Origin of the sequence: Iodidimonas gelatinilytica, assembly GCF_008579125.1 — a bacterium.
GTDB lineage: Bacteria > Pseudomonadota > Alphaproteobacteria > Sphingomonadales > Rhodothalassiaceae > Iodidimonas > Iodidimonas muriae.
This window is the reverse complement of the sequence record NZ_BKCL01000001.1, coordinates 57,672-115,342: the sequence shown is the minus strand read 5'-3', so window position 1 is coordinate 115,342 and position 57,671 is coordinate 57,672. Positions and strand designations below refer to the sequence as shown.

The following is a 57,671-nucleotide window of genomic DNA, read 5'->3' as shown; positions in this document are numbered from 1 at the left end:
TTTGGCTATAGCGCCCGTCCGGCGATAGACTTAGGCGCTGATGGTGTTGCGGAGTCTTTCGCGCATCTGTCGCAAATGATTAAGATCAAGACGCATAGAAAAACAAGGCGATGATGTGAGCACAGGCAAGATCATCGAAAGCGGCTTCCGGATACTGCCGATACAGATATTGGTGGTGGTTTTGCTCTTTGGGCTGCATCTTTCAGGGCTGGTGGATGCGCTTCCCGCGCTGATTATTGCAGCCGTGGTCGGCATAGCCTTCTTCTGGATTGACCGGCGCTACCGCATAGTGGTGAACCGGCTGACCGATGCCCTGAAAACCGCCCGCTCCGCCCGCCGGAATCTGGCCCCATTGCGGGCCAAAATCGCCGAAGGGATCGACGCGCCTTTGCTCTTGATCGACCCTTTACGCAAAGTGCTGGATGCCAACCGCCCGGCCCGCACCCTTTTTGGCAATAATCTGATCGGCCGCGATGTCAGCCTTTATGTGCGCCATCCCGATATTCTGGAAGCGCTGGGCAAAGTGATGCAGGGCGCTCCCATCGCCCGCCTTGAAGCCTCTTTGACGGGGGCGGTTGAACGTATTTTTTCCATCAGCGTATCGCGGGTGGATAACAGCCGCCACGCATCGGATAGCGACAGGGAAAGCACCGAACCTGCATTTTACGTGGTCATTTCCATGCACGACATCACAAAGATGCGGGTGGCCGAACGCATGCGCGCCGATTTTGTCGCCAATGCCAGCCATGAATTGCGCACGCCTTTATCGTCTGTGATCGGCTTCATTGAAACCATGAACGGCCCCGCCAAAGGCGACGAAGCCGCCCAAGAGCGGTTTTTGGGCATCATGGAAGAAGAATCCCGACGCATGGTGCGCCTGATCGACGATCTGTTATCCCTTTCGCGGATCGAACTGGACAAGCATGTGCAGCCCAAAAGCAGCGTGCAGCTTGAGCCCATTTTAAAAGGCGTTGCCGCATCTTTGGAGCCAACCGTCCAGAAACGTCATATGGCCATCAATATTCTTGTGCCGGATTCCCTTGAACCGGTGCAAGGCGATGCCGACCAAATCCACCAGATGTTGCAAAATCTCACATCCAATGCGCTGAAATACGCCTATGAAGCAGCACCGTGACATTATCTGCACAGCCGGTGGAACGCATCCCCGAAAGCGGGCAACGCGGCATCGCCATCAGTATCACGGATCACGGCCCCGGTATTCCGCCCGAACATCTTCCCCGCCTGACCGAGCGCTTTTATCGGGTCGATGCGGCGCGATCCCGAAAGCTGGGGGGCACGGGGCTTGGCCTTGCGATCGTAAAACATATCGTGTCGCGCCATCGCGGCCATCTGGATATCCGCAGCATATTGGGGAAAGGGACCACCGTCACCATCTCTCTCCCTATATATCAAGGACTCCGTGAGCCGGAAGACCATCCCTGAAAGGATCAGCAAAGACATGCAATCTGCTCGCTGGACCGTCATATGACTGTAATCGGAGTATCTTAAACAGACGCATGTGCATTCGTGCCAATTGTGGCAGAGGAGCCGACATGACCGATATTCACACAATAAAGTCCTATGATGACGAACTGGACCAGTTGCGGGCCATCCTGAGCGAAATGGCCGGTCTGGCAGAAATGCAACTTGCCAATGCCGTGACGGCGTTAATGGCCCGCGATATAAAACTGGCGGAAAAAGTCATCGCATCTGACAAAAAGATCGACTTTCTGGAACAGCGTGCCGAAGAAAAAGCCATCGAAGTAATCGCGCGGCGTGCGCCACTGGCCGATGACCTGCGTGAATTGGTGGCAACGATAAAAATCTCCAACGCCCTGGAACGGATTGGCGATTATTCCAAAAATATCGCCAAGCGAACCACCGTACTGGTCAATACCCTCCCCATTCGCCAGATCAGCGTGCTGCCCGAAATGGCGCAAGAAGCGCAAAGAATGATTACCGATGTGCTGGATGCGTTTATCCAGCGCGATAGCACCCGCGCCGTGAATGTGTGGGCTAGGATGAGCGCATTGATCTGCTTTATGATAGCCTGTTCCGCGAATTGCTGACCTATATGATGGAAAAGCCGCAGATCATCACCGCCTGCACCCATTTGCTGTTTATCGCAAAAAATATCGAACGGGCGGGCGATCAGGCCACCAATATTGCAGAAATCGCCTATTATGTGATCGAGGGGCGCCCCATGAAAGACGCACGCCCCAAACGGGATGACACTGCCTTTGCCCGCGCTTCAAAAGACGAACAGCCCCATCCGGATCAACAGGATAGCGCATCATGAAGCCACGCATTTTGCTTGTTGAAGACGATATCAATCTGACCGAACTCGTCCGGTATAATTTGGAACGGGAAGGGTTCGATGTGGTTTTCAGCAATGATGGCGAAGAAGGCATGATGATGGCGATGGAGCAGCCACCGGATCTGATTTTGCTGGATTGGATGCTGCCCAATCTATCGGGCATCGAGATCTGCCGTCGCCTGCGTCGCAATGGAGACACCGCCAATATCCCCATCATCATGCTCACCGCGCGCACCGAAGAAGGCGACCGGGTGCGGGGACTGGAAATCGGGGCCGACGATTATGTCACCAAACCCTTCAGCCCCCGCGAGCTGATCGCTCGCATAAATGCCGTCTTGCGCCGCGTGCGACCCGGCTTGTCCGGTAAGGTTCTGACCTTTTCCGACATCAGCCTCGACAGCACCACCCACAAAGTTCTGCGCGATCATAAGCCGGTGCATTTGGGGCCCACGGAATTTCGCATGCTTCGGCATTTTCTGGAAAATCCGGGCCGGGTCTTTTCCCGTGAACAGCTTTTGGATGCCGTATGGGGGCATGATGTTTATGTGGAATTGCGCACTGTCGATGTGCATATCCGCCGGCTGCGCAAGGCCTTGAACAGCGATGGTGCCAACGACATCATACGCACTGTCCGCTCCGCAGGCTATGCCCTTGATACTGAACAATAAAAAACCAGAATATCCAACCAAATCATAACAAGCTGCCACCAGCCGGAAAGCCACCTTTCCGGCCCCATTAACCACTTGTAAACGAAATTGTGAAACCATCGAAATCGAATAAAATTTTATATTGTTTCCGTTTCCGGTATGTCCCTTCGAGCAGTGGCTGAGTCTCTTCAAATCCAGAAAACTTTAGCAGGATAGTCCGATGGTCAAGCTTACCAGACAGCCTTCCAGAACAATCGATCAAGACGTCGCCTATCTCGCCGATCTCAGGATAATCGCCTTGATGTCGGGCTGGCCTTCATCCTTGTCGTCGGCCTGTCTCTTGGTCTTTGGGCAACCGTTTTGTCATTCATCTTTTGATTTCTGTCTAAAGCCGATATGCTCTTTATCGGGCGGTGGTAAATCCGTCTGGTTTTCTTGCCTATAAAGCAGGTCCAATGAGCAATATTCTCGGCGTTCTCCTTACATCGGATCATCTTCTTCTTGGCCTATTAGCGGCGCTTATCATCGTTGCGCTTATGGGGCTGATTGTGATGTTTCGTCTTTCCGACAAGCTGCGCGACATTGAAAACGCGCAAAAATATCAGCACAAAGAGCTCATGAAAGAAGTGGCCTTGAACAGCCCCATTCGGGCAGCCATTGCCGCTGTTATCGCCGCCCAAGGGAAAAAGCCCCCGACGCTTCAGGATTTCCAGGCAGAGGTTGGCGCGCTCACCGAAAACTGGGCGGAAATCGAAGCGCTTGCAGAACAGGCCCAAAGCCAACTTGCAAAAATGGTGGATGAAGCGGCAGATGGGAACGCACGGGACTCCGCTTGAAACGGCGAGGCATCATCTGTTGCATCCAGACAAAAGAGCCCTATGGGCGCGATGATGCGGCGTGGCTTTCTTTGCCCGCACCTTTTGTCATGCTCCACTGGTCATAAATCTCCAATGGAGTTGCAGCATGCCCGCCCAATGTTTTGAAAAAGAATTCAAAATAACGATCCATTTGATCCAGAAAGCGCGTCAGATCCGCAGGGCTTTGCACATAAGGCGTGTGGCCCGGCGCTAAGGACGGGCTGTGATAGGTATAGCTGAACACCCGAAAGCCATCTTTAAACATCGCTTTTGTCAGCCTTATATGGTCACGGGCATCCTGTCCTTCCGGGCTTAATCTTATCCGTTCCAAAAGCCCAAGGCGGGCACAAATTCCCGGCAGGTGCATGCGGCGTAAAAAAGGCGTTTGAATCCGGGGATAAAGCCACCGTCCCTGCCCACGCAACACCCCCGCAAAGGCATTGGACAAAGGCAATTCCAAAATATCCGCGGCAGGTGAAAATGCGCGCAAATGCGGTGTTTCATGGAGAAAATCCGGCCCCTGATCGTCACTGAAATCCGTATAGGGCACGATGGAACAATCCACTTTATAGCCCAATCGGGCCAAAATCTCCGGCGTATTTGGCCCAAGGCCATAGCGCCCGGCTTTATAGACCAAAGGGCGTTTTTTGAAGGCGTCCTCGATTATCGCGGTCAAAATCCGCAGCTTTTCATATTCAAGCGCTGGCGTAAGATTACCGGGATAGCTGTGCGCGCGGCAGACCTCTTCTTCAAAGGGCGGCGACACCCAAGGATGAAGGTGGGCCCCGATAACAGCCTCTCCCCGATCCTGATAGGCTTTCAAAAGCATCACCGCATCCGGATCGCTGGCCACCGGATGATCGATCGCATAGGTGGGAATGATGCCATAGCGGGCAAAAATAGCCTGCGCCTTGTCTTGTGCCGCAATAGAGGTAACCGCACGGGCTTCCCGACGAAAAGGGCCGTCCCAATCGAACTCTTCTTCCGTATCGATAATCACGCATAATTGCGGGGTCTCTTGCATCATTGAGTCCGGCTTTGCTCTTGTCATGTGGTCTTTTGTCATCGCGCCTTCGCTGGTCAAATTTTTCTCGCCGCATGGCACCCTATCCCGATCCTTGTGCCATGCTACACAAAGGCGGGGCAATAACACAGCCTCGTTGCGCTAAACCCGTGAACGCGTTAGGTTTCAATTTGAAACGGGGAAACGGCACAGCCCTTGAAAAAGGGGCGCCAAGCAAAAAGCGCGAGGCCGAGGCGACAGGGAACATCATATCCACCATGACATTGCTGTATCTAACACACCGCATTCCCTATCCACCGAACAAAGGGGATAAAATCTCCACATTCAATATGATGCGCCATCTGTCAAAATCCCATGACATCCATCTTGGCACCTTCATCGATGCAGATGAAGATTGGCAATATGTGGAGAAGCTCCACGACTATTGCAAAAGCGTCTGTGTTGAAAAGCTGGACAAAAAACGGGGAATGATGGGGGCTATCAAAGGCCTGTTGCGCCATGAACCATTGTCTGTGGCTTATTACAAAAACAAGCGCATGTCCCAATGGGTGGACCATATTCTTGCCCATGAAAAGCCCGATGCCATTTTGATGTATAGTGGCTGCACCGGCCAATTTGTTTATGGCAAAACCGCAGCGGGGCCGCGCACCATTTTCAATGCCGAAGATGTGGATTCAGAAAAATTCCGCTCTTATGCCGAAGATAAAAACCGGTTTAAAAAATGGTTTTTTCAGCGCGAAGCGCGGCTATTACGCGACTATGAATGCCGCATGGCCAAGGCCTTCGATCAAACGGTGTTTATCTCTGAAGCCGAAGCGACGTTGTTTCGCACCCTCTGCCCTGAAAGTGCCGAAAAAATCACCCATCGCACCCAGGGCGTGGATGTGGATTATTTCAACCCCGATCTTGATTTTGCCGATCCTTATCCAGAAGCACTCGCGCCATCGTTTTCGTCGGTGCGATGGATTATTGGCCCAATATCAAGGCCGTTACCTGGTATGTGGACGAGGTTCTTCCCCACGTACAAAAGCGCCATCCCGATATTTTGTTTGCCATTGTCGGCATGTCGCCCACCGATGCCGTGCGCCGCCTTGCCGAGCGTCCCGGTGTTTTGGTGACCGGCAGTGTGCCCGATGTGCGCCCCTATGTGCAGCATGCCTGGGGGGTGTGCTTGCCGCTTACCATCGCCCGCGGCATCCAGAACAAGGCGCTGGAAGCCATGGCCATGGGAAAACGCATCATTGCCACGCAAGATGCCTTGGCCGGTATCCGCCCTTGTCCGGAAACCCAAGCTTGGTGGCCCAGAACAGTGCGGATCTGATTGCCCATTCCTGCACCCTTCTGGATGAAGACAAAGCGCAGATCGAAGAAGCGCGGCGTTTTATCATCGACCATTATGGCTGGGATGCAAATCTTAGTAACTATGAAGCCCTTGTTTTTGGACAGAATTCCAGCGAAAGGATCTAGATATGCGGTTATGGCCGGTTATTCTGTCTGGGGGCTCCGGCACACGCTTGTGGCCCTTGTCCCGCGCCTTTCATCCCAAACAATTCCTGCCGGTTCTTACCGATCTTGCGATGATCCAGGAAACCGCTTTGCGCTTGTCCGATCCACAGCGCTTTGCCCCGCCCTTGCTGATCGCCAATGACGATCACCGCTTCATGGTGTCGGAAAAAATGTTGGAAATCGGTATCGATCCTTTGGCGATCATATTGGAACCCATCGGTAAAGGGACCGCGCCTGCGGCCATCATGGCGGCGTTACGCATTGCTCAGGAAGATGAAAACGGGCTGATTTTGCTCGCCCCTTCCGATCATTCCATCACCGATCCGGATGCCTTTCAACGGGCCATTGAAACCGCCATTCCAGCGGCAGAAAGCGGCCAGATCATCACTTTTGGTATCAGCGCCAATTACCCGGAAACCGGCTATGGCTATATCGAAGCGGGTCAGGAAGTCACCGGACAAGACGGTGTCTATCATGTGGAAAATTTCCACGAAAAACCTGATCTTGCCGGAGCCAAACATTATCTGGAACAGGGGAATTTCTTCTGGAACAGCGGGATCTTCCTTTTCCGCTGCGATAGTATGATACAGGCGTTTGAAGCCTTTGCGCCGGAGATTTTATCCGCCTGCAAAGCCGCGCTTGAACAGGTAGACGTGGATTTGGGGTTCGAGCGCCCCAATAGCGAAGCCTTTCAAAAAAGTCCGGCGGATTCCATCGATTGCGCCATCATGGAAAAGGCTGACAATATCGCCGTGGTGCCGGTGGATATGGGCTGGAGCGATCTTGGTTCTTGGGCCGCCATGTGGAACGAAGGCAGCAAAGACGATCAGGCAACAGCCTGAAGGGCGATGTGCTCACCCTTGATACCAAGAACAGCTTGGTGCGTGCAGATGGCCCCTTCGTCGCCACAATCGGCGTAGAGGATCTGGTCATTGTAACCACCAAAGATGCCGTATTGGTGGCCCACAAAGATCGCAGCGAAGAGGTGAAAGCCATTGTGGATCGCCTGAAGGCTGCCAAACGGACCGAACATTTGCACCATCCGCGGGTTTACCGCCCGTGGGGGTCTTATGAAACAACAGACAATGGCGAGCGTTTTCAAACCAAGCGCATCATTGTAAAGCCCGGCCAGAAGCTTTCTTTGCAAAAGCATCACCACCGGGCCGAACACTGGATTGTGGTACAAGGAAGCGCCTTGGTTACCCGCAATGAGGAACAAATCCTGCTAACGGAAAATGAATCCATCTATATTCCGTTGGGGGCGCTCCATCGTCTGGAAAATCCGGGAAAAATTCCCCTGCATCTTATCGAGGTGCAATCCGGGGCTTATCTTGGAGAAGACGATATTGTGCGCTTTGACGACGATTATGGCCGCGGTTGATCGCGCCATCGATCGGCTGGCTCGGCATTGGATTGGAAAACACAAGCAGGAGCGCCTTTATGGTTCGGCTGTCCATTATCGCCGCCGCCTTGATTATCGGCACCAGCCCGCTTGCCTATGCACAAAGCCCAGGCCCTGAAGATATTTGCGCGGCCCATCAATCCAACCCTTCGCCGCGCTTTGCACGATTGCGGCAATTATGCAAAAACTGGAATGCGTCCACCAAAGCCGATCAGGCAAGCTGGGCCGCAAGCATCCTTGCTCTGGAGCAGCGCCTTGGCGCTATGGACGCGCAAGCAAAAAGCCCGGAAACATTCCCTGCGGAAAATATCAATCCCCCGCAGGCTGCAGCCCCCAATACCTCTTTGAAAAAACAAGCGGACCAACAAAAACGGAAAAAACAAGGCTCAACGAAACACGCCGCCAAGACCCGCCTGAAATCCCCGCCCGAAACACAACCGGCCATCACCGATTTTTCGGGCGGCGAAAAGCCAGCCACCCCATCATTGGATCTGCCTGCCCTTCAGGATTATATCGCCCAAGCCTGTGATTTTGAGGCGCATCTATGGTGCAAGCTGAAAACGGCGAACAGCTTGAAAAATGTGGCTTGGCCAACAAATGTGGAAGGCGAACCCCTTTTTCGCAATCCCAATACCGCCATTCGGGCTTTTTCCGGGGCCACATTCGATGGCCAACGCTTGTACTTTCACGGCGGCGGTCACTCCGCATCCTATCAAAACAGCGTTTATGCGCTTGATCTTGCCACTTTAAAGTGGGAGCGCCTTTATGATCCCGACCCCTTGGATGATAAGGGCGCTTTTCTCAACAAACATTTCGGCGTACCACTGGAAGATGCGTGCTATTTCCCCACCAAAGAGCATGCACCGGCAGCCGGACATACTTGGGGAACCCCCTTATTAATCGATCATCAAATTCATGCCTGGCCGACAGCTTGGGGATGCTCGAAATATGCCACCTCTTACGGCCCCATTGTACATAGCATTTTCGATCTTGAAAAAAGGGAATGGCTCGCAAGACGGCCTTTTAAAGAGGAAATGGTCAGCATATCCTCTGCCAGCCCTATCCCCGGCCACGCTTTGCTTTTATCCGTCAAGCAAAATCCCACACTTCTTGAGATCGACCTTGAAACCGACGCCATCACCCGAAAAATCGATCAGTTGCCTTATCAATGGGGCAATCATGCCATTGCCACTTTGGTTGGCAATACGCTGGTCTCTTTGAATAACAAGGATATTTACACAACGCCCATCACCCGCGACACATTTGGCCCGATGGTGCGTGCGGGGGCCATCCCCGCCCATGTGGATTACGACGATGCCTTGCGTTACGCCAATGGCTATTTCTATCTTTGGGATGGCAGCGGCAATCTTTACAGAACCCGCGATTTCAAGGCTTGGGCCAGCTTCAATGACGGGTCCGGACCGCACGGCCTGAAAAGTCTTTTCAACAAATTCTTTTATATCCCGAAATTAAACGTCTTTTTGGGGCTAAGCAATGATCAGGATATTTGGCTGGTCCGCCCGCCTGCTGAAACGTCCAAGGCCCAAGCCAGCTTGCCCGATGGCTTTGTCTGCTCCGATTTCATCGCCGGAAAGGAATGTCGGAATTTACAAAGTCTGGTGGAAGATGGTGGCACGATCGATTTGCCCAAAGGGATTTATGCCCAATGCGCTTTGATCAAATCCCCGACCATTCTCAACGGCAATGGCTCTATCATCCAGGATATGGCGTGCAGAAACAAAGCGGCCCTTATTATCAATGCAGATAGCACCATCCGCGATCTTGGTTGCCGCAATATCTTTGTGAATGATGGCAATGGCGCTTGTATTCGCCAGCAAACCAAGACCCTGACCCTTGATCATGTAACCTTTGAAAACGCCCAATCCGGCGTGCTCACCAATAAAGACATTCACAGCCTTACGGTTAAAAACAGTAGATTTCAAAATCTGGGTGGCGATTGCAAAGTCAAATGCGGGCGGGCGCATGGGATCTATTACGGCACCAATGGCGGCACCTTGACGATCCAGAACAGCCAATTTCTATCCGCCCGACATGAAGGCCATCTGGTTAAATCCGGCGCGGCGAAGCTCGTCATCGAAAACAGCCTGTTCGATGAACGCGAAGGCGATGGCAGCCGGGTGATCGATGCCTTCAATGGGGGCATAATCTCTCTGGATACTGTCGAAATTTTCGCTAAAAACGGCGATGGAAACCGCGATGTGATCGGCTTTGGCTATGAACGGCGCGCGCCCCTGCCCACCCATTCCATCACCATTACAGATAGCCGCATCGATTGCGCCACCGGCTGGCTTGTGCATGGCAAAATCGATGTGGAACCAAAGGTCATCAATAGCCCGGCACGCAATTGCCGCGATGTGCGTTAAACGGAAGGCTGGTCTCTGGCTCCGCCATGAAGGGCCAGCACCTCACCGAAATGATTATACCAGCGCTTCCTTTGCTTCCGGATGGCTTAAAAAGCGCGACGGGCTGGCGGTACGGCCATAGGCCCCTGACTGGAAGATCGCCACCAGATCCCCCACATCGGCGCGCGGCACAGAAATTTTATCGGCCAACAAATCGATAGGTGTGCACAAGCATCCCACCACATTCACGGTTTCCACCGGCTCTTCCCCATAATGGCTGGCGATAGCCACGGGATAATTGCGCCTTATGCCCTGCCCGAAATTGCCTGTTGCCGCAAGCTGATGATGCAAGCCACCGTCTGTCACCAGATAGACCTGCCCCCGTGAAATCTTGCGGTCGATCACCTTGCACACATATACCCCCGCTTCCCCGACGATATAGCGGCCAAGTTCCACGATAACGGCGGTTCCGGGCAGGGCACGGCCCAATTTTTCCACCGTTTCATGCAAGCGCGCGCCCACCAAAGGCAAATCGAAGGCTTTATCCTTAGGCGTATAGGGAATACCGAAACCGCCCCCGATATTCAGATGGCGAACCGGTGTCAGGGCATGGTCAGCCAAACGAATAGCCAGATCGGCAATCTGATCTTCCGCCACCGCCACCGCTTCTGCGCTCAGATTTTGCGAGCCGCCAAAAATATGAAAGCCTTCAAAAGCCAAACCCAGACCGGCCAGTCGCGACAGCATTTCGGGAACCATTTCCGCATCCACACCAAACTGGCTGGGGCCGCCCCCCATATGCATGCCCGATCCGCGTAATTTGAAATCCGGATTTACCCGCACCGCAACACGCGGCGTCATTCCCAAACTGTCCCCCGCTTTGGCGCAACGATCCATCTCGGACAGGGATTCAAGCTCCACCACAATTCCGCCCGCAATGGCCCGCTTTAATTCTGCATCGGTTTTGGCCGGGCCGGCAAAGCTGATATGCGCGTTGGACATGCCTGCATCCAATGCCACATCCAGTTCATTGGCAGATGCAATATCAAAGCCATCCACAAGCCCCGACAAATGCTGCACCACCGCCGGCATGGGATTGGCCTTGATGGCATAATGCAGCCGCACGGCCTTTGGCAGGGCCGCGCGCAAGGCCTTTACCCGCGCTGTTATCTTTTCCCGGTCATAGGCATAAAAGGGCGTTTGCCCCAATCGCTGCGCCAATTGCCCAACGGGAATACCGCCAACCAGCAAATGGCCGTCTTCAAACGCCCAGTCTGCAAAGGCCGGATGTTGTTGGGCCATCCGTTCGGCATCTGCTTTCATCTCCACCATCGTGCTTATACCGCCTTTTTTATGTCTTTAGACATGCATTGGGCCTGAAGGGCCTTACGGTCGATTTTACCATTGGGGGACCGGGGCAGACTTTCATGCACATCCACCCGATGCGGCACCATGAAGCCGGGCAAAACATTCCGGCAATGGGCCACAAGGTCTGCGGTATCAAACATGTCTTTGTTCTTTGGCACCACGGCCACAATAATTTCATGCCCCAGCGTATCATGGGGAAGGCCAAAAGCCGCGCTTTCCAAAACCAAGCCACTGTCAAACAAGGCTTCTTCCACTTCTGTAGGGGAAACGCGATAACCCGATGTCTTGATCATATCATCGGTGCGGCCAACGAAATAGAGATAGCCTTCCGCATCAATACGCACCAGATCCCCCGACCACACGGCCAGTTCCGGCACTTGCACTTCGGCCACGGCTTTTGGCACGGGCTTATAGCGTTCGGCGGTGCGTTCCGCATCGTTCCAATAGCCCAAAGCCACCAAAGGCCCGCGATGCACAAGCTCTCCTTCCTCGCCTGCCTGAGCAAGATTGCCATCGGATTTCACCACCAGAATTTCCGCATTGGGAATGGCCTTGCCAATGGAATCGGGGCGGATATCCACCTGCGCCGGATCAAGATAGGTGGACCGGAAAGCTTCCGTAAGGCCGTACATCAAATAAGGATCGGCATTGGTAAAAATCGCCCGCAGTTTTTGCAGCACATCGCGCGGCATACGCCCGCCGGTATTGGCGAAATACCGCATTTCGCATCCGGCCTCCTCCGGCCAATCCACCGTCAGCAATTGCATCCACAATGGTGGCACCGAAGTCAGCCCCGTAATGCCTTCCCGGGCACAGATGCGCGGCACATCACGGGCCAGCAAATAATTATGCAGCACCACAGCGGCCCCCGCATGAAAGCCAGTGGTAAGCTGGCTGAATCCGGCATCAAAACTTAAAGGCAGCAGCGATAAAATACGGTCATCGGCATGGTTTTTCAGATAGATGGCAACACTTTCGCCGCCCACCACCATATTGCGGTGCGACAACACCACGCCTTTCGGCTTTCCAGTGCTGCCAGAGGTATAGAAAATCGCCCCCACATCGCTATCGCATTGCGGCCCTGCCGGTAAAGCCTTCCCTTGCGCCAAAAGTTCTGTCCAATGCAGCACGCATACCCCTTGGAGGGGCATGTCGGGCACCGCATCCACACTGACCACCACTTGCACATCCGATGCGGAAAGCGTTTCGGCCATTGCTTCGATGCGGGTACGCGACGATATCAATATCCGTGCGGTGCAATCACGCAGAATATGCCCCACCTGTTGTGGCTTCAAAACCGGATTGCAGGGCACAAAAATCCCGCCCGCCATCGCACTGCCGAAAAAAGCCGATACAGTCTCGATCCGCTTGTCCAGATAGACAGCAACCCGGTCAAAGCGCTTTAACCCGACAGCACAAAGTCCGGCGGCCACCTGCTCCAGCTCAGCCGCCAGCGCTCCATAGGTCCGGCTCACTTTCCCGGCCTTGAGCGCAAGCCGTTCCGGTGCCCCATCCGCTTTGGAAAGGATCAAATCCTGTAAATAACACCGCATACCCACATGCCCTTGATATTCTACAAGGTTCAACTGTAACGGATCATATCCCCACAGGCCAATGACAACTTGGCCTTTAATGCGATGAAAAATGGATTTCCGGCCCATGGCCCCGACGCAGGCCTAAATGCATAAAAGGCCGCCGCGAGCCAAGCATCAATTGTACAGAACCAAAAGACAAAAAAACCAATCCACCACAAGGGGTCGCCCCCATACGGGCATGGCTTCGCAAAGACGCCGCATTGAAAGCCGATATCCGGCTAATGGTCCACCGGATCGAATGTCGATGCAAATCCTCATTCACCGCATCCCAAAGGGCGGCAAAGGCAAATCCCAGGCGGTGATCGGGATGGATATACACATCGAAATCCCACACACAATCCGGCGCCAAAAGAAAACGGGCGCGCACCTCGTCTTCTTCATAGGCGCCCTTTACCAGCCACAGCCATGCAATCAACCGGTCTTCTTTGAACAGCCCATAGCATTGAGCACCTTGAGAAAACCGATAGTCCAAAATCTCCTCGTCAATGAAGGTGGCGGCAAGCATTGGGTCTTGTGGCTCAAGAAGGCGGCAGGAAAACCGCGCCCGACGCGCCGCGCCAAGCGAGGCACGGTCCGGAACGGGCTGCCTGACCAGGCGATAGGCATAAAGCGAAACCGGCAAGGATTGCGCGGCGAATAAACGGTGCAAAAGATAAAGCACAGCCCATCCCGCACCCAATTCCCGAACCAAGGCCAGTAAGCGTTTCATCCGTTATTCCGTGAACTTAAAGGAAAAGACATGTGAACTATGGACAAAAAACCCTCTCCAAGATAGGACACAAAGTAACAGGTTTTGGCCAGAGTCTGCCTAGACACTGCCAAGAAATACAGGGGAAACGATTATGAGCGCTTTTGATAAAGTTCGCGATGTTCTCACGCAGGCGCTTGGCCTTGGCCCACGCGGGGAAAAGCTTCAACCGTCCACCCCCTTGATGGGCGGCATCCCCGAATTCGATTCCATGGCCGTGGTGACAGTGGTATCCGAATTGGAAGACCGGTTCGACATTTTGTTTGAAGATGATGAAATCAATGGCGAGGTTTTTGAAACCGTTGGCAGCCTGAGCAATTTTGTCGAAACAAAACTAGCCGCGTGCTGATCCAATGACAGGGCCTTATGCTGCCCCGCCAAAACTATCGGCCTCTTTCCCTGTCGGCCCAAACGGCCCCTTGTTCGTTCTGGAGATTGCCTCAATATCTGCCGCACCCCGCGCAACGGTGCTGCTTATGCCACCCTTTGCCGAGGAAATGAACCGCTCCCGGTACATGCTGGCACAAACCGGACGGGCCTTGGCCCGACAAGGCTTTCGCGTTTTGCTGGCCGACCCGAGCGGCACCGGAGACAGTGCAGGCGATTTTGAACAGGCCAGTTGGGACCGCTGGATCGCCGACCTTTCTTTTCTGCGTGATATGGCGCGTCTTGATACGGAACCTTTATGGATCGGCGGCGTGCGGACAGGGGCCTTGTTGGCAGCCACCCTTGCGCATCAAGAGCCAGACGGCATTGACGGGCTTTTGATGATCCAGCCGGTTCTATCGGGAAAACGCTTTCTGACCCAATTTTTGCGGCTTCGCGTTGCCGCTGCCATGAACCGGGGACAACGCGAAAGCACCGCCCAATTGATGGAGATCTTGAAAAATGGCGAAAGCGTTTCTGTGACCGGCTATCCCCTTGGACCGGATATGGCCGAACAATTAACGCGCCTTTCGCTTAAAGACATGCCGCCCCCACCGGATTTGCCCATTGAATGGATTGAAATCGGCAGCGATGAACGGGAGACAGATGCCATCGTGGATATCCTGCCCCCAAGCTGGCGAACCGCCGACCGGCAGGCCCGCTATCATCAGGATCAGGCCTTTTGGGCTTTGCCCGAACCTGTGGCCCCACCCAAAATCATCGCGCTGATCCAAACCGCCTTGATGAGCCATCACCCATGAGCACCCGCCCTTCCCCCATGGATGTGCAAGAATCTGCCCATATTTTGCAGTGCGGCAAAGACCAATTGGTGTCCGTTTTGCATCAGGCAGAAAAGCCATCCAACCGCGCTGTTCTCATCATTGTGGGCGGGCCGCAATATCGCGCCGGCGGGCACCGTTATTTCGTGAAACTGGCGCGGCGATTGGCGCAAGAAGGCTATAGCGTTATGCGTTTCGATTGTCGCGGCATGGGTGACAGCGATGGCACCCATCCCGGTTATGAACATCTGGAAAAAGATATTTCCACGGCCCTTGAGGCGCTGTTCAGATTGCTCCCCCAAACGAAGGACGTCGGTTTATGGGGGTTGTGCGACGGGGCATCTGCCAGTGTGCTTTATTGCCACAAAGACCCCCGAATCGGGCGGCTGATGCTGCTGAACCCCTGGGTTCGTGACGATGAAGCCTATGACCGGGTCTTGCTGCGACATTATTATGCCAAGCGATTGTTTGATAAAGAATTTTGGCTGAGTTTGTTGCGCGGAAAAGTCAACCCCTTGCACTTTCCCCGGCTTCTTTTAAAGCTGGCTCGCCAAAAGCTGGCACCGGCCAAAAATGGCCCCTCCCATGACAGCCCTTCAGATCAGGCATCGCCCATGGCCGCGAAACTGGTAGAGGCTTTAAGCGCCTTTAAAGGCCCGGTGCAGCTGGTTCTAAGCGGCAATGATCTGACCGCCAAAGAATTTGAACAAGAAGCAAACCGCATCAAAATATGGCGCGCCCTTCAAAACGCATCCAATTTTCAAACGCTCGCGCTGACAGAGGCAGACCATACATTCTCTACCCCTGAATGGTCGCAAGCGGTCACCGAAAAAACCCTTGAATGGATTTCTGCCCCTTAAGTCTCAGGGCCTTAAACCATGCGTGGCTTTCTATCCCGCAGCCACAATTCCAGCATGATCAAATCCCACACGATATAATCCGTTATAGCCGCGCCTTCTCGAGCATGGGCGGCAATAACGCCCTCCAGAAAATCGGCCCGGAACACACCGCGTTTCCCAAGGCTTTGCAAGCAATCCACCGCAATATCGCGTAAAGGCGGATAGCTTTTGGTCCATTCGGAAAAAGGCATCCCGAAGCCTTGCTTTTTCTTGTTCAAAATCGCATCGGGCAAAAAGCCCTTCATGGATTCTTTGAAAAAATGCCGTAAACGCGTGCCCGACAATAAAAGCCGCGAGGGCACTTTCGCAGCAAAATCGATCAGATCATCATCCAGCATAGGATAGGCCACGTCGATATCCGCCAACAGGCAGGCTCCGTTTACCTTGCGAATATCATTATCGGCCAAAGTGATCCGCATATCCATATGCAGCATGGAAGCCAGCATATCGTCGGTTTCCGACTCTTTATAATGCTGCGCCCATAGATCATAGGGCTCTTCCACATTGATTTGGGCCAGCATTTCCTCTGTAAAAACGCGGCTCAACTGGCTTCTATGATAGATGCCGGGATTGTGCATGCGTTCGGGCATGGGAAGCCGCGCCCGTTGAGAATAACGCTTGGCTTTGCCGATGGGGCCAATGGCCAGCGGTTCTGGAATGCGATCAAGAATGGGCTCTCCCAAAACCCGCAAAAGGGCCGGAACTTTATGATAGTGGGAAAGAATGGTCTGATCGGCATAGCGCTGGTTTCCCGCAAACAGCTCGTCACCGCCATCCCCCGCCAAAAGCAAAGACACATCCGTTTTCGCCATGCGCGCACAAAAGGTGGCCGGGATCACCGAAGAATTGCCAAATGGCTCGTCAAATACCCGCACGATCTCAGGTAAAATATCCACGACATCTTGCGGCTTCAGGCAATATTCCCGATGTGCCAGCCCAAAATGCCGGGCCGCCAGCTGCGCATATGGGCCTTCATTATAGCGATCTTCTTCAAATACAATGGTATAGGCTGGCGCCGGCCGGTCCAAGGATGCGCCCAAAAACCCACAAACCGTGGAGCTATCCAACCCACCGCTTAAAAACGCACCGACAGCACCGGTGTCTTGGGCGGCGACGCCCGCATCTATCGCGCGGTCAACGCTTTTTGCCAAATGCGCCTTCAAATCTGCGCTCAAGGCCGCCATATCCCCTGCCCCATCGGGCTGATAGGGCGTCTGCCAATAGCGGTGGATCGACGTGCTTCCAGAACGCCCGGAACCACGCCCAATGTTGTGGCTCAGGCTATGGCCACTCAAAAGTTTGTTGATACCGCGATAGACGGTGCCCGGCGCAGGCGAGACATAATTCATGGCATAGCGATAAAGCCCTTGCGCATCCACCTTGGGATCAAGGGAGGGATAAGCAGCCACCGCATCGGTGGTGGTGGCAAAGACGCAACCATCGGGCACGTCTCCATGGCACATGGGATCAATACCCACACGGTCAATCGCCAGAAACAGGCTGCGGGCTTTCTTGTCGATCACAGCCAGCGAAAAAGACCCCTTTATCTGCTCCAGACAGGCGCGGCCTTCCCGTTCCCAACAGGTGGCAATGCTTTTGGCACGGCCCAAGGCCCGCGCTTTTGCTTCATCCCTATCATCCGCCCAACGCGGCATTCCCGTAATCGCCACAACAAACCGGTCGCCCGCATGAAGGCGATCATCTTCGCGGGCCAAAACAGCAAGACCCGCCCAGCCGTCCTCCCATTGCAACAGGCGCTCTCCCGCACGAAGAACAAGCCCATTCGCCATATGCGAAAGTTTTGAGCGGCCATCCAAGCCAGCCCGAGCATCAATCCACCCACATAATCCCGGCACGGTTCGACAGCCCCTTTGTTACGACCCATTCCCAAGCATCTGACAAACCCACAGCATATGGGATAACAAAAAAACAGCCACTGCTTTCGACCATTTTCCTTATATATAATGGTAAAATAGCACAAGCGAATGCCCAACTTCGATTCTACCCGGCATTCCCGTCTTTTCTCAATGAAAAGCCCTTGCATTCTTACAAGAAAATACCGCTCTATAGGGCCAAGCGGGAACGAAACAGGCATTATGGGCGGCATGGGCAAATCTCAACAAAGCGCGAACCCGAAAACCATCATGATTTTCGGGTCCCCTCGGTCTGGCACCACATGGCTTGGCAAAATTTTCGACAGCCATCCCCAAAGCCATTATCTGCATGAACCGGAAATTGCACAGCCCACAACTGTGCCGGTGTTCCCTCCGGATGAAGCCTTGGCCATCACGCAGCTCGCCACCGATATAGGCGGCTGGCTAAATGCACGGGATGTGCGCACCACAGGAACGCGCCCCATCATCCGCAAAAAGGGGGAAAGTGCCTTCCACCATGCCTTGCGACAGGCCAATATATACGCGTTCAAGGGGATGGAGCGACTAATCCCGTCCATGGCAATGGCCGGGCCCGTTTTGCAACCCCCAAGCAAAGCGCTGACATTGATGGTCATAAAAACGGTCAATATGTTGGGGCGGGCCACTTTATGCCTTCAAGCCGTGCCGCGTCTTCAGGGAATCCATCTGGTAAGGCACCCCTGTGGGCAGATCGCGTCTATAATGCGCGGTATCGAAAAATTTGGCGAAAGGTTTGAACTTTCCAATAGCGCCCTACCCTATTCTCCTATGGGCAAAAGAGAAGGGCTAAAGCCGCAAGATCTGGCCCATCTGTCTCCCGTTGAAATTTTGGCGTGGAAATGGGCGGCCTTCAATGATGCGGCCTTTCAATCTCTTTCTGACTCCGACCGCGCAATTATCGTGAGCTATGAAGACATGACCTGCGACCCTTTGGGCAGCGTGCAACAGATGTTTACGCAATTGGGATTGGAATGGGCTCCGGAGGTTGAGGCCTTTATCCGCGCCTCCTCTGAAGGTACAGAGCATGACTCGCATTATGGATTAAAGCGCGATCCACGCCTCGCCGCTTTGCGTTGGCAATCGGAATTATCAGCGGATACGGTCAAAACCATTGAAATGATCTGCCGGAAAACCGCCGTGGGGCGCTGGGCTTTCAATGTAGGGACAGGCGATATGGCAGACGGTATAAATAAAGTCACCTCTAGCTTATCCTCAGGCTGATCAAAGCATCACCATGTCACAGCCCCCTGCGTCCTTACCGTCTTTAAAGCGCTCCCTTGCCTATGTCTTTGGGGGCCGTTTTATGCGGGCGCTCATTCAAATCGCCAGCGCCGCCATCATTGCCCGGCTTCTTACCCCAGAAGAAATGGGCATTTTTGCCGTTGCATCCGCCTCTATCGCCATCAGCACGGCCTTGGCGGAATTTGGTATCCATCCCTATCTGGTGCAGGTGGATGCGCTTTCCAAAGCCATTGTGGGGCGGGCCTTCGGATTGATGGGCCTGATCAATTGGAGCCTTGCATTCCTTCTTTTCTTCGGACGCGGCGTCATTGCCCAATTTTACGGCAATCCGGAGATTGAAAATGTCATCGCCGTTTTGTCGCTCAATTTTCTCTTCAACCCCTTTGTCACCATAGGCCTTGCCCTTTTGATGCGCGAGCTACGCTACGGAAAGCTCACCATTATCAATATCATGGCGGGCGGCGCGGGATCGGCCATATCGGTTTTGCTTGCACTGCAGGATTTTGGCCCCATCTCCCTGGCCTTTGGCTCCATTGTTATGAAGCTGATGCTGATTATCGGCATTTTCCGGCTCAAGCCGATGTATCTCAGCTTTCGGCCCCGCTTTCGTGGCCTGAAAGAAATTGTCGGCTTTGGCTCTTGGGCTGTGGGCGCAAGCCTTGTGCAAAGCGCAGGCAATCAATCCCCCGAATTGATCATCGGGCGAGGGCTTGGTTTGGAAGCCGCCGGACTGTTTGATCGCGGCATGACCGTAACCCGGCTGGTCAATCAGCAGATCGCCGGAAGCCTCAGCACCGTCCTCACGCCATTTTTCGCACAAGAGCGGCGCGACAAGCTGGATTTGAAGGCGCGCTTTCTGATCCGCTTGCAAACCACAGCCGGGGTGATTTGGCCCCTGATGCTGATCATGGCTGGCAGTTCCTATTCGCTGATCCTCTTCCTGTTCGGCCCGCAATGGACCCAAGCCGCGCCTGTTGCGGGCATTCTGGCTATCAGCGCCACCTTACATATGCCTTTCGGCATTGGCCGCCAGCTTTTGCTTTCCCATGGCAAGGTCAAACAGATTTTCCTGATCGAAACCTCGATGCAACTCGCCAAGGTGGCTTTGATCGTGCTGGCCGCACGCCACGGCCTGCCTTATATCGCCGCCGCCCTGATCGGCCCGGCCATCATTTTCATCATTTTAGCCAATTATCAGGTGTCCCAAGTGCTTTCCCTTCGCGCAAGCGATTGGTGGACAGCCCTAAAACCAAGCCTGTTGGTTACATTTGGGGTTGGCCTAACCATAGGAGGAGTGGTTTATGGGCTTGGCTATGCTCCCAAGGGTTTGCCAATCGCCAATCTGGCGATATATGGCAGCATCGGCCTTGCGGGTTGGTTGATCAGCCTATGGCTTGTGCGCCATCCCATGCGCCTTGAAATAACAAGACTCTTAAAGAAAATAATAAAAAAAAATAAATCTCAGTAGCGAAACAAACAATCATCAAGCTATTTAATAATCATAGCCGAGCTCGTTGATATCGTCCCAATAGTATTTTTCCACAAGTTTCCGGGACTTCTTATTGTAATATTTTCTATAATCTGCGCCTCCTTGGCTGTTCTTTTTCGGAAGATCTTTTTGTGGAATGCCAATATGCTCACAGATTTTAAGATAATCCTCTTCAAAATTCTCGATCCGCCCCACGAAATCCAACAATAGCGCACCGTTTTCATCGGTGATGTCAGGCCAAATTGGGGCTGTATGGGTCGCCACATGCCGCTCTTTGCCAATCTTCTCCCAAAATTCCGGCAATCGTTCCAAGAAATGGTCGAACCGATAGTGCGATATCACCTGACGTGGCCATGTAAAGGTCCAATTGCGGGTCAGATAGCGCCAAGATGAAACCGCACGCCCATAGGGATTGCGCACAATGGCAAATTTGAAGCGATTGGAAAATTCCGGCTCGGGATAAAGGAATTTTTTGGCAAATAGCAAACGCTTGAATTCATAATCGCCCAAAGGCACCCGGTAATTGTTCAAATTATCGTTCCAGTAATCTTGGGGCAATGCAATGAATGGCGTCGTCGCACCAAAGCGATCCACCTGCTTATAAGAACTGCCCAAAGCATCCCGCAGGCTGGTTCCCCCGGCTTTGCGGATATGCAGCCAAATATAAGGCTTGGTCATGCCACTCCTTTTATGCTGACAGGGTGGCGACGGCACGGCGGGCACAAGCCGCATAGCGCCCCCCATAAAAACGCCAGGTGCCCAGAAAATGCACCAAGGCCGCTTTGGTCACATCAGTATCCTCGCGATGGTTGGTGTATTTTGGCATTTTCAAAATCAAGGGATTGGGGGAATTGGCCACGAGGCTGTTCACCGTCACCTGTTCAGACCCCCATTTGCGCCATTCATCCCGGTCGATATGTTGTTCGATTTTCTGGCAGAAGGCTTCCACATCAGCCCATTCATAGAGACCTTTTTGATAACCCGCAAAACCCGAACAGCCGCGCACATAGCGGAAATTATCGGCATCGGGGAATTTCACAAAAGAGCGCTCGGCCTGAATCTGGATATGATCGGACGTGAAACCGCGCGCATGCTCCAATGCCTGCGCTGGCGTCCAAATTTCTTCACAATCAAACGACCCCAGAACAAAAGACCGGTTTTCCGCCACGCACGCCTTGATTTCCGGCAAATCATCCAAGGCCACAACATCGGAATCCAGCTTGATCACATAGCGGTCTTTCGAGGCATCAATGGCGCAGCGCAAACCGCGCCATGCAATATAATCGGGACATGCCCCCGTATCCACGGTGGCGGCATCGCGGATCTCTGGATTGCAAAGATGCTGTTTGAGCAAAGCCTTGTCGCTATCGGTTAGCGACCCATCATTGACGATGAGAATGTCCCCGCCGCCAATGCGCGGATAAAAGGATTTCATCGCCACCAGATACATGATCACATCGTCATGGCACAAATTGGACATGATCAGGATCGGCGCGTCCTTATGTGTGATGGGGGGCACGCCCAAAATATGCCGCGCCTGACGTGCAAATCTGCGTTTTTTGAGCGATTTGCGGAGTTTATAAAACATCTCGTCCCTGTCCCTGTCTTCAAGCCTTAAAGGCTGTGATATGTCCCGATTGTTGATATGAGATCAGCTTGGCTCGAGGAAAACTCAGAGCCGCGGAGCCTCTGCCTTTATGAACGGGGTTTACACCAATGTGACAGATCTCTGCCCAAAAGCGCTCCCAGTTTTTCCACTTCCAAAGCCAAATCTGCGGCCAATTGATTATGCACATGATCCGGCATCGGCGGACGTGGTTGGAACTGCGTATTGAACCGTTTAATTCTGTCTTTCACCGCCACCCGCCATTCGCGCTTGGGCAATAACAAGCGGCTGAAAGCAGACACCCAATCCGGTGTGTAGCGTAAGAAATTGGTGATTTTTGCACTGCGCGCCCGCTTGTTTGCATTTTCAACCTGGAAATTTGGGTGAAATTCTGGGTCCACCCCCAAAAATTTCAAAATGCCGCGATAGGTTCCGGCCAAATCCGCGCGCACATCTTCATAAAAAACAATGTGGATTTGTTCGCGGGGGAAATGCTCAAAAAACCGTTCAATCTGTTCGGAAAAAGCCACCACATCCCGATAATGCAGCACCCTCTCCCGATAATCCGCACGCGCTTCATTGAAATTGGCCTTACGCTCATTTTCCAACGCCAAGGCTGTTTCCAAATCCGTTTCCTGCTCGAACGCTTCATACACAATCTGTGAATGATGCGAAGCAATCACATCAATGGGATCCCGCAGCATGATCAGAATTCTTGCATCCGGTTGATAGGCACGAATGGCTGCAGCCGCCGTTTTGGACAAAAGATAAAAGACCGAGCTTTCCCCGACAACAGGCTCATCACTTACGTCTTTAAAAAGACCAAAATAGCGCTCCGCAGAACACTCCATAGCCCCGTGATACAGATCTTTGGCGAAATGGTGCGGTTCCTTGGCTGGCGACATGAAAATCTGTGGATGCTGCGCCAAATATGTATCCATCGCCGTGGTGGCACATTTGGGCGCCCCCACAATAAAGAAATTCGGTACAGCGCGCCCCTGCACCGAACATCCTGTGATGACAGGCTTTGCCCCTGTTACATCCACCTGCTTTTCGATTACCGTCATAACCCCTTCGCCCCGCCCCACAAATTCTACCCAATATAGGCCTATACGGCTTCATATTCTCGCCGCACGCCCCCTAAAAAGCTCATGTCGAAAATATAATGCCCGTTAATTTGGAAAATGCTTCTGTATCTTCCCGCAAATAATCTGCCACAGCCTCTTTCTCATGGTCTTTCATCTTTGGAAGAGATCGGGTCAAAGCCCCCCGCGCGCCATCAATGAAAGAAGATGGCAAAAGCCGACGCGCCATATGAGTCATGCGCTTCATACCCTGTTTGGCTCCGGGAAGGCGCATAAGCCGCTGCATCCCCGGCGAATATTGATAGCTGACATTGCGGCGCTCGGAATTGATTGATGCCGACCGGTCCACCGCCAAGCCCGCATGGCTCCATGCCCGGTGCACGGCCTCTTGCGGATTGGCCGTCACATCACTGGACGACAGGATCAAAAAACGATCCATACCGAAATACTGTAGATAACATTGAAGCTGAAAATGATAGCGGCTGATATCCAGATAAAAGGAATTTTCCGCAATCGCTTTTAAAAATGGGCGTGTTTCTTCCCCCGCGCGGACGCTATGCCAATAGCCCGCATAGGTGCGCGCAACAGGATCGCGGACAATATAAATAAAGCGCGCATCGGGGCTGGCTTTATAAATACGCTCTGGCACACCAAATCGCGGATTATCCTGTCTTTGCTCATCGGGATTGATGGGGGCGCTGGAATAGCTTGTCGACGCATCCAGAAGAACCGCATCTTCAGCTTTGGTGAATTTGTTTTTATACCAATCCAGCCCGGCCTGACGATGAACGGTATAATAATCGGGCTCCTTCGGATTTGAAACGACCACAGATGAATGTTGCCCCACAGCTTGTGCAAAAAAAGTGGTCGCGCTTTTTTGTGCGCCGATAATAAACAATCGGGGCGGAAACCCAGTATTTTGTATCATTTTATATTATTCTTCGCCGTATCTTCAGATTGCGGGGCTGGATATTCGACCAAATAATGCATCATCACCTTTCGAAATCCCACAGCCCGCCACCGCATGGTATCGCCGACGATATACACGCCCATCCATGGCAAGTCTGCAGGATGGCCGCACCGCACCTCATCACGGTAATACCAAGGATTGTCCCAGATCGAAAAAGCATTGAACGGGTGCACCTCACTATTCGACCAGCTCAACTGGCGAAACCGGCACCAATAACGCAAACCGATCCACGTATTGCCGCCATATCCCAAACCTGTCAGGGGAAAATTTTCATTTAGCCATGCGCTTAGCTCTGGCGTATCAATAACCGCAAGGCGGCCTTTTCGCCCCTTGAAAGACAGGCGCTGGGCTTTGGCATTGGCAGTTTCCCAATTTATTCCATTTTTCAAGCCCACATCTCTGGCAAGCTGATAGTAGCTGCCGGTTGCTTCATTGAAAATCGGTTCAGAGCTCCATGTAGGGTCACCTTTCCGGATGGACTCTTCAAGAGATTGCCGCCAATCCGTTTCCGAAGCCATGGACGATTGCGCCCATAAAACGCCCGATGTCCCCCATAAGCAAACGCTTATACAGAGAGTAAAAATCGCACGTTTAACCATGATCATCGTTCAAACCCATGTTCAACATTTAAAGCATGGTATATGTGATAGGAACGAAATTCAAACAATCAGCGCCTGATCAAGTTTTTACCTCTTTGGCGGGGTGGCATAAATTTTTTAAGCTTGGCCCACCCTCGACAAGCGCCAAGGCCCGTGCAAAGATTTTTTACAGTCCGCAATAGCGATTGGAGCCAATAAGGCCATGGTTGATCAGCTTTCTATTCTTTTAGGCGTTTTTGGAATTCTGTATATCGTTTTTTGGTTAGTTAAAAATGATGGAGCCAAATCAATCCAAGATCAGAAGGGCCTCATTAAAATGCGCGCAAACCCCGAAAGAAAACCTTTAAATATGGCCGCAAAACACACACAAAAACGGTCACATAAAGTACGGCATTAAGCTTGCCATATAGGCCATAAAGCAGCCTGAAGCACATGGCAAAAGCATCTTCATCGCCGTAGATAAAGACAAGTCAAGGACACTGCATGACACTTTCATCCCTTTTTCTGCTTGTCTGTATTCTTATCCTGGTGCCATTAATTTTCATCTCCCCTGTGGTGGGACTTTATTCCTATCACTGGATTTCCCTTCTCAATCCGCATCGGCTTGTTTACGGCCCTGCTTATTTCTTCCCTTTTGCTATGGTGTTGGCTGGACTGACCATTGGTTCCTGGCTGATTTCGGCAGAGCAAAAAAAGATCACCTTCACAGCTCCCGTCATTATTCTGCTGATTTTTGCCCTGTGGGTCACCTTCACCAGTTTTTTTGCACAAGTTCCTGAAAGCGTCTGGACTTATTGGGGGCGAGCGGAAAAAACCTTTCTCATGACCTTCATCACCGTCATTCTGGTGACATCGCGTGAGCGTATTCACGCTTTGGTTTGGATTCTCGTTCTCTCCGTCGGAGTATTGGGCATTCGCAGCGGCATTCCCACCATTGTTTCGGTAGGCAGCCACCACGCCTATGGCCCACCCCAAAGTTTCATTACCGACAACAACGCCTTGGCGCTTGTCCTGGTGATGACACTGCCGATGATACGCTATCTTTATCTTGAAACCCAGAACAAGTGGATTCGCTATGGGCTTCTGGGCATTTTCACCTTGGCGGTTTTTGCCATCATCGGCACCACATCGCGGGGCGGTTTTTTGGGGCTGGTGGCGGTTGGAACAGCCCTTGTCTGGAAATCGCGCCAACGCGTGACCATTTTCTTTCTGGTTATCGTTTTTGGGGCCGCTTTGGCAGTTTTTGTTCCCCAAAAATGGGTGGACAGAATGGAAACCATCGAAAATTACGAAGAAGACGCCTCGGCTATGGGGCGTCTCAATGCCTGGACGTTCGGCTACCGATTGGCTAGGGAAAATCCCCTGACCGGTGGTGGCTTTCGTCCCTATCTCGATAGCGACCTCTATATGCGTCTTGTGCCCGATGCGTTACGTCCGCGATCTTTACACAGCATTTATTTTGAAGTGTTGGCCGATCATGCTTTGTCGGCCTTGGGATATTCCTTGCGCTTCTATTCGCCACATGGAAGGCTTTTGCAAAGGTGCGCAAGCTGACCAAAGAAAAGCCGGATCTGATGTGGGCCAATAATCTGGCTTCCATGGGGCAAGCCTCGCTTGTGGGATATATGGCGGCGGGAGCTTTTCAAAATCTGGCCTATTTCGACCATATCTATACGGTCATCGCCCTTTCGGCGATCCTGCTTGTCTATGTCCAGAAACAAACAACGGAAGAACCGGTGTCCCGGGAATTCCACGACAATATGGAAAAAAAGCGCTTCACCCGCCACCCCTCCATTGCGGGGCGCAGAGCAAAATCATCAAGCCTGTCCTCTTGAAAAATCCGGTCACGTACCATTTTTTGGTGCCTGACGGATCAAGCGATCCGCAAGATTAGTGACCTTTCTGGCATTGCCGTCCCATGTGAAATCGCGCTTTTCTATCAGATCATGGGCCGCCTGCCCCAAAGCACGGCGTTTGACGGTGTCTCGCGCCAAAACAGCGATGGCATCGCTTAGCGCCTTATCGTCCTTCGGATCGATCAGCAGAGCTGTTTCACCATCTGTAACCAATTCACGGATATTGGGCCGATCAGGCGCGATCAATGCACATCCTGCCGCCAAATATTCAAACAGCTTCAAAGGCGAGGCATAATCGGTCACATCGGGTTGCAAGGCCACATCGAACGCCCCCAAAAGAGCGGGGATCTCTTCATGCGGGCGAGCGCCGGTAAAGGTCAATTGCGCGGCAATGCCAAGATCTTGCGCTGTTTGGCGCAAAGCTTCGCTGGCCGGACCTTCCCCCACAATAAGCAGATGCAGATCGGGGTCGGCCAAATGTGCAAAAGCATGAAGCACCCGATCCAGCCCATGCCATTCCCGAACATAGCCCACAAAGCCAAACACGGTTTTGCCGTCCAAGCCCAGTTTGGTGCGCAGCTTGCCATTTCGAATATCACGATAAAGCTCGGGCCGCACGCCATTGGGGATCACATGGATGCGGCCCTCGGCCACACCTTCTCGGCGCACATAATCCGCCAGAGCATCACTCACCGGCAACACCGCATCCGCCCCGCGCCAGACCTTGCGTTCCATCGCACGGGCCAAGCCTTGAAGCTGCAAATTCCCTAAAAGGGCCCGCTCATGGCACAAAGGCGCGTTCACCTCGATAAGATAGGGAATGCCAAGCCGGCGTTTCAACCACAGGCCCGCCAGCAAAAACGAATTATAGCGCTCATAAATAAAATCCGGAGAAACGGCATGGGCCTCCCGCTTCAAAGGCGGATACGCCTTGAAATTATAACCAGCCTCCAGAACTTCGCCCAAAACGGCAGGAAAGTGCGCGCGCAAATCCCCCAATCGTCCGGTCAGCGTTTGTTTGCCATCGGATTTTGCGGCTTGCGGCCCCACCATATGAACCTGATGGCCAAGGCGCTCAAAGGCACCGACCAACTCCTTCACATGCACCTGCATGCCGTCGGCGGCCAGAATTCGATGATGATATAAAATTCGCATGTTGGACCGCGCGCTATTTCAGGGTAGGAATTTATCTTTAGGGATCAGTGGAATTAAGGGCAAGAACTCGTTACCTTTTTCTAAGGGCGGGCTGTCAGGGGAACTTAAAGACCATGTATCGTCAATTTGAAACGCACGTCCGTCAAAGGGCCAAGGATCAACACAAGCACGGCAAGAAGGCGCGGCAAAGGCCATTGTCGGCCAAGGCCGCGCATTATACCGCACTTTATGGCTCTACGGCTTTGGCTTTCGGTTTGTTGGCGTCTTTCCCCCAGACAGCCGTGTTCGCTGCGGATACGTCATTCACCATCCCGTTTGTTCTTCAATCATCAAGCCCCGAAGTGGTCGGTTCCGGCCCGGAGAGCGCAGGCTATATCTATGAAATCGGTCCCGAAGATGAGTTAGCCATCGTCATGCGCGGCGAAAATGATGTATCCGGCGATTTTCAGGTGCGTCCCGATGGCCGGATCGCCCTCCCTCTTTTGGGGGATGTGGAGGCCGCTGGCCGCACAACGGATGATTTGGCCGCCCATCTGGAAGACGCCCTTGCCCGTTATTATACCGCCCCTGATGTAACCGTCACCGTGACACAGGCATCGGGCACCTATGACGACCGTATTCGCATCATCGGCAATGCCTTGCCACCGCGCACAGTTCCTTATCGATCGGATCTCACCGCTTTATCGGTTTTGACCACCATTGGCGGAGTGCCGAAAACCGCCGCGGCCAATAAAGCAGCCATCATCCGCCGGGAAAATGGTCAGGAACGGCGCATTCCCTTGCGGTTGGGGGATATCCAATCCGGCAAAAATCTGGGGGCGGATACGCCTTTGAAACCCGGCGACATTCTTTTTATCCCGGAAAGCTTTTTGGCTGGCGAGCGTAGCATCGAGCTTCCATGACGGTGTCGCAAAGCTATAGCGACAATCTCAATCTGCGCCCCAGCGGATTTAAGGAAGACTCCTTCATCACCGAATTGGTGCCAGCCGTTCGTGTGGCTTATGATACGGCGCGTCTTCAGGCAGATCTAACGGCGCAATTGCGCTTGCAATATCGCACAAATACCGATGACGAACTGACCATCGCCCCCGACATGTTAGGCGCTGCTTCAACCGAATTGGTTGAAGGATTGCTGTTCACCGATGCCGCCTTGTCTATTTCCCGCCAGCAAACGGATACCCGGCGGGGACAATCTGCAACCGTCAGCAATATCGCCAATACCGAAGTGGTCCAAAGCTATCGCCTTAGCCCTTATGTGACCAACCGGCTTGGGGATATTGCCACCATGGAAACCCGCTATCGCACCGGATTGGTGCTGATCGGTGCCAGTGACCCGGATCCGTTCAACCCCACCTTGCTAGCCGGACAAGAGGCGACAGACACTTGGGAAAACACCGGAATTGTGACCATTCGTTCGCAAAATCAACGCCAAGCGCTGAATTGGGAACTGACCGGAAGCTATTCCTATTTCGACCAAAGCAACCAGACAGACCGCGAACGCACCAGCATCATCGCCGAAGCAACCTATGATCTGAGCGAAAGTTTCACGCTGATCGCCCGTGGCGGCTACCAAAAATTCAATGGCGGCGGCTCGGGTCGTGACGTTGACGACCCGCTTTATATGGGGGGCTTTCGCTGGACTCCTTCACCGCGCACCCGATTGGAAATCACCGGCGGTCAACGGGACGGCACAAAAACCGTCAATGGATCGTTCAACACCGCCATTGGGCAAACTTTTGAATTGAGCCTGTCTTATGACGAACGGGTACAGCTCGATCAGGAACGTTTGCTGGACGCCCTCCCCACCACACCAGGAGAGATTGATCCATTGCAACCGCCCGGCTTGCCTTTTTCCCTACGCAATACGGCCACCAAGACCGAATCCGCATCGGCGCGTCTTTCCGGGCGTTTTGGAACGACCACGATCAGTATGAATGGCAGTTGGCAGCGTAATGAAATCGAGCTCGCAAGCGGGGACACCACCGATGAAAAAACACTCCGCGGCCAGATCAGCCTGACCCAACCCATCAACCGAGATCTGACATTCAATGCCTCTGGCTCCATAACGGATCGGGATTTTTCGGCGGAGGCAATCAATAGTCAAGCCCGCGACGATACGGATTATCGCGGCAATGCATCGCTGACCTATACCGGGTTCCAACGGCTTGCCCTGACCCTTAGCTATGGTATCTCGACGCGGGATTCATCGTTGGATATTCAGGACTTTACTGAAAATTCCATCAGCCTGTCCGCAACCATGCGTTTTTAAAATCCAGCTTTGGGCCGCCATCAAGCCGATGTGCGGCCTTTTTTCGCCAAAATGCCGGTAAACAGATCCATCTGCCCACGGCTGGTTTCCTCCCAGGAAAACCCTTCCGCATAGCCGCGCACATGGGCAGGGGATGGCGGAGCCTTGAGAATATCCTCTATCGCTGCGGCCAGAGCCTCTCCCGTTCTTTGGGGAACGATGCGCCCGGCCACAGGGCTTTGCACCACTTCAGGCGACCCATTGACCGCCGTCGCCACAACCGGCGTACCGCAGGCCATGCTTTCCAAAAGCACATTGGGCCATCCTTCCCGCGACGAGGCCAAAACGAACACATCCGCAGCGCTATAAATAGCCGAAAGCTGTGCATGGGGGATCAGCCCCAGAAAATGCACATGGTCGGCCACATTCAAATCTTTGGCAAGCTGCCTTAAAGCCGCTTCTTCCGGCCCTTTTCCTGCGATCAAAAGGCTCCCTCGCCCCATATAGCCAGCGCCCGGATCACCAGATCATGGCTTTTGCGTTCGATCAAATGCCCCACAGATGCCAGCACCGGGCCTTTTATGCCCAAAGAAGTCCGCAACGACGAAGCCCCTGCTTCATCACGGGAGAACCCGATCAAATCCACACCATTGCGCAGAACCGTCACCCGATCGCCGTCGATACCAAGAGCCGCCAGATCATCAGCAAGCGCCGCACAAACCGTAATCAACCCGTCGGCCCGTTCCGCCGCCTTCCGGATCATGCGGCGAGGCAATTTGTATTTCGGGATCAAATTCAGATCCGTGCCACGGCCCGTAATCGTGAAAGGAAGATCAAATTCCTGCGCCAACAAGGACGCCGCCACCCCGTCAGGATAAAAATAATGGGCGTCGAGCAAATCAAACCGATGTCCCTCGTTCAGCAATCGACGCACCACCCGCCGCGCTGAAAGATAAAGCGTATAGGGCGTGAGCAGCATGCCCATTTTCGGCACCACCACATATCGCGGATGATAGATGTTCAGGCCGTGCCTTTGCTCGAAACGAGGCACCCCGGCATAATCCGCATAGCCCCCGAATTTTGGATGACGGGACGGGAACCACGGCACAGGCGCCACGATATGCGCATGATAACCGCTCATGGCCTGCAAATGGCGCAGCCGGTTTTCAACAAACACGCCATGATGGGGCTGGCGCGCATTGGGAAATAATGTGGAGAAAACGAGCAGGTTCATTCAACGGTCCAATGCGTCTTGGTAAAGCGTCCCATAGGCGGCCACCATCTGCGGCAAATCATAATGCGTAACGGCCTGTTGGCGACACAATTCCCCCAGTTTTTGTCGCAAGGGCCTGTCCTGAGCCAAATGGATCAATCCTTGCCGAAATCCCGATGCATCCTCTTGCGGATACACAAAAGAGCGGGCTTCCATGGGTACAATCCGTGCAATATCCCCCGCATCATAGGCAAGCACCGGAAGGCCCGCCGCCATGGCTTGCAACAACGCATTGGGCATCTGCTCGGTTTGTGATGTCATGGCGAACAGATCGGCGTCAAATAACATGGGCCGAATATCCGCCACATGGCCCTCGAACTGCACCTGCCCGGCAATTCCCAACGCCTTGGCTTGATCTTCAAGGGCGGGCCGGCATTGGCCCTCGCCCAAAAACACAAGCTGCGCTTCGGGATTGGTTGGCAAAAACTGCACAAAGGCCGTCAACAGCCGATCCAACCGTTTTTCGGGGCGCAAAGGGGCAACAGACAACACATTGAACCGGTCTTTATGGTCTGTCTGTTTTTCAGGCGGGCTGAACCACGCCGTATCCACGCCATTGGGGATAAGCATCAAGCGCTTTGGGGCCACCCATTTTTCCAAAAGCGCAAGGCGATAAAGACTATGCGACGGCACCACCAATCTATGCACCTTCGACAAGGCAAGGCGGCGCATCAAAGAGCGGCGTCGCAAAGGTTTTTCCGCCTCTTCCGGCCCAAAACCGCTTTCAAAATGCAGATGTGGAAGAGCGGTGAAACGCCCGGCCAGCGCCCAATCCATCGCCCCCCAATTATAGGTGCACAGCAGATCCGGCGCGAGGATTCGTAAAGACCGGCGAATTTCCAGGACGGACCCAAGGCCGGATTGCGAAAATTCAGGATCCACAAAGCCTGCTTCAACCATGTCGGACAGATGCAAAGAGGCCGATTGATTGCCATCCAGTGCCAAAATCTGGTGCCGGTAAGCGCCGCCCAATTGCTCCATGATCTTGGCAATGCGCAGTTGCACACCGCCGGGGGCAAAGGTGGGGAAAACATGCAGAACCAGTGGCGCAAGACCAGAGGTGTTTTTTACCCTTTTGTCCCGTCCGGAAACCGCCATGCCTTCCTTAACGCGCCCCATCGGACCAGATCACCACACGCAGGGTTTGCAACACGATGGACAGATCAAAAACCAGACTGAAATATTTGATATAAAACAGGTCATATTGCAGCTTTTGCCGCGCATCTTCCGTTGAAGCCCCATAGGGATAGTTCAGCTGCGCCCAACCGGTAATCCCTGGCCGCACGCTATGACGCTCTTGATAAAAGGGGATGTCATCGGTGAGCATCTTCACAAACATCGGCCGTTCAGGGCGCGGCCCCACAAAGCTCATATCGCCTTTCAAGACATTGAGAACCTGTGGTATCTCATCAATGCGGGATTTGCGAATCCAGCCACCGATCCGGGTCACGCGCGGATCGGATTTCTGGGCCCACTGCGCCTCACCATCCTTTTCCGCATCATCCCGCATGGAACGGAATTTGATCAATATGAACGGTTTGCCGCCCAGCCCCACCCGTTCTTGCCGATAAAAGGCGCCGCCGGGGCTTTCCAAACGAATGGCAATGGCGGTGATGATCAACAAGGGCATGGTGAAAATCAACAAGGCCAGACTAAGCAGAATATCGAAAATCCGTTTCAGAATCCGATGGAAAGGGCTGGACCGAAATCCACCGCTTTGGAAAAACCAACTGGGCTTCAAGGCATCCAGATCGATCCGTTCCTGAACCCGTTCACAAAAGGTTTGATATTCGGTCACATTGATGCCGCTCAGGCGGGAATTGATCAAAGCCGTCAAGGGCAGTTGCCCCCGGCGTTCTTCCATCGCCACCACGATTTCATCCACATCCTGACTTTTTGCATAGGCGGCCAGATCGTCCGGCATATCAACGATCTGGTCTTGATCCACCCGAGGCGACAGCTTTTCAAGCGCCACAAAGCCAATGGTGGAAAACCGGTTGGACCGCCCTTCCTTCTCCAGCTTTTGAATCCGCGCGGCCTGCCCGCCGGTGCCCAAAACCAGCACTCGTGTTTTAAGCTGCGATAATTTTGTCAGGCGCACAAAGGCCAGACGCAAAAGCAAGACGCTGGGAAACGCCATAGCCAGCGCAAGAAGCAGGATATCAGGCGGAAGGCGCAAATAACCGATCATGTAAACCATGATCGCATAGGCCGCATATCCAATGGCAAAAGCCGCCAATACGCGCACCATCAGATCAGCATAGCCGGTTGAAATGTGCCAAGTGAACAGACCAACCGCCAACATCATCAGTTCAATTAGGATACAAACGGACGCCACACTTATCGCCGTGCGGAGCGTGATGTCCAAGGGTGACTGATTGTCCAGCGCCCAAAAGCTCACGGCAAAGCACGCTGCCATCACCATACATTCGATGATCGCCAATGCATAAAATGGTCGTGCGTTGTTAGATAAAGACATAATCCCCCGAATACACCCCTGTCAGCTTATGAACAAATATATGCCACATGGCGTGTTAATATTTAACGTAATTCTTTACGTAAATGCTTTTTCGTAAAAATATCTTAATTTTAATCTCTTCCAGACAACCGGCGAAATACAAAAAGCAATCCTTACACAGCAACTTTCTGAGTCTCCTTTACTTTTTTCCCATGAACACGATCCAGAAAACCCGCAAACATCATCAACGCCCATAAAGCTGGCTGTGATCACGGACGCCGGACATATGGCTTTCCACCAGCTGGTGAAGGCAGGCCTGATTAAAAAAGCCACTCTCAAACAATGCGCCGCCCAACACCGCTTCACGCACCCGCGCTTTCAAAGGTCCGCGGAACCAACGGGCCAGTGGCACCGCAAAGCCCATTTTGGGCCGATACAGCACATCATTGGGCAGCATTGGCTCCAAAGATTTCTTGAAGATATATTTGCCTTCACGGTTTTTCAGCTTCAGCGATGGCGCAACAGAGCCGGACCATTCCACAAACTGATGATCCAGCAAGGGCACCCGCACTTCCAAGGAATGAGCCATGCTGGCCCGATCCACTTTTGTCAGGATATCGCCGGGCAAATAGGTTTTCATATCCACATATTGCGCCCGCGATAAATGATGGTCGGTGGGGGCCTTTTCCATATGGTGCTGGATCAGTTCCACCGCCCGATAGCCTTGCAGATCGCGTTTAAAAGCCTCGGAATACAGGGATTCCCGCACATCATTGGACAAAATGGAAACGCTGTGGAAATACCCTTCTGCCGACGATCGAGCCAAGGCCTGAAGGGTGGATTTGGCGCGCAATGGGCGGGGGGCCCAATCCATCTTGGGATAAATCCCGCCGGCAAGGCCAAAAAGCGGCCCGCGCAAAGCTTGCGGCATAAATCTGCGGACGCGTTCTTCATAATCATGCCAGCGATAGCGGCGATAGCCCGCGAACACTTCATCACCGCCATCCCCCGACAAAGCCACGGTCACATGCCGCCGCGCTTCCTCGCACACACGATAGGTGGGAAGCGCCGAACTATCGGCAAAAGGTTCATCGTAAATCTGTGGCAAGTGCATCAGAAGATCGAAATCTTCCGGGTCTACCAAGCGTTCATGATGTGTCGTTTTGAACTGTTTGGCTACTTTTCGCGCATATAGGGATTCATCATAATCCTTGTCACCAAACGAAATAGAGCATGTATTCACCGGGTCCGGCTGCGCTTTGGCCATCATCGCCACCACCGCGCTGGAATCGACACCGCCGGACAAGAACGCCCCCAAAGGCACCTCTGACACAAGGCGAATACGCACCGCCTCTTCCAGATTGGCACACAAAGCGTCGGCCTGCTCGCCTTCAGGAATCCCGTCATTTCGGTCGAACCGCATATCCCAATAAGCATGGGGACTGGCCGGCTCCTTCCCACGCTGTTGCACCAGAATATGGGCCGGTGCCAGTTTCTGTACCGATGTATAAATGGACCGCGGATCAGGCACATAACCTAATGCGAAGAAATCCTCCACCGAGCGCGGATCCAGTTCACGCCCCAAGCCGGGATAGGGAAGCAAGGATTTCAACTCGGACCCGAAAATCAAGAACCCATCATCTGTAAAGGCATAATAAAGCGGTTTGATGCCTAACCGGTCACGGGCCAGAAACAGCGTTTGGCGGTTTTTATCATAAATGGCAAAAGCAAACATGCCGCGGAAATGCTCCACGCAGGACGGGCCCCATTCTTCCCAGGCATGAACGATCACTTCCGTATCGCTGCGGGTCTGAAAATGATGTCCTTTTTCTGAAAGCGTCTGGGCAAGTGCGGCAAAATTATAAATCTCGCCATTATAAACAACGCATATGGTTTCATCTTCATTGAACATGGGCTGGTGCCCGCCGGCCAGATCAATGATCGACAGGCGGCGATGGCCAAGCCCGACCCCCGGTTCAACATAAAATCCGTCATCATCGGGCCCACGATGGCCGATGGCATCATTCATCTCCCGCAGCATCGCGCGGTCAACGGAGCGTCGATCCCCAAGATCGAAAATACCTGTAAGTCCGCACATACTGCTTTGCCTTGCCTATTGTATATCTGTTGTTACAAAAGGAGCGAATCCGCCAGCGTTCAGGCTTTCATGAAGCCCCGCTGCATTTAGAAAATCACCAACGATCGCAATATCTTCCGGCGTTTCCACCAGCATGGAGACCGCAACGATCATGCCTTCGGCACGTCCGCCCGACAGCTTTGCCGCAAGGCTTGCCACCTTTACATCCGCCTGCCGCGCCGTCACATCATCGGACAGCACATACCAATACCAGACATAACGGCGCGCCCCAGTGTCTTCCGGGACAATCAGATAACTGGAGGGCACCAGCCCATAGCCAAAGACATCCTCTTTTGTGATCCCGGATTTTATCGCCTCCAGATCTTTGCTGCCGGTAAGGTTGTTGCGACCGGCGATCAGTTCCTTGCCGGGGGCTTCATCTCCATAATAGGCCACGAACAAAGACACCCTATGATCGCCATTGGAATACAGCCATGTGGCCTGACCATCGGCCCCGACAAAGCTGCCCTGCCATTGCCCCGGACCAGCGCGGCCCAGCAATCGCCAGTCGCCCGATGCAGCGGGGGCGTGTAAGGTTACCGGAGAAATGGCATTGCCCCGCATCATATCGAAAGCATAAAGCCGCAGCCCAAGGCTGATAAAAAGCGCCGCCGTAAAGACCCCCAGAATATATCCCATAGAGGCCGATTGGGCGGCCCCTTCTTCCCGGGGCAATGGCTGCGCCGGACCCTGAGGGAGCGGATCGCGCATCATCCACGCAATGCCGAATAAAAGCAGCATCACAAACGATAGGAACACAAAACCATAAACAAGGTGATCCACCCCCACTGCCAATTCAAAATTGCTTAAATGGGCGATCATCACAATGCCATAAGCACGCACCACATTGGCCAGGATCGGCACCAGAACAGACAGCAGCATATAAAAAGACCGCTTGGCCCAGCTTTGGAACATGGTGCCTGAAATCAAGGCGCCCAATGCCAGACTGGCGATCAAAAAACGTACGCCGGCACAGGCTTCCGCCACAAGGAATGTGCCACCGGGGATCACAATGATCCAGTTTTCATGAAACACCGGCACGCCGCTCCACCGCAAAAGCGCTGTGGAATAATCCGCCGTCAATTGCTGCAAGGGCTGGATGCAAAATCGCCAAAAGGAACCATGAAAAACAGATAGCCAAGGGGAAACATCAAAACACGGGCGACAGAAACCCCCATGATGGCCAGCACGGCCCCCTGAATGAACCCGACCACCGCCAAATGCTGCAGCACATTGGCGGCCATCAATTCCCCCACCAGCCATAAAAGGCCCGCACCGAAAATCCAGCCCACCCCGAAAAGAGACGGGCGCACAGGAAGCTGCGCCAATAAGTGCCGCTTGTCCCACGCCAGATATATCGCCACCGGAGCAATCAAAAAGCCATGGCCATAGGTGGCGGAATTCATCCACACAGTGACCATAGACCAGACAGCCTTATGGAAAATCAGCCCCATCATCACAAGCAAAAGAGCCGTCACGCCCCATCCACGGCGCAGCGCATCTTTTGATGATTGGGCAAGTGCTTGCTTTTCTATCGGCATGTCACGCATCAGCTTCGCCCCCTTCAGCCCAATGATCTTGACAAAATCGGACCCATTTTATTGGCAAGCCACAAAGGCATTTTCTGCCATGCTTTGATGGCAAGGCGATATTTTGGATTGAGCGGATTGTTTTCAGGGACCGATTTGGCGGCAATCAAACGATATTCATAATGCAAAGGCTCTGGCTCAAAGCCCCAATATTTCTTGAAATTATAAGTTCCGGTGCCGCATTTACTGCGACCGAAATCAAAGATCCGGTCACCACGTGCCGCCGCCCGGCGCATCACCTCCCAATACATGAAATCATTGCCGGCAACGGCCCGTGCGGCCATTGATCCACCACCATAATAAGGCAGGACAACGCCATTATAGCGAAAGGACATCACACCCGCGACGGTTTCCGCCGCCGATTTGATCAGCAATAATTCGCACTGATCACCGAACACCTCTTTCAGCACCCGAAAATACCTTTGGGAAAACACCGGCGTGCCCAGATTATGCACACTTTGCGCATAAATCCTGTGAAGGGCATCCGGATCGGCGGTTTCCTCTCCCACCAAACCAAGTTTGATGCCTTTGCGCACCATGGCGCGCTGCTTTCTGGGAATGGCCTTCAGATTGTCATCGTCTTTGGCCGAGATTTCTTTTTGAAACGTGACATAAAGATCCGAGCGCCGCTGCCAATGATCGTCATCATGCAAAGGGGCGCGCAGGCGATATTCCAAATGCCCCACCCCCAGTTTTTGCGCCAAAGTGGTGGCGGCATCATCAAGGGCGGCCAAGCAGCCGTCCGTGACCAAAGGCCCGCCCACAACACAAAAGGCGGTAGAAACCAGGCTGCTTCCAAACAGGCGGCTCTTGAGATGCACCAAAGGCAAAACCCCAAGAATGACGCCATCACGTTCAGCAATCAGAAAATGCGTCTCATGCCCGAAGCACGGTGCATCACCGTTCGCCAGCCAGACAAATGAAAGAAAGTGCCATCGGAATGGCTCCGCACAAAGCGATCCCATTGATCGTGACGATCATCGGTCAGTGTGGATAATTTGATCGCCTGCATTCCGTGCATTCACTGTTCCTGCCGCGTCAAAAAAACCTCATCCATCCGCCGCCAAGGCCCTGTGCTTAACAGCCGATCCAATCGGGGATACATCTTTGAAAGATTGGTATAATGACGAAACCGGGTTTTCATCCCGATGCCATCCATATGCGGCTGGCTTGGATCCACCTCCCAAGGGTGAAAATAGAAAATGCAGGGCATCCGGTCGCGACGGTTCACACGCCGCATCATCCAACGGGACAGGCCATAAGGCAAAAGCCGGAAATAGCCGCCGCCCCCGCAAGGCAATCGTTTACCGGCAATTTCTATGGTGCTGATGGGTATTTCCAGAAAATCGCTTCCTTCAAGGGGGTGATACGCCCCGCGTTCCGCATCGGGAATGCCATAATGATCGTGCTTGATGGGATAAATGCTGGAGCTATAGGCATAGCCTTCTTCCGCAAGAACCCTATGCGCCCAATCGGTTTTCTTCGTCATGGAAAAGCTGGCGGCACGATAGCCGCGCACGGCCACGCCTGCGGCATCTTCCAACAAGGCTTTTGCCTTGCGAATATCAGCACGAAATTCATCCTGGCTTTGCGATGAGACACGCACATGCTGCATGCCGTGGCTGGCAACTTCATGGCCACGTTCGGCAATGGCACGCACCAGGGCCGGATACCGTTTTGCCACCCAGCCCAGGGTGAAAAATGTGGCGGTGGCTCCGTGGCGATCGAACAAATCCAGAATCCGGTGGGTGTTTTGCTCCACCCGACACGCAAATCCATTCCAGTCATCGCGCGACACCACAGGCTCCATAGCGGACACCTGAAAATAATCCTCCACATCCACGCTCATGGCGTTGAGGATCGGCGAGCCGGCAGACAAGCGATCTTGATGGCCTGCTTCATGGTGCCCGGTTCGGTTGGTCATGCAGCACCTCGCTTGCCTGATTCACTTTCAAGGCGGGCTTGAAGGCGCGCAATATGCGCTTTGTGGGCATCCAGTTCGCGGCGCAACCGGGCCATGGTATCAAGCAATGGCTTGGGGTTCGGCATCACCACCTCCATAGGCGGGTGCGGCGCTGCTTGCGGTATTTCCGGCACAATTTCGGGGGCCGCTTGCGGGTTTTGATCCGCCCGAGGCTTCACCTGCTTGGCATCATTTTCATCGGTGATGCGATGGGCATCATTGAGGTCCAGCGGCGCATCCATACCGTCATCGGTGTCTATGGGGGCCGGTGAATCGATCAAATTCTCCGCCCGCATTTCCGCCGTTACCCGGTCCACCACCATGCCGTCGATTTCCGGACATTCTTCCAAAAAGCCATAAAGCAACAACCGGTCGCACAAACGGTTGATTTTTCGCGGAACCCCACCCGTTTCCATATGAATGCGCTGATAAGCGCCTTTGGTAAACGGCCCCGCCACACTGCGTCCCGCTTGATGCAAGCGATGCTCGATATAAACAGGCACTTCCGCAGCCGTTAACGAAGACAAATGATAAGAGGCAATCACCCGCTGACGGATCTGTTCACAGGCAGGGCTGGCCAAACGGGCGCGAAATTCCGGCTGCCCCACCAGCAATTGCTGCACCAATGGGCGCTCACGGTTCTGAAAGTTCGATAGCATGCGCAGTTCTTCCAAGGCGCCCGCCGACAAATTCTGCACCTCGTCCACAATAAGCAGAACCGATTTCCCGGCCTGGGCAATACGCAGAAAATAGCTGTTGAGATCGCGCAAATAAGCCGCCTTGGTGGCCCCGCTTTTGCGTAATTCCAATTCGCTGGCAATCAATTCCAGCAAATTTTCCGCTTCCAGTTGGGTGGTGCTAATTCTCGCCACCACAATATTTTTCAGATCCCCATGGCTTAGCAAATATTCGATCAAGGTGGTTTTACCCGCCCCCACATCTCCCGTGACGATCACAAACCCTTCTAATTTGCTCAATCCATAGGTGATGGTGGCAAGCGCCCGCTTGTGAACGCTGCTGTCGAAAAAGAAATTGACGTCCGGCGTAATCTGGAACGGTGGTCGATCAAAGCCGTAATATTCAAGATACATAAATACCCTCACAGCCCATCAAATGATCGTTTCCGGCCCCACGCCACCAAATTTGGCGCCCCCTGTTGCGCACATATTCCAAAGGCCATGCGCCCCCTATCGCTTCTTGGCCGCGGGGTGATCGTCCTCCACATCCCGATAGCCGCGATAACCGTAATAAGGATAATGTTTGTCCCCAAGGCCCGGCGTGCTTTTGTTCAAAACAAGCCCCAGCTTGCAACTTGACGGCACCAGTTCCACGGCTTTTTCAATGGCTTCTTTCTGTGTGGAATCGGCTTCCACCACAAAAACGGCCTGCCCCATCAATTCTGCCAAAACGGCAGGTTCCGAACAGGACAAAAGCGGCGGCGTATCAAAAATAATCAGCCGGTCAGGATAGCGGTCCGCCATTTCCTGAGCGATTTGCTGCATTCTTTGGCTCGCCAAAAGCTCTGTGGACATATCATCGCGGCTGCCCGGACCAATCACCGACAATCGGTCGATATTGGTGCGCATGATGATCTCGCTCATATCCAGATCCGGATTTTTGAGAAGATCCATCAGCCCCGGTCCGCGCCCCAATCCCAATCGGTCAAAAATGACAGGGCGCTCGAAATCCGCATCCACCAGCAAGACATGGAAATCCACCTCGCAAGCAAGGCTGATGGCCAGATTAAGCGATACGAAGCTTTTGCCTTCACCGGGAAAAGCGCTCGACACCATGATCAGATTGGCCCGGTCCACTTCTTGGAACCAGAAGGTTTGCACCACGGTACGCTTGATCAAGCGCATTTCTTCCGCCAGTTGCGACCGCATGGATTTCGGCGTCAGATAACCGTGCGCCGCCAGCGCATCCAGATCGATATGCACTTCCTGGCTGCTTTCGCTTCCCTCGGTGGAAGATAACGCTGCGGCCCTATCCGGCTTTTTCTCCTGGGCATGGGAACCAGACCCGGAAACCGGCCCTGCCCCTTTGCGATCCTTATAAAGGCGCTCCGCCGCACGCTCGATCAAGGATGCGCCTTCCAGTCCTTTGCCTCTTCGCCCTTCGTCATCTCGCATGCAATGTCTCACAAGACTGTTTCACTGAATATGGTCCCTGAACGTGCAGCCGTCAGGCTCTTTTTATGGCACGATCGAAAAGAGTAATCGGGCGATCACCGAAAAGAATCGGAAATCTGAATCTTTCCAGCAACAAGACAAGCCCCCCACCAGCAAAGACAAGGAAGCACAGCATATAAGCAACACCCTTGCTTCTGGGCAGGCCAAAACGGCTTTCAATAAAGACCAGAATCATGAACACCAGCAGCAGCGCTGCAATGCCGCCCAGCAAACGGATCTTATCCATCCGTTTATTGCGTTCATCATTCAATCCGCCGACAACGGTCAACGCTCCGATCACCGGAATGTCGAAATCACGGCGCAAATGATCGATCGATCCATAGGTTACCCGCGCCATCGCCAGTACCCAAGCAACCCCCGCACCAGCAATCACGCTACCGACGAGAACCACGGCCAAAAACAAACCCCGAGGCGGCCCATCCGGCAATAAAGGGATAGAAGCGGCTTCGATGATCCGGAAATTCACCCGGCTTCCGGCCTGTTCACGATCCGCAGAAATTCGCGCGGATTCACGGCGGGACAACAGGGTTTCATAATTTTTGCGGATCACATCATAATCGCGGGTCAGGCGCTTCAATTGCGCTTCCACTTCAGGTACCTGGAACACCCGTTCCTCAAGGGCGGCCACTCTATCGTCCGCCCGGTGCAATTGCTCTTTCAATGTCTCGGCATTGGAGCGTTCGCGGATAAGTTCCAGCCGCAAATCAGAATAGACCGGATTGGGAACGGCAGGTTCCCCGGGGCTTGCCTGCGAAGGTCCACCAGCGCCGCCAAAAGCCGATGACATGGCTTCATATTCTTTACGCAAATTGGCAAGCTGCCGGTTCAAGGTCACCACATCGGGATGCTGATCGGTATAACGCGCCCGCATCGCTTCCAAAGAAGCCTGCACGTCAATGATCCGCGCTTCGATATTGCTTGGCGGCCCCGATCCCCCCGCACTATGGGAAATCAATTGCGGCGTTTCGGCCAATTCACGCTCCAGCAATTTCTGCCGCGCCAGCGTATCTTCCAAGGCGCCTTTTATGCTGGCGCGCGCGGCTTTTGCTTCGGCAAGGCTTGTTTGCAATCCTGTTTGTCCGGGTAAAAAGGCGGCATTGTCCTGCTGGAATCGAGCCAGATCACGTTCTGCCGTATCGAGCTTTCGTTCATAATCGGAAATCTGGCGCTGCAAAAAATCTTGAGCATTATCCATATCTGCCCGGTTTTGCCCCAGATTGTTTTCCACGAACAATGTTGTCAAAGCCTGCACCACATCCCTTGCCCGATTGGGAGACGGGTCCACAAAGCTGATATTGAAGAGATTGTCGCGCTCCGACCTCAAAGCAATACGCGATTGCAGGCGCTCGACCAGCGCCTCCATCTGGGAGGGCGTATCCGCCTCGATATCCATATCCGTCATCCGCGCCAATTGCTCCATATTCGGGCGGCTGAGCAATGTACGACGCATGATTTCTACTTGCCGGTTCACATCGTCTTCCACCGCAACGCCAGCCAGCAAAGGGCGCAAGACCGTTCCCGTATCCACATAAATGCGCGCGGAAGACCGATATTGATTGGGCAGCGAGGCAACACCCATCCAGCCAAGAGCCGCCACCATGGTGCTGATGGAAAAAATCAGCCAGCGCCGCCGCCATAGCGCCCCACCATAAAACAAGATTTGCTGATAAAGATCTGTCATCTCGTCATTCACTTCCCGTCATATGGAAAATCCGGCGCGCCATAGCCGAAAATACCTGCACCGAAAACACCTGCCGCCTTGCGCATCTGCCAATGCTCGGATGTTTCGCCATTGCAGCGAGCTCGCCTCAAAGAAACGTCTCCGGAATGATAATGATGTCGCCCGGCAGGACCATCGTATTCGCCCCGATATCACCGCCTTTCAAAAGGCTGTCCAAACGCACACGATATTCCTTCTGCTCGCCATCGACCCAACGCACCAATGTGGCCCTGTTGCCCGCCGCAAATTCCGACAGGCCGCCAACGGCAATCATCACATCCAACAAGGTCATATTGGCGCGATAAGGAATGGCCGACGGGTTCGTCGCCGCCCCCACGACCCGCACCTGCTGTTCAAATGTCCCGACAAAGCCGGTCACCATCACCGTAACCAGTGGGTCTTGCACAAATACGCTGAGCGCTTCTTCGATATCGCGGGCCAATTCGGTTGGCGTTTTGCCAGCCGCTTCCAGATCATCGATCAAAGGCAATGTGATACGGCCATCGGGCCGCACCTGCGCACTGCTTGCCAGATCTTCATTGCGCCAAACGAAGATACTAAGCGAGTCGCCGGCACCAATCCGATAAAGCGGCGACTCCAAACCGGAAGACTGCAACCCGACAGGCGGCAAAGTATTTTTTGCCGCACAGGCCGAAAGAACAGCCACCATCATCAGCGCACATATCGTTTTAGCCATACCTAATATTTCCTGTCCAAACCCGGATCGCATTACCACACCCTCCATACACCTATCACAGGGGCGTGATATTTTCCATCATGCTTATGATCTTATAAAGCCTAACTGTTTGCGACATGTGCCATTTTGAGAAAATCTCACTTTGATACAAATCTTCAACCTAAAATTCATAAAAGTCTGTTAAAAAAAAATATTCAATTAATCTGATAGATATTGAAAAATTATGTAAAAAATTTCTGTCAATCACACAAAAATGCCAAATTTATTAAGCACTAGTAAAATCCACTTGCAGTTCGTCATAGTCTTTTAGGAAGAATTAAGGACCGTACGATAGGGTTCAATGAAAGAATAAGAGTCTCGAACTCTCATTCATCCTTATCGGTCAATAGAAAATGGCAGTCCGATGATTACTCAGGAAGCACAACTGGCGAATGCGTCACAGCAAAAAACAGTGACGGAATTCAACTTGACTGAGCTATATTACAAATGGTTCGACGTGGTGCGGTGCGATACACCCGACCTGATAAAACGGTCGCAAAAGCTGCGATATCAGGTTTATTGTATCGAAACGGGATTCGAAAGTTCCCGAAACAATCCGAATGGTCTTGAGAAAGATCCTTCCGATGAGCATGCATTCCACAGCCTGTTGCTTCACCGTCCCTCCTCCATCGTTGCCGGAACGGTCCGCCTGATCATCCCCAATCGAGAGCGGAACTGCTCCGGGCTTCCTTCACTTGAAGTTTCCGAAGCACTCAGGACAATGCCTGCCTCAATCCTCCCCCCAGAAACCACCGCAGAAATCTCCCGGTTTTCCGTCTCGAAAGATTTTCGAAAGCGCCTTGGCGATGGGCTTTATCCATCCAATATCAAAAAGAATTCTCCGGAGTTTCTGGGCCGCCGCGCCCTGCCAAGCATCACATTGGCTGATGCGCGCCATTGTGGAAATGACCCGCGATGCAGGCATGACCCATGTAACAGCAGTGGTAGAGCCAGCCTTGATCCGTTTGTTGCAGCGGCTTGGCATCCGGTTCGAGCGCACCGGCGAACGTGTGACCTATCATGGCACCCGCTATCCTGTTTATCGGAATATGTCGGACCTTCTTGAAGAAATTTATGAGCATCGCCCTGAAATCTGGCACGCAATTACGGATAGTGGCCGGATCTGGCCACGGGCCAATCTGGAGAAACGCGTTCTCAGTGCATAATCGGACCGTGTCTTATGGCCGCCCACCCATCCAGACACAGATGCCGCAATCAATTATGGAAAGCAGAGCACAGCGATAATGACAAAAAGCGAGCATATTCCCTCTGCACATTTCGATTATGAGATAGCATTTGGCCGCACGCTTGGCTGGGTAAGCCAGACAGAACTTCATATTCTGCGGAGAAAACGGGTTGCCATTGCCGGGCTTGGCGGTGTGGGCGGCTCTCATGCTTTGATGCTGGCCCGATTGGGGATCGGAGCGTTTCATCTGGCGGATTTCGACCGCTTCGATCTGGCCAATATGAACAGGCAGGCCGGCGCATTTTCTTCAACGATCGGGGCGCCGAAATGCGCGATCATCGCCAATATGGTGGCGGATATTAATCCCGAAGCGCAGATCACCCCTTTCCCCAAAGGCATAACCGACAGCAGCATTGATGCGTTTCTTGATGGCGTTGATCTGTTCGTTGACGGGCTCGACTTTTTTGTGCTTGATATTCGCCGGAAACTGTTTGCCCGCGCCCGGGAAAAAGGCATTCCGGCCATAACGGTGGCCCCTTTGGGGCTGGGCTCGGCATGGCTGATCTTCACCCCCGACAGCATGAGCTTTGAAGAGTATTTCCGCTTCGATGGCGCAAGCACCGAACAGCAATATGTAAGATTCATGATCGGGCTGGCCCCAGCGGCTTTGCATCGACCTGCCCTTGTGGACCCCAGCCGCGTGGATTTTTCCGCCAAAGCGGGGCCATCCACCCCGATGGCATGCGGCATGGCCAGCGCCATTCTTGGGGCCGAAGCCTTGAAAGTGCTTTTAAAACGCGGCTCTTTGCGTCCGGCCCCGTGGTTCCACCAATTCGATCCCCATGGATTGCGCTTTAAATCCAGCCGCACCCAAGGGGGCAATGCCCATCCCGTGCGGCGGATCAAAATTGCGCTGGCCCAGCATTGGATCAAACGGATTGCCCCGCGTGAGGATATTTATGCCTCCAGCGTCGCAGAGGATGCCCCGACACTTTATAAAATCCTCGACCTCGCCCGATGGGCACCGTCCGGAGACAATGAACAACCTTGGCGGTTCGATGTTCTGGACGACCATCATATACGCGTTCATTTACACTATGAGCCGGGGGCCAATATCTATGAATACGCCAATGGTCGCCCTATCTGGCTGGCGGCTGGCGGCCTTTTGGAAACGCTCCGCATCGCGGCAAGCAAATTCGGTTTTACGTGCGACTGGACCATCGAGAACGAAAATGAGCCGGAACACATTCGGCTTTTTGTGACATTCAAAGAAAATGACACGGTCCCCGCCAGCCCGCTGGCCCCTTTCATCATGTCCCGCACAGTGGATCGTCGGCCCTATCGGCGGGACAGGCTGGACGCGCAAGAGAAGAAATGCCTGGAGGCGGCGCTTTCCGACACATTCTATATCGAATGGTTTGAAAGCCGCAAAGACCGCTGGGCCGCCACCCGCCTGAATATGCTGGCCACAAGGCTGCGGTTGACCATCGAGGATTGCCATAAAGTCCATCAAAAGGCGATCCACTTTGAAAACAACCATGCGGCTTATGGCTTGCCGGCAAAAGCCGTGGGGCTGGATCCCATGACCATTGCCATCATGCGCTGGGCCAATGCGAAATGGTCGCGCTCTAAAATCCTGAACCGGTTTTTAGGCGGCGCATGGGCGGCCAGCTTACAACTGGATATTTTGCCCGGCCTCAATTGTGCGGCGCATTTCTTCATAAGATGGCGAGAAGACCGGCCAGACAGGCCGGTGAGCGACTGGATCGAGGCTGGCCGCACTTTACAGCGCTTTTGGCTGACGGCGGAATCCCTTGGCCTTAGCTGCAACCAAGTTTTGCGCCATTGATCTTCGGCCATGGAGCCGCCCATCAACATCGCTGGTCCGAACGCCGCACAGCCGAAAAAGCCCAAGCCATCGGGCAAACTTTCGAGGCACTGCTGGGATGCTCAACCGATGCAGTGGTTTTTCCCGGTCGTATTGGCCGTGGCCGCTCCCTTGTACAATCCCGCTCTGTCCGGCAACCCTTAAGCGCCTGATGGTGAACGGATCCGGCTTCGGGGCTGGAAATCCTTAGAATTGAACGCCAGGGCATCGGACATTTCAACCCGCCAAAACGGAAGAAAAAGGCAAGGTCGCGAAAATCCTTTTGATGCCAGACCGGCATCTCCTTGCGCATCGCTAGCAAGCTAGACGCCACATCGCCAGTCAAAGGCCGTCGAACCCGGCTTTTCAAAGCCACCATGAAAGGCATTACCATGGTGGAATATAAGGTGGCATCTTTCGCAAAATGAACCGCCGCCGCTTTTTGCCAATCGGATAAATGAAAAGCCGCCCGCAGCGAATTCAAATAATCAATGGTGAACAATTCCGGCTGACGATCGGCATATTGATAAGCGAAATAATCAATGGACCGTTCCGACTTCAAATGCCCGAAATCCACCATATAAAGCCCCCCGCCCGGCTTTAAAATACGGCGCGCAGCTTCCAGACATTTATGAAATGCACGGAGATTGGGAAGCTGATGCAGCACGACCGTAGACATCACGGCGTCGCAACTGGCATCGGGAAGATCGGATAATGCGGTGATATCGCCTTTTTGGAAGGTCACATTTTTCAACCCTTGCTCTTTGCAATGGGCGCGGGCGCGATCCAACATTTCATCAGAGAGATCAATCCCGATGAAATTGGTTTCGGGGTTCAGGCGGGCCACCATGGCCAATTGGGTTGCCGGACCACAACCAAGATCCACCACCGTTTCATTGGGACGGATAACGGAACAGATTTGCGCACAATGATAAAGATAGACCGGGGCCATAACCCCGTCTTCGCGGCCCGCCCGGGTGAAGGCGGCAACCTTTTCGGGGTCTTCCATCACCAGATCCGGCTCTGGCACACGTGCGCTGGTTTCCAAACTCACCAGTTCTCGCGCAAATGTCTTCAATAAGCCAAATTCAGACACAGCCATCTCCAATATCGCTGGCGAAAGAAAGAATGAATTCTACGCCTTTACCGTCACCAGTATAAGCGGGAAGTGTTAGGAAAAAGAAAAAGGGCCCGCACTTTGCGAGCCCTTCCTTTCGTGACGCTCCCCCTGGGATGTCTCAGGCGTTACGACGACGCCGTGCAACACCCGCTCCCATCAGCATGAAGGCACCACCCAAAAGGGCCAGCGTGCTGGGCTCTGGAACAAAAACGATAGAGCCATCTTCATTCACACAGAAATCAACGGCGCTTTGGCCATTGGCGGGTTGGCCAAGATTGCCACCCAAGAACGAACCCGTCGGGCAGGACACGGCACCAATGCCAGCGCCGCTATCGAAATTGGAGTCGGCCATCGCCATCAGGATCGGATCGCCGTTATTATTCAGCTTGTCCAGCAGATCCACACCGGTCTTGCTATCAATCAAGACACCGGCAAGGGCATCGACAAGCTGGAAGTTGATATTGTCCGAACCGTCACCGGTGGTGAAATCAAACACGCCACCTTGTTGGGACAACATTTCAAAAGTAGCAAATTTCACACCATTGGCCGCTGTATCATGGGCATTATTCAATACGAACTGGCTACCATCGGTGCCAATATTGTCCACATACAGCTCCAGCAAGCACTGACCGGCATCCAGACAAGCGGTATGACTGAAATTCGCATCCGTCAGATCGATATCGGTAAACACTCCATCGGCACGGAAGCGGAAGGTGACTTCAAACCCGTCAAGCCCGGCAAACTGACCCGCAAAATTCAAAAGCAGAGGGTTCATGCTGCCAAGGTCATTATTGGTGAACTGCGTTGCCTGACCACTGCCGAAAGCACTGAAGGTCTCACCAATATCGGGAAGGCCATTGCCATTGCTATCGCCGGTTTGGGCTTGTACACGAGCGAGAAAGTTGACTTGGTCAACATTCTCAATGACATACATGTCGTCATTTCCAAGACCATCCAGACCGCGAAGGTCAAAAGTGATCCCGTCCATAAGAAGCCCAGCATGTGCCGGCGCGGCCATCCCTGCCACTGCCAATGCAACCGATGCTGCTAAAATTTTCGTGCGCATTTCTGTTCCCTCTAACATTTGAGTCCTGAGATACGCAGGGACAAACCCGACGTTGCCTCGCCACTATAGAAGCAATCATCATGCCAATTAGAAATTCTCTAATTATAACAAGCAACTTTGCGTTCGGTATTTTCTTCCATGCTCCACAACAAGCCTGAACTGTAAATCTTTCCGACAGTCCCCCGCCGATTAGACACAAAGAGAAAGGGCCCGCACTTTGGCGAGCCCTTCCTTTCGTGACGTTCCCCTTGGATGTCAGGCGTTACGACGACGCCGTGCAACACCCGCTCCCATCAGCATGAAGGCACCACCCAAAAGGGCCAACGTGCTGGGTTCTGGAACAAAGACAAGGGACCCATCTTCATTCACGCAAAAATTCACTGCATTCTGGGTGACGGGTTCACCAAGCACACCACCAAAGAATGCGCCATCAGGGCAAGATACGGAGCCAAAGCCAGCACCGCTATCGAAATTGGAGTCGGCCATCGCCATCAAAACCGGATCGCCATTATTATTCACCTTATCCAGCAGATCCGCACCGGTCTTGCTGTCAATCAACACACCGGCAAGGGCATCGATAAGCTGGAAGTTGATATTGTCAGATCCGTCACCGGTGGTGAAATCAAACACACCGCCTTGCTGGGGCTTCACTTCAAAGGTAGCGAATTTCACACCATTAGAGGCCGTCGCATGCGCGTCGTTCAAAACGAACTGGCTGCCATCAGCACCAATATTATCCACATACAGCTCCAGCAAGCACTGACCGGCATCCAGACAAGCGGTATGATCAAAATTCGCATCCGTCAGATCAATGTCTGTGAACACCCCATCGGCGCGGAAACGGAAGGTGATTTCAAACCCGTCAAGCCCGCCATTGGTACCGGCAAAATTCAGGAGCAAGGGGTTTAGGCTGCCCGTGTCATTATTGGTGAACTGCGTTGCCTGGCCACTACCGAAAGCACTGAAGGTCTCACCAATATCGGGAAGGCCATTATTGTTCGTGTCACCGGTAAAGGCTTGCACCCGAGCAAGAAAGTTGATCTGATCAATATTCTCGATAAGATACATGTCAGCATTGCTAAGACCATCAAGACCACGAAGGTCGAAGGTGATCCCGTCCATGAGAAGTCCAGCATGCGCTGGTGCGGCCATCCCTGCCACTGCCAATGCAACTGATGCTGCTAAAATTTTCGTGCGCATTCCTTTGCCCTCCACTTTGAGCCTTGGGTTATGTCGAGACAAACCCGACATATTCCCCCCATCAATGCACACGGCATGCCAACCTTTCTTTCAGCATATGCAACAGACCACTATATTACGTTTTTTATTTGTTTAATTTCCAAAAATTAACCATTTGTAAACCAATCCGACGCTGCATTTTGCTGTTGCGGCCCTACTGGCCACTCTAAAATAGGGAATAGAAAAAGGATTTGATTGAAACCGTTATATATCAATCATTTATTCGATATTTTAGTCTTCTTTCCATCTGTCGGTATATTTTACAGATATTAATCAACAGGCTGATATTAAAAGATTTTCTGTGAATTTCGGATGTGTGAAGATGCCATCTCTGCGTCCTTGGCCCTGAGCAGCGCTGTAAAAAAACGGCCACCCGTTTTATCACAGATGGCCGTTCAGATTTCAGCTTATCCGCTCGGTTAAAGGGTCGATAGCAATTCCCGCGCTTCTGCTTGTCCGGAGAAACCATCGCGCCCCGCCAGATCCTGAAGCAATGTACGGGCTTCGCTGGTGCGACCCCGCGCCAGATAGGCCTTCGCCAGATGCAAAGCGATGTCCGGATCATGCGATGCCGCTTCAAAAGCTGGCTGAAGCGCTTCGATAGCCCCGTCCACATCACCGCGTGCCAAAGCGATTACGCCATAGGTATCCTGGATCGCAGGGGCATTGGGTGCCAATTCCATGGCCTTTGTTGCATTTTCATAGGCTTCGTCAAGATCGCCATTTTCCCAAAGAACCCACGCGAAATCATTGAAGTACACAGGGTTCTTCGGATTTTCCCGTGTCAGGATGCGATATTGTTCTTTTGCATCTTCGGCCCGGTTTTCCTGAAAATAAAACTGTGCAAGCTGCAATCTGGACATGGGTTCTGAGCGCCCCTCCAGAACATGGATCGCATCTTTTTTATCCTCAGCCACCCACAGGCTGCGCGCCAAAGTGACCGCCCGCAAAGGTGTGGGTTCCGTTTCATAGGCTTGACGATATTTACGCGAGGCATCCTTTGCTTTGCCATCGCTCAAAGCCACAAAACCTTCCAGATCATAAAGAGCCGCATTGGGCTGCGAGATCGCTCTCAATGTCTCAAGTTCCGATTTGGCCCCATCCATTTCACCCCGCAAGGCCAATAACCGGATAAGCGCAGTCCGCGCCTCCAGCTTATTGCCATCCAGATCAATGGTACGGCGCATGGCATCAATTGCGGCTTCGTCACTCCCCGCTTCTGCCAAGCTTCGCCCAAGGAGATAGCGCGCATCGGCATTTTCAGGAAGCTGCCCGATCATAGACTGGAACACATCAACCGCCTTGCGGTGCTCGCCCTGCGCCCGATAGGCCAGCCCGACCGTTTCCAAAGCAGCCGGATTTGCAGGATCCATTTTCGAGGCACTTTGGGCCTCGGTCAGGGCTTGTCCCGGTTTCCCCAGCAACAACAACATCCGGGCATAGGCAATGCGCGGCTCGATGGCATCCGGCGCGGCATCCACCATTTTCTTGAGAATGGCTTCACTTTCCGCCACATCCCCCGCCAAGGCTTTCATCTGCGCCAAAGCCATGGCGATCTGGACATTGTCCGGTTTCGCTTCATGGGCGGTTTCCAGAACGGTTAAAGCCTCATCCTCTCGGTCTTGCGCCCTAAGAAGAGAAACAAGCGCATTCACGGAAACCCAAGACCCCGGCTCGATCTCCAGCGCCTGTTCAAACTGCTCCACAGCTGCTGTTTGTTGCCCGTCTTGCACAAGCGCCAAACCGGCAAGCGAATAGCCCGCAGCGCTGTTTGGCGATTTCTGCCGCAAGCCCTGCGCGATTTCCAATGCCTGCTGTGTATTTCCGGCCCGCAAATGCACGATCCCGAGACGAATCTGCTCTTCCGTTGTGCGGTCAACCCCATTGGAGGGAATCCGTTTCAGGATATCATCCGCCCCGTCCTTATCACCGGCAGATAGCTTCAAAGTGGCAAGCCCCGTGGCCAAGGACAGATTATCCGGCTCGTTTTCCAAAACGGTTTGCATATAAGAGACGGCCTTATCCAGCTGCCCCGATTGCAAAGCTGCCGCCGTGGCAAGGCGCAAAGATGCGGCATCACCACTTTCTTCCGCAGACCTGCCCGCAGCTTCCAGGGCATCATCGGCGCGGCCCAAACGCAAGCTGGACCAAGCCAAAGCCCTGCTGGCCACCAGCGGAATCTGGTCATCATTGGCAAAGCGCTGCAGATAGGTAATGGCCACTTCATCATTGCCCAGTGCGCTATTGGCCACACCCGCCACCAAAAGCGCCGGACGGTTCCGGGGAGCAGAAGACAAAACCTGCTCTGCCGCCGATTTTGCCAATTCAAAATCCTGCTGTTGAAGGGCGATCAAAGAGCGCAGATAAACGGCCTGCATCGTGGAAATCCCACGTCGTGCCAAAGCCTCGAGAGTCGCCAAAGCCTCATCGAGCTTTTCCTGATCGATCAAGACCGTGGTTAATGTCAAAGACGCTGGCGGAGAGGTGGGGTCGATTTCAACGGCTTTGGAAAAATACCCTTCCGCCGCAACCATATCGTCCTCACGAATTGCCAGCCGCCCCGCCAAAAGATTGGCCACAAGGCTATCCGGATCGGTTTCCAATGCTTGTTGCGACAAACGGGCGGCTTGTTCCGGGTCCCCTTCCAGAACGGCAATTTGCCCAAGGCGCGCCAGATGATCGCCGGTCATCGGATCTGCATTGTTCAGCAACTCACGCGCAGACGCATAGCGCCCCTGCCCCACCAGCGCATCCGCATGATAATCTATCACTTCCGGCAAGATTTGCGCCTCTGCCGGAGCCGCCTCCACCAGGCTCAAGGCCTCCACATATTTGGTGGCCAGAACATGACTAAGCATCAAAGGAGCCAGATAGTCTTCCGGTGCAGCCCCCAGATCCCGTGCGCGAGTCAGCTCTTTCTCGGCTTGTGCGATCTGGTAGTTTTCCAGATAAATCTTCCCGAGAAGCAAACGCGCCGGGGCGAATTGTGCCGATTCTTGCAAGGCATTCTTCAATTCGATCACAGCCGCCGACACTTCATTGGCCTGATATTTTGTCTGTGCGGATTCGTAATATTTTTGTGCGCGGCTTTCCGGATCCCCGGGGGAGCAAGCCGCCGTTCCCAAAACCGCAGCAAACATCAAAGACGCACCGATCGACCGGACTAAACTTGATTTTTTCATTCTACCCTCATCGCCTTATCAACAGCACCAAATCATGCGGCGCCATTTGTTCCCCTTCTGTCAAGAGAGGCAGATCCTATCCCACCTGTCTTTGCAGTGCATAAGCCTAGCATATTGTTTGCCCATAATGTTCACCAAGTCACAGCCATAACAGGAAAAACACATAAGATATGGCGTTCGACTTGCGTAATGTCACACACTGTTAGAAGGTAACACTTGCCTTATGGCGCAAGAACAGGGGATCTTACGGCATGATATATCAGTGGTCATTTATCTTGACCGCTTTCGGTTTTTTCGGGCTCGCTGTTCTTTTGTTGGCAAAAGGATGGCGCAATGGGCAAACACGGCTTTTCGCCTTGGCCGCCATTATCCACGCCCTATGGGCGGTCAGCCAAATCATTCTTGGCTATCCATTGGTTGGCTGGCTGGCCTTGGTGTTGCATACGGCCCATTTTGTCTGTTGGGCCCTGTTTTTGGCCAGTCTTTTGCCCTCGTCCGCAAAGGGGCTTCCGCACGTTATTCGCATCGCCACCCCGGTTTTGATTCTGGCAAAAATCGGCGCGCTTTTTCTTTTGGGCCTGCCGCCGCATCTGGCAAATCTGGTTGGCCAGTCCATTTACATTATCGACCTGTTGGCCATTGTCATCACCTTGGCCGCTGTGGTGGGAGTTTTCCAAGCCGCCAGCGAATATGAACGCTGGGCATTGAAATTCATCTGCATCCCCCTTGGCATTGTGTTCACATATGAATTGTTCGTCCACGCACAGATTTTTGCCGTATCCGGGCCACGCAGCGAATATTTCACGCTGCGGGGGCTGCTGAATCTTGTGGCGGTTCCGCTTTTGCTGATCGCGGCCTCGCGGCACAAATTCTGGCGCGATCCCTTTTTTGTTTCCCGCCAAACCGCTTTATATTCCCTGACATTAATCGGCATCGGTTTTTATCTGATGCTGGTGGCCCTTTCGGCCTGATCATTCCAAAAATCTCCGCGCAGGCCTCACTGCCCTTACAAACGGCACTGCTTTTCATCGCCTTGATGCTGCTTCTTTTTCTTCTGTCTTCGGGCAGTGCCCGCGCCAAGATAAAGCTGTTCGTGGCGCGGAACTTTTATGCCCGCAAATATGATTACGCCCATGAATGGCGGCGTTTGATGGGAACCCTTTCTGGCGAAAACGACCCCACAAGCCCTTTGGAAAGCCGGATCATCCGGGCCTGCGCAGAAATTCTGGAAATTCCCGGCGGGGCGCTGTGGGTGATCGAATATGACCGCCCGCGCTTGCAGGCAACATGGAACTACAAATCCCGGCACGCCATTTCAGATGCGTATGACCCAAGCCATTTTCTTGATGAAGACGGCGCCCCTTTATGTCTTTACGGAAGCCGCCTGAAAGCCTCGCCCTTCGCTCGCGACGATGGCGCATGGGTGGTGGTTCCCCTGCCACATAACCAATCGATCATCGGGTTTCTGACCCTTTCCAAGCCGCGCACAAAAAACCGCATCGATTGGGAAGATGAAGAACTGGTTTTGCTGGTGGCCCGACAATGCGCCAGCTTTCTAGCAGAAGCCAAGGCCGTTGCCAGCCTTGAGCAAACCCGGCAATTTGCTCGCTTCAACCGACAATATGCCTTTGTGGCCCATGATATCAAAAACATCATCAGCCAGCTTTCCGTGATGCTGAAAAATTTTGATCGTCACGCCAACAATCCCGAATTCCAGCGCGATATGCACGAAACCATTGCCAATAGTGTCGGGCGCTTACAAAAGCTGATTTTGCGCTTGTCACAGCTTGAAGAAGGCGGCGGTTCGGCCGAGGAGCCAGAAAACATTGCCGTCCACGGACTGTTGCGCGAGACTGTCGCCCAATATGGCAAAAACCATCCGGCGACCTTATGCATCCATGTGTCTCCACGGGCGGAAGATATTCAGGTTCGTGTTCCCAAAGAGCGCTTTTCGGCCAGCATCGGGCATCTTTTATCCAACGCCTTGGAAGCCAGCGGCGAGGCGGGTAATGTTACGCTTTCTCTTGATCTTGTCGGTCCCAATGCAATCATTGATATCAGCGATGACGGCCCAGGCATGACATTGGATTTTATACGCGACAAACTCTTTGCACCTTTTCAATCCACCAAAACCAGCGGATTTGGCGTAGGCGCTTTTCAGTGCCGTGAATTTGCCCGGGAACAAGGCGGCGACCTGGAGGTTGTCAGCAGCCCCGGCTCTGGCACAACAATGCGGCTGGTTCTCCCGGCCCTCTCCTAACAGAAAGTTGGCATCAGGCTATGCGTGAAAAATCAGATAGGCTTTTGATTGTCGATGACGATCCCGGCATTCGCCGTCAGCTCAAATGGGCTTTCGGGGATATGAAAACCGTCGAATGTGCAGACCGTCCGTCCGCAATCAGGGCCATCCAAAAAGAAGCCCCCGCCGTGGCTTTGCTGGATCTTGCTTGCCACCGGATGCCGATGGCCCAAGCGAAGGCTTGACGGCCCTACAAGATATCCTGTCAGCATCGCCCGATACCAAGGTCATTGTTATGACCGGCCAGAAAGAACGCAGCTATGCGCTGAAATCCGTGGCCTTGGGCGCATATGATTTTTATGAGAAGCCCCTTGATCTGGATCAGCTTGAATTGATCGTTCAACGGGCGCGCAAATTATTCGAGCTTGAACAGGAAAATCGCGCGCTTCAGGCCGAAAACACCCAAAGCGCCATTCCCGGACTGGTGACCGCCGACAGCAAAATGCAATCCGTTTGCGAACAGATCAAGCGCTTGGCCAAAACCGACGTATCCGTTCTGATTATCGGCGACAGTGGAACCGGGAAAGAGCTGCTCTCCGCAGGGGTGCATAGCCTAAGCAAGCGGGTCAAGGGGCCTTATATCGCCATCAACTGCGCGGCCATTCCGGAAAATCTGCTGGAATCGGAGCTGTTCGGCTATGAGCGCGGAGCCTTTACCGGCGCCCACAAAACCACCATGGGGAAAATCGAGCAAGCCCACCAAGGCACCTTGATGCTTGATGAAATCGGCGATCTCCCCCTCTCTTTGCAAGCCAAGCTGTTGCGCGTCTTGCAAGAACGAGTGATTGAACGCGTTGGCGGAAGAAAACAGATTGCCGTGGATTTCCGGCTGGTTTGCGCCACCAATCGGGATATGGAAACCGCCATTAAAGAAGGCGATTTCCGCGAAGATCTTTATTACCGCATTGGTGAGGCGGTGGTTTTTGTTCCGCCATTACGCGAGCGCCCCGAAGATGCCGTGTTGATCGCCCAGACCTTCCTTGAGAAATGGAGCCGCGAGCAAGGCCTTAAAAATGCTGGCTTTGGCAGCGATGCCTTGGCCGCCATTTCCAATTATTCCTGGCCCGGAAATGTGCGGGAATTGCAAAGCCGTATCAAACGCGCCGTTGCCACCGCCAATGGACGCATTGGCGCTGCAGATCTTGATCTGGCAGACGCCCCCACCGAAGCGGTCCCCTCCATCAAGGTTGCGCGCCAAAAAGCGGAACTGGACGCCATCCAGCGGGCCATGGCCCAAGCCGAAGGCAATATTTCCGAGGCGGCGCGATTACTGGATGTAAGCCGCCCTACCCTTTATCAATTATTGACAGACCATGGTTTGCGTTAAGGCCTTGCCCCACAGTTGCGCCGTCTATGACAGCACAAAAACGGCCTGTTTGACGCGGCACGGCTGACCGCTATCTTTCGCCATAGTAAAGGGCGAGGAAGCCTTTTGGCCCTCGCCCTTTACTTCCCCTCCACAAAGCATAGACCGGATTATCGGCTCAACCGTCGCCGTTGTACGACCACCAGCCCCATCAAGCCGAACCCAAACAAGGCCAAGGACAAAG

Annotated in this window: 50 protein-coding genes and 6 pseudogenes (2 of these 56 cut by a window edge); 26 read left to right on the top strand and 30 right to left on the bottom strand. The window is 53.4% G+C overall.

Translation table 11 applies throughout. The features are described from left to right. The 7 genes from JCM17844_RS00535 to JCM17844_RS00510 form a co-directional block, all read left to right on the top strand. Positions 1-114: the end of an HAD-IA family hydrolase gene (locus tag JCM17844_RS00535; protein WP_149999195.1), read on the top strand. 582 nt of this gene lie to the left of the window's left edge; 114 of the gene's 696 nt are visible here — the last part of the coding sequence; its start codon lies off the left edge, out of view; it ends in the stop codon at positions 112-114. A gap of 1 nt (position 115) precedes the next feature. Continuing rightward, entirely contained in the window at positions 116-1,135 is a 1,020-nt protein-coding gene (locus tag JCM17844_RS00530; RefSeq protein WP_149999194.1) for a sensor histidine kinase, read from the top strand. Next, complete coding sequence (locus JCM17844_RS00525) at positions 1,132-1,443, top strand: sensor histidine kinase (RefSeq protein WP_149999193.1); 312 nt, start codon at positions 1,132-1,134, stop codon at positions 1,441-1,443. Before JCM17844_RS00530 ends, JCM17844_RS00525 begins: the two co-directional genes overlap by 4 nt. Before the next feature lie 110 nt (positions 1,444-1,553). Beyond that, the gene (phoU, locus tag JCM17844_RS00520; RefSeq protein ID WP_210431047.1) at positions 1,554-2,069 is read left to right on the top strand and encodes a phosphate signaling complex protein PhoU; all 516 of its coding nucleotides are present in this window, start codon (positions 1,554-1,556) and stop codon (positions 2,067-2,069) included. A gap of 5 nt (positions 2,070-2,074) precedes the next feature. After that, entirely contained in the window at positions 2,075-2,299 is a 225-nt protein-coding gene (locus JCM17844_RS13900) for a PhoU domain-containing protein (RefSeq protein ID WP_235898854.1), read from the top strand. Continuing rightward, positions 2,296-2,985, top strand: a complete 690-nt coding sequence (gene phoB / locus JCM17844_RS00515; RefSeq protein WP_210431045.1) for a phosphate regulon transcriptional regulator PhoB — start codon at positions 2,296-2,298, stop codon at positions 2,983-2,985. The genes JCM17844_RS13900 and phoB overlap by 4 nt, the downstream gene beginning before the upstream one ends. Positions 2,986-3,419: 434 nt before the next feature. Continuing rightward, on the top strand, positions 3,420-3,800 hold the full coding sequence (locus tag JCM17844_RS00510; RefSeq protein WP_149999191.1) for a hypothetical protein: 381 nt from the start codon (positions 3,420-3,422) through the stop codon (positions 3,798-3,800). Between the two features lie 40 nt (positions 3,801-3,840). Here JCM17844_RS00510 and JCM17844_RS00505 read toward each other — a convergent pair whose 3' ends face one another. Both JCM17844_RS00505 and JCM17844_RS16970 read right to left on the bottom strand, forming a co-directional pair. Then, positions 3,841-4,848, bottom strand: coding sequence for a polysaccharide deacetylase family protein (locus JCM17844_RS00505; protein ID WP_210431044.1), 1,008 nt, complete (start codon positions 4,846-4,848; stop codon positions 3,841-3,843). A 341-nt stretch (positions 4,849-5,189) separates the two neighbouring features. After that, positions 5,190-5,414, bottom strand: coding sequence for a hypothetical protein (locus JCM17844_RS16970; protein WP_210431043.1), 225 nt, complete (start codon positions 5,412-5,414; stop codon positions 5,190-5,192). 392 nt (positions 5,415-5,806) lie between these two features. On the opposite strand from JCM17844_RS16970, the gene JCM17844_RS00500 reads away from it, so the two are divergent. From JCM17844_RS00500 to JCM17844_RS00490, 4 genes and pseudogenes are all read left to right on the top strand, one after another. Further along, positions 5,807-6,166, top strand: coding sequence for a glycosyltransferase (locus tag JCM17844_RS00500; RefSeq protein WP_149999190.1), 360 nt, complete (start codon positions 5,807-5,809; stop codon positions 6,164-6,166). Next, complete coding sequence (locus JCM17844_RS13890) at positions 6,142-6,312, top strand: hypothetical protein (protein ID WP_210431042.1); 171 nt, start codon at positions 6,142-6,144, stop codon at positions 6,310-6,312. Before JCM17844_RS00500 ends, JCM17844_RS13890 begins: the two co-directional genes overlap by 25 nt. Before the next feature lie 2 nt (positions 6,313-6,314). Continuing rightward, positions 6,315-7,732: pseudogene (locus JCM17844_RS16965) on the top strand (mannose-1-phosphate guanylyltransferase/mannose-6-phosphate isomerase). 59 nt (positions 7,733-7,791) lie between these two features. Next, complete coding sequence (locus JCM17844_RS00490) at positions 7,792-10,137, top strand: Kelch repeat-containing protein (RefSeq protein WP_149999189.1); 2,346 nt, start codon at positions 7,792-7,794, stop codon at positions 10,135-10,137. A gap of 54 nt (positions 10,138-10,191) precedes the next feature. Here the strand turns inward: JCM17844_RS00490 and JCM17844_RS00485 are convergent, their stop codons facing one another. From JCM17844_RS00485 to JCM17844_RS00475, 3 genes are all read right to left on the bottom strand, one after another. Continuing rightward, positions 10,192-11,439 carry a pyridoxal-dependent decarboxylase, exosortase A system-associated gene (locus tag JCM17844_RS00485; protein ID WP_371864731.1) on the bottom strand — a complete coding sequence of 416 codons (1,248 nt, stop codon included), beginning with the start codon at positions 11,437-11,439 and terminating at the stop codon, positions 10,192-10,194. A gap of 14 nt (positions 11,440-11,453) precedes the next feature. After that, positions 11,454-13,037, bottom strand: a complete 1,584-nt coding sequence (locus JCM17844_RS00480; RefSeq protein ID WP_149999188.1) for an acyl-CoA ligase (AMP-forming), exosortase A system-associated — start codon at positions 13,035-13,037, stop codon at positions 11,454-11,456. Positions 13,038-13,113: 76 nt separating this feature from the next. Further along, the gene (locus tag JCM17844_RS00475) at positions 13,114-13,788 is read right to left on the bottom strand and encodes a GNAT family N-acetyltransferase (RefSeq protein WP_149999187.1); all 675 of its coding nucleotides are present in this window, start codon (positions 13,786-13,788) and stop codon (positions 13,114-13,116) included. A gap of 133 nt (positions 13,789-13,921) precedes the next feature. On the opposite strand from JCM17844_RS00475, the gene JCM17844_RS00470 reads away from it, so the two are divergent. Genes JCM17844_RS00470 through JCM17844_RS00460 form a run of 3 tightly spaced genes read left to right on the top strand, consistent with a single transcriptional unit; the run spans position 13,922 to position 15,892 of the window. Continuing rightward, positions 13,922-14,176, top strand: a complete 255-nt coding sequence (locus JCM17844_RS00470; protein WP_149999186.1) for an acyl carrier protein — start codon at positions 13,922-13,924, stop codon at positions 14,174-14,176. 4 nt (positions 14,177-14,180) lie between these two features. Further along, entirely contained in the window at positions 14,181-15,014 is an 834-nt protein-coding gene (locus JCM17844_RS00465) for an alpha/beta fold hydrolase (RefSeq protein ID WP_149999185.1), read from the top strand. Next, on the top strand, positions 15,011-15,892 hold the full coding sequence (locus tag JCM17844_RS00460) for a hydrolase 1, exosortase A system-associated (protein WP_149999184.1): 882 nt from the start codon (positions 15,011-15,013) through the stop codon (positions 15,890-15,892). The genes JCM17844_RS00465 and JCM17844_RS00460 overlap by 4 nt, the downstream gene beginning before the upstream one ends. 11 nt (positions 15,893-15,903) lie before the next feature. Here the strand turns inward: JCM17844_RS00460 and JCM17844_RS00455 are convergent, their stop codons facing one another. After that, positions 15,904-17,721, bottom strand: coding sequence for an asparagine synthetase B family protein (locus JCM17844_RS00455; RefSeq protein WP_149999183.1), 1,818 nt, complete (start codon positions 17,719-17,721; stop codon positions 15,904-15,906). Between the two features lie 315 nt (positions 17,722-18,036). Between JCM17844_RS00455 and JCM17844_RS00450 the strand changes: the two genes are divergently transcribed. Both JCM17844_RS00450 and JCM17844_RS00445 read left to right on the top strand, forming a co-directional pair. Beyond that, on the top strand, positions 18,037-19,065 hold the full coding sequence (locus tag JCM17844_RS00450) for a sulfotransferase family protein (protein ID WP_210431040.1): 1,029 nt from the start codon (positions 18,037-18,039) through the stop codon (positions 19,063-19,065). Positions 19,066-19,078: 13 nt separating this feature from the next. Beyond that, entirely contained in the window at positions 19,079-20,554 is a 1,476-nt protein-coding gene (locus JCM17844_RS00445) for an oligosaccharide flippase family protein (protein WP_149999181.1), read from the top strand. A gap of 24 nt (positions 20,555-20,578) precedes the next feature. Here the strand turns inward: JCM17844_RS00445 and JCM17844_RS00440 are convergent, their stop codons facing one another. The 5 genes from JCM17844_RS00440 to JCM17844_RS00420 form a co-directional block, all read right to left on the bottom strand. After that, positions 20,579-21,253 carry a sulfotransferase family 2 domain-containing protein gene (locus JCM17844_RS00440; protein ID WP_210431039.1) on the bottom strand — a complete coding sequence of 225 codons (675 nt, stop codon included), beginning with the start codon at positions 21,251-21,253 and terminating at the stop codon, positions 20,579-20,581. Positions 21,254-21,263: 10 nt separating this feature from the next. Then, a complete protein-coding gene (locus JCM17844_RS00435) occupies positions 21,264-22,163 on the bottom strand; it encodes a glycosyltransferase family A protein (protein ID WP_149999179.1) in 900 nt (299 codons plus the stop codon). 107 nt (positions 22,164-22,270) lie between these two features. Continuing rightward, the gene (locus tag JCM17844_RS00430; protein ID WP_149999178.1) at positions 22,271-23,248 is read right to left on the bottom strand and encodes a sulfotransferase family protein; all 978 of its coding nucleotides are present in this window, start codon (positions 23,246-23,248) and stop codon (positions 22,271-22,273) included. 82 nt (positions 23,249-23,330) lie between these two features. Beyond that, positions 23,331-24,194 carry a sulfotransferase family protein gene (locus JCM17844_RS00425; protein WP_149999177.1) on the bottom strand — a complete coding sequence of 288 codons (864 nt, stop codon included), beginning with the start codon at positions 24,192-24,194 and terminating at the stop codon, positions 23,331-23,333. Then, on the bottom strand, positions 24,191-24,754 hold the full coding sequence (locus JCM17844_RS00420) for a C-type lectin domain-containing protein (protein WP_149999176.1): 564 nt from the start codon (positions 24,752-24,754) through the stop codon (positions 24,191-24,193). The genes JCM17844_RS00425 and JCM17844_RS00420 overlap by 4 nt, the downstream gene beginning before the upstream one ends. A 564-nt stretch (positions 24,755-25,318) precedes the next feature. Here JCM17844_RS00420 and JCM17844_RS00415 point away from each other — a divergent pair. Together JCM17844_RS00415 and JCM17844_RS00410 are read left to right on the top strand one after the other, a co-directional pair. Continuing rightward, a complete protein-coding gene (locus JCM17844_RS00415; RefSeq protein WP_149999175.1) occupies positions 25,319-26,389 on the top strand; it encodes a putative O-glycosylation ligase, exosortase A system-associated in 1,071 nt (356 codons plus the stop codon). Beyond that, on the top strand, positions 26,377-26,670 hold the full coding sequence (locus JCM17844_RS00410) for a hypothetical protein (RefSeq protein ID WP_149999174.1): 294 nt from the start codon (positions 26,377-26,379) through the stop codon (positions 26,668-26,670). Before JCM17844_RS00415 ends, JCM17844_RS00410 begins: the two co-directional genes overlap by 13 nt. A 9-nt stretch (positions 26,671-26,679) precedes the next feature. Here the strand turns inward: JCM17844_RS00410 and JCM17844_RS00405 are convergent, their stop codons facing one another. Beyond that, positions 26,680-27,846: a glycosyltransferase family 4 protein gene (locus JCM17844_RS00405; protein ID WP_149999173.1), complete on the bottom strand. Its 1,167-nt coding sequence runs from the start codon at positions 27,844-27,846 to the stop codon at positions 26,680-26,682. Positions 27,847-27,959: 113 nt separating this feature from the next. Between JCM17844_RS00405 and JCM17844_RS00400 the strand changes: the two genes are divergently transcribed. Together JCM17844_RS00400 and JCM17844_RS00395 are read left to right on the top strand one after the other, a co-directional pair. Beyond that, the gene (locus JCM17844_RS00400) at positions 27,960-28,748 is read left to right on the top strand and encodes a polysaccharide biosynthesis/export family protein (RefSeq protein WP_149999172.1); all 789 of its coding nucleotides are present in this window, start codon (positions 27,960-27,962) and stop codon (positions 28,746-28,748) included. Next, entirely contained in the window at positions 28,745-30,115 is a 1,371-nt protein-coding gene (locus JCM17844_RS00395; protein ID WP_149999171.1) for a TIGR03016 family PEP-CTERM system-associated outer membrane protein, read from the top strand. The genes JCM17844_RS00400 and JCM17844_RS00395 overlap by 4 nt, the downstream gene beginning before the upstream one ends. Before the next feature lie 20 nt (positions 30,116-30,135). Here the strand turns inward: JCM17844_RS00395 and JCM17844_RS13885 are convergent, their stop codons facing one another. The 13 genes and pseudogenes from JCM17844_RS13885 to JCM17844_RS00335 form a co-directional block, all read right to left on the bottom strand. Then, entirely contained in the window at positions 30,136-30,579 is a 444-nt protein-coding gene (locus JCM17844_RS13885) for a glycosyltransferase (protein ID WP_210431038.1), read from the bottom strand. Then, the gene (locus JCM17844_RS13880; protein WP_210431037.1) at positions 30,576-31,328 is read right to left on the bottom strand and encodes a glycosyltransferase; all 753 of its coding nucleotides are present in this window, start codon (positions 31,326-31,328) and stop codon (positions 30,576-30,578) included. Before JCM17844_RS13880 ends, JCM17844_RS13885 begins: the two co-directional genes overlap by 4 nt. After that, positions 31,329-32,465: a glycosyltransferase family 4 protein gene (locus tag JCM17844_RS00385; protein ID WP_210431036.1), complete on the bottom strand. Its 1,137-nt coding sequence runs from the start codon at positions 32,463-32,465 to the stop codon at positions 31,329-31,331. Between the two features lie 7 nt (positions 32,466-32,472). Continuing rightward, positions 32,473-33,846 (bottom strand): TIGR03013 family XrtA/PEP-CTERM system glycosyltransferase, encoded by a 1,374-nt coding sequence (locus JCM17844_RS00380; protein ID WP_149999169.1) that lies wholly within the window; start codon positions 33,844-33,846, stop codon positions 32,473-32,475. 152 nt (positions 33,847-33,998) lie between these two features. Beyond that, a pseudogene (locus JCM17844_RS00375) lies at positions 33,999-35,923 on the bottom strand (XrtA/PEP-CTERM system amidotransferase). A 15-nt stretch (positions 35,924-35,938) separates the two neighbouring features. After that, positions 35,939-36,703, bottom strand: coding sequence for an exosortase C-terminal domain/associated protein EpsI (locus JCM17844_RS15605; protein ID WP_371863775.1), 765 nt, complete (start codon positions 36,701-36,703; stop codon positions 35,939-35,941). Beyond that, positions 36,680-37,368 (bottom strand): annotated as a pseudogene (gene xrtA / locus JCM17844_RS15600) (exosortase A); the annotation flags it as partial. The gene JCM17844_RS15605 and the pseudogene xrtA, both read right to left, overlap by 24 nt. A gap of 158 nt (positions 37,369-37,526) precedes the next feature. Next, a pseudogene (locus tag JCM17844_RS00360) lies at positions 37,527-38,572 on the bottom strand (FemAB family XrtA/PEP-CTERM system-associated protein). Further along, positions 38,573-39,475, bottom strand: coding sequence for an XrtA system polysaccharide deacetylase (locus tag JCM17844_RS00355; protein WP_210431032.1), 903 nt, complete (start codon positions 39,473-39,475; stop codon positions 38,573-38,575). After that, positions 39,472-40,605 (bottom strand): ExeA family protein, encoded by a 1,134-nt coding sequence (locus JCM17844_RS00350; RefSeq protein ID WP_149999166.1) that lies wholly within the window; start codon positions 40,603-40,605, stop codon positions 39,472-39,474. Before JCM17844_RS00350 ends, JCM17844_RS00355 begins: the two co-directional genes overlap by 4 nt. A 96-nt stretch (positions 40,606-40,701) precedes the next feature. Then, positions 40,702-41,646, bottom strand: coding sequence for an XrtA-associated tyrosine autokinase (locus JCM17844_RS00345; protein WP_149999165.1), 945 nt, complete (start codon positions 41,644-41,646; stop codon positions 40,702-40,704). A gap of 52 nt (positions 41,647-41,698) precedes the next feature. After that, positions 41,699-43,387: an XrtA system polysaccharide chain length determinant gene (locus JCM17844_RS00340; protein WP_149999164.1), complete on the bottom strand. Its 1,689-nt coding sequence runs from the start codon at positions 43,385-43,387 to the stop codon at positions 41,699-41,701. Positions 43,388-43,514: 127 nt separating this feature from the next. Then, a complete protein-coding gene (locus JCM17844_RS00335; protein WP_149999163.1) occupies positions 43,515-44,123 on the bottom strand; it encodes an XrtA/PEP-CTERM system exopolysaccharide export protein in 609 nt (202 codons plus the stop codon). Positions 44,124-44,526: 403 nt separating this feature from the next. On the opposite strand from JCM17844_RS00335, the pseudogene JCM17844_RS16960 reads away from it, so the two are divergent. The 3 genes and pseudogenes from JCM17844_RS16960 to JCM17844_RS00325 form a co-directional block, all read left to right on the top strand. Further along, a pseudogene (locus JCM17844_RS16960) lies at positions 44,527-44,994 on the top strand (PEP-CTERM/exosortase system-associated acyltransferase); the annotation flags it as partial. 55 nt (positions 44,995-45,049) lie between these two features. After that, on the top strand, positions 45,050-45,328 hold the full coding sequence (locus tag JCM17844_RS15590) for a lysophospholipid acyltransferase family protein (RefSeq protein WP_235898847.1): 279 nt from the start codon (positions 45,050-45,052) through the stop codon (positions 45,326-45,328). A 78-nt stretch (positions 45,329-45,406) separates the two neighbouring features. Then, positions 45,407-47,197, top strand: coding sequence for a ThiF family adenylyltransferase (locus JCM17844_RS00325; RefSeq protein WP_149999161.1), 1,791 nt, complete (start codon positions 45,407-45,409; stop codon positions 47,195-47,197). A 22-nt stretch (positions 47,198-47,219) separates the two neighbouring features. Here the strand turns inward: JCM17844_RS00325 and JCM17844_RS00320 are convergent, their stop codons facing one another. The 4 genes from JCM17844_RS00320 to prsT all read right to left on the bottom strand — a co-directional run bounded on the left by JCM17844_RS00320 (position 47,220) and on the right by prsT (position 53,822). Continuing rightward, entirely contained in the window at positions 47,220-48,311 is a 1,092-nt protein-coding gene (locus JCM17844_RS00320) for a class I SAM-dependent methyltransferase (RefSeq protein ID WP_210431031.1), read from the bottom strand. A gap of 142 nt (positions 48,312-48,453) precedes the next feature. Continuing rightward, positions 48,454-49,401 carry a PEP-CTERM sorting domain-containing protein gene (locus tag JCM17844_RS00315; protein WP_210431030.1) on the bottom strand — a complete coding sequence of 316 codons (948 nt, stop codon included), beginning with the start codon at positions 49,399-49,401 and terminating at the stop codon, positions 48,454-48,456. Positions 49,402-49,656: 255 nt separating this feature from the next. After that, positions 49,657-50,523 (bottom strand): PEP-CTERM sorting domain-containing protein, encoded by an 867-nt coding sequence (locus JCM17844_RS00310; protein ID WP_210431029.1) that lies wholly within the window; start codon positions 50,521-50,523, stop codon positions 49,657-49,659. 536 nt (positions 50,524-51,059) lie between these two features. After that, the gene (gene prsT / locus JCM17844_RS00305; protein ID WP_149999157.1) at positions 51,060-53,822 is read right to left on the bottom strand and encodes an XrtA/PEP-CTERM system TPR-repeat protein PrsT; all 2,763 of its coding nucleotides are present in this window, start codon (positions 53,820-53,822) and stop codon (positions 51,060-51,062) included. 275 nt (positions 53,823-54,097) lie between these two features. Between prsT and JCM17844_RS00300 the strand changes: the two genes are divergently transcribed. From JCM17844_RS00300 to prsR, 3 genes and pseudogenes are all read left to right on the top strand, one after another. Next, positions 54,098-54,793, top strand: a complete 696-nt coding sequence (locus JCM17844_RS00300) for a hypothetical protein (protein WP_149999156.1) — start codon at positions 54,098-54,100, stop codon at positions 54,791-54,793. Next, positions 54,691-56,082 (top strand): XrtA/PEP-CTERM system histidine kinase PrsK, encoded by a 1,392-nt coding sequence (prsK, locus tag JCM17844_RS00295; RefSeq protein ID WP_307725789.1) that lies wholly within the window; start codon positions 54,691-54,693, stop codon positions 56,080-56,082. Before JCM17844_RS00300 ends, prsK begins: the two co-directional genes overlap by 103 nt. 20 nt (positions 56,083-56,102) lie before the next feature. Beyond that, positions 56,103-57,448 (top strand): annotated as a pseudogene (gene prsR / locus JCM17844_RS00290) (PEP-CTERM-box response regulator transcription factor). Positions 57,449-57,597: 149 nt separating this feature from the next. Here the strand turns inward: prsR and JCM17844_RS00285 are convergent. Then, on the bottom strand, positions 57,598-57,671 hold the 3' end of the coding sequence (locus tag JCM17844_RS00285) for a PEP-CTERM sorting domain-containing protein (RefSeq protein WP_210431026.1). Its footprint extends 520 nt past the window's final position; the window shows 74 of its 594 coding nt (coding positions 521-594); the start codon falls outside the window, past its right edge; its stop codon occupies positions 57,598-57,600.

Bases quoted from the DNA above. Each gene is read 5' to 3' on its own strand.
- JCM17844_RS15590 (WP_235898847.1), top strand. From the start codon at position 45,050: ATGCGCGCCATTGTGGAAATGACCCGCGATGCAGGCATGACCCATGTA.
- JCM17844_RS00415 (WP_149999175.1), top strand. From the start codon at position 25,319: ATGACACTTTCATCCCTTTTTCTGCTTGTCTGTATTCTTATCCTGGTG.
- JCM17844_RS00325 (WP_149999161.1), top strand. From the start codon at position 45,407: ATGACAAAAAGCGAGCATATTCCCTCTGCACATTTCGATTATGAGATA.
- phoB (WP_210431045.1), top strand. From the start codon at position 2,296: ATGAAGCCACGCATTTTGCTTGTTGAAGACGATATCAATCTGACCGAA.
- JCM17844_RS00405 (WP_149999173.1), bottom strand. From the start codon at position 27,846: ATGCGAATTTTATATCATCATCGAATTCTGGCCGCCGACGGCATGCAG.
- JCM17844_RS00340 (WP_149999164.1), bottom strand. From the start codon at position 43,387: ATGACAGATCTTTATCAGCAAATCTTGTTTTATGGTGGGGCGCTATGG.
- JCM17844_RS00475 (WP_149999187.1), bottom strand. From the start codon at position 13,788: ATGAAACGCTTACTGGCCTTGGTTCGGGAATTGGGTGCGGGATGGGCT.
- JCM17844_RS00435 (WP_149999179.1), bottom strand. From the start codon at position 22,163: ATGTTTTATAAACTCCGCAAATCGCTCAAAAAACGCAGATTTGCACGT.
- JCM17844_RS16970 (WP_210431043.1), bottom strand. From the start codon at position 5,414: ATGGGCAAGAATATGGTCCACCCATTGGGACATGCGCTTGTTTTTGTA.
- JCM17844_RS00355 (WP_210431032.1), bottom strand. From the start codon at position 39,475: ATGACCAACCGAACCGGGCACCATGAAGCAGGCCATCAAGATCGCTTG.
- prsT (WP_149999157.1), bottom strand. From the start codon at position 53,822: ATGAAAAAATCAAGTTTAGTCCGGTCGATCGGTGCGTCTTTGATGTTT.
- JCM17844_RS00490 (WP_149999189.1), top strand. From the start codon at position 7,792: ATGGTTCGGCTGTCCATTATCGCCGCCGCCTTGATTATCGGCACCAGC.
- JCM17844_RS00430 (WP_149999178.1), bottom strand. From the start codon at position 23,248: ATGACGGTAATCGAAAAGCAGGTGGATGTAACAGGGGCAAAGCCTGTC.
- JCM17844_RS15605 (WP_371863775.1), bottom strand. From the start codon at position 36,703: ATGCTGCTTTTATTCGGCATTGCGTGGATGATGCGCGATCCGCTCCCT.
- JCM17844_RS00425 (WP_149999177.1), bottom strand. From the start codon at position 24,194: ATGATACAAAATACTGGGTTTCCGCCCCGATTGTTTATTATCGGCGCA.
- JCM17844_RS00380 (WP_149999169.1), bottom strand. From the start codon at position 33,846: ATGTCTTTATCTAACAACGCACGACCATTTTATGCATTGGCGATCATC.
- JCM17844_RS00400 (WP_149999172.1), top strand. From the start codon at position 27,960: ATGTATCGTCAATTTGAAACGCACGTCCGTCAAAGGGCCAAGGATCAA.
- JCM17844_RS13900 (WP_235898854.1), top strand. From the start codon at position 2,075: ATGATGGAAAAGCCGCAGATCATCACCGCCTGCACCCATTTGCTGTTT.
- JCM17844_RS00505 (WP_210431044.1), bottom strand. From the start codon at position 4,848: ATGATGCAAGAGACCCCGCAATTATGCGTGATTATCGATACGGAAGAA.
- JCM17844_RS13880 (WP_210431037.1), bottom strand. From the start codon at position 31,328: ATGAACCTGCTCGTTTTCTCCACATTATTTCCCAATGCGCGCCAGCCC.
- JCM17844_RS00335 (WP_149999163.1), bottom strand. From the start codon at position 44,123: ATGGCTAAAACGATATGTGCGCTGATGATGGTGGCTGTTCTTTCGGCC.
- JCM17844_RS00450 (WP_210431040.1), top strand. From the start codon at position 18,037: ATGGGCAAATCTCAACAAAGCGCGAACCCGAAAACCATCATGATTTTC.
- JCM17844_RS00440 (WP_210431039.1), bottom strand. From the start codon at position 21,253: ATGACCAAGCCTTATATTTGGCTGCATATCCGCAAAGCCGGGGGAACC.
- JCM17844_RS00480 (WP_149999188.1), bottom strand. From the start codon at position 13,037: ATGCGGTGTTATTTACAGGATTTGATCCTTTCCAAAGCGGATGGGGCA.
- JCM17844_RS00510 (WP_149999191.1), top strand. From the start codon at position 3,420: ATGAGCAATATTCTCGGCGTTCTCCTTACATCGGATCATCTTCTTCTT.
- JCM17844_RS00395 (WP_149999171.1), top strand. From the start codon at position 28,745: ATGACGGTGTCGCAAAGCTATAGCGACAATCTCAATCTGCGCCCCAGC.
- JCM17844_RS00485 (WP_371864731.1), bottom strand. From the start codon at position 11,439: ATGAAAGCAGATGCCGAACGGATGGCCCAACAACATCCGGCCTTTGCA.
- JCM17844_RS00350 (WP_149999166.1), bottom strand. From the start codon at position 40,605: ATGTATCTTGAATATTACGGCTTTGATCGACCACCGTTCCAGATTACG.
- JCM17844_RS00470 (WP_149999186.1), top strand. From the start codon at position 13,922: ATGAGCGCTTTTGATAAAGTTCGCGATGTTCTCACGCAGGCGCTTGGC.
- JCM17844_RS00310 (WP_210431029.1), bottom strand. From the start codon at position 50,523: ATGGACGGGATCACCTTCGACCTTCGTGGTCTTGATGGTCTTAGCAAT.
- JCM17844_RS00465 (WP_149999185.1), top strand. From the start codon at position 14,181: ATGACAGGGCCTTATGCTGCCCCGCCAAAACTATCGGCCTCTTTCCCT.
- JCM17844_RS00420 (WP_149999176.1), bottom strand. From the start codon at position 24,754: ATGGCTTCGGAAACGGATTGGCGGCAATCTCTTGAAGAGTCCATCCGG.
- phoU (WP_210431047.1), top strand. From the start codon at position 1,554: ATGACCGATATTCACACAATAAAGTCCTATGATGACGAACTGGACCAG.
- JCM17844_RS00345 (WP_149999165.1), bottom strand. From the start codon at position 41,646: ATGCGAGATGACGAAGGGCGAAGAGGCAAAGGACTGGAAGGCGCATCC.
- JCM17844_RS00315 (WP_210431030.1), bottom strand. From the start codon at position 49,401: ATGCGCACGAAAATTTTAGCAGCATCGGTTGCATTGGCAGTGGCAGGG.
- JCM17844_RS00445 (WP_149999181.1), top strand. From the start codon at position 19,079: ATGTCACAGCCCCCTGCGTCCTTACCGTCTTTAAAGCGCTCCCTTGCC.
- JCM17844_RS00500 (WP_149999190.1), top strand. From the start codon at position 5,807: ATGGATTATTGGCCCAATATCAAGGCCGTTACCTGGTATGTGGACGAG.
- JCM17844_RS00460 (WP_149999184.1), top strand. From the start codon at position 15,011: ATGAGCACCCGCCCTTCCCCCATGGATGTGCAAGAATCTGCCCATATT.
- JCM17844_RS00385 (WP_210431036.1), bottom strand. From the start codon at position 32,465: ATGGCGGTTTCCGGACGGGACAAAAGGGTAAAAAACACCTCTGGTCTT.
- JCM17844_RS00455 (WP_149999183.1), bottom strand. From the start codon at position 17,721: ATGGCGAATGGGCTTGTTCTTCGTGCGGGAGAGCGCCTGTTGCAATGG.